Genomic DNA, 48821 nt, shown 5'->3' with positions numbered 1-48821 from the left:
GTTTACCCGGATGTCAACTTCGTTCAGCCAGACCCTGTCTCGCTGACCCGGATTAATTTACGCACAACCACGCCACAACACAAATCCGCAGGTCAACTGGACAAAGAGAAAAGGCGGCGAGGAATTCCTCGCCACCTTGGGGCTACCTCTAAGCCCGCTTCGCTCCGGCAAAGTTCTTCTTGCCCTTACGCAGAACCAACCACTGGCCGTGGATCCACTCTGCGTCGGACGGTGCCCACTCCTCGGAGTCAATTCGCTCATTGTTCACGTAGGCACCACCTTCCTTGATGGTTCGCCGGGCATCACCCTTGGATGCCGCCAATCCCGCCCCGACAAGCAGATCAACAATCGTGGCATCTGCGGGAGCGTCGAAGATTGTGGTTTCAGACAGCGCGCCAGCGAGCGTCTTCTCGTCTAGCTCAGTAAGCGAAGCGCGCCCGAACAGTGCCTGCGCAGCCAGCTCCACTGCGGCGGTTGCCTCGGCCCCGTGAACCAGGTTGGTCATTTCCTGGGCAAGGCGACGCTGCGCCTCGCGCTTGAATGGGCGTTCTGCCACAGCTTCTTCGTAGAACGCGATCTCTTCCTGGGTGAGGAAGGTGAACCAGCGCAGGTAGTTGATCACTACTGAATCGCCGGCGTTGAGGAAGTACTGGTACCAGGAGTAAGGAGACGTCTTTTCCGCGTCGAGCCACAGTTTGCCGCCACCGGTAGATTTGCCGAACTTTTGGCCCGAGGCGTCGGTCACGAGTGGCACGGTCAGGCCGTGGACCTTTGCGCCGTCAACGCGACGGTTGAGGTCTACACCTGAAACGATGTTGCCCCACTGGTCGCCGCCACCGATCTGTAGCACGCAATCGTATTCACGGCGGAGCTGCACGTAGTCATTGGACTGCAGCAGCATGTAAGAGAACTCGGTGTAGGAAATGCCATCGGATTCCAGGCGTCGTTTGACGGTGTCGCGATCCAGCATAGTGTTCAGGGAAAAATTCTTGCCCACATCGCGGAGGAAATCGATGACGGACATGTTCATAGTCCAGTCCGCGTTGTTCACCATGATCGCCGGGTTATCCCCATCGAAGGAGACGAATCGGCGGAGCTGGCTCTTAATGGCCTCCAAGTTGTGTTCGATGGTTTCCTGGCTGAGCATGGTGCGCTCCCCAACGTCACGTGGGTCGCCGATGAACCCGGTCGCCCCTCCAGCGAGAGTGAGCGGACGGTGGCCTGCCTCCTGGAAACGGCGCAGCATGATCATGGGCACCAGGTGCCCAGCGTGCAGGGAATCACCGGTCGGATCGAAACCGCAGTACAGGGTGATGGGCTGTTCGCACGCCTCGCGGAGCGCATCGATGTCGGTGGACTGGTTGATGAGTCCGCGCCAGGAGAGTTCGTCAATGATGTTCATGTTTAGATCCTTAATTAGCGGGTGGCCAGGTTACTGCTTCGTCTGCGAGCATCACGGGGATGCCATCGTCAATGCGATAGGCCACTCCGAGTCGCTCATTGACCAGCATCTGCTCGGTCTCCAGATACGTCAGTGGCCCTTTGTCTTGCGGGCACACCAGCACTTCCAGCAACTTCGGATCTATACTCATGCGGATTATTGTACGCATATACGCAGTTGACGCAGGCCACTACCCCTCTTGTGGGCCATCCAGGTACAGCGTGACGCCTGAGAATTTCTGTTCCAGGAGCGCCCGCTGATCTTCCAGGCCTTTGAACTTTTGCTCGACGATGGCGTTGAGGATCTTGGTTGCCTCATCGTTGAGGAGTTTGAGGGATGCATCGAGCTCGAGCATCGCTTCTCTGCGGGCAATGTCGGGTACTTCTTTGTACGCAGCTTCGAGAGTCGGCACGTGGCTGAACGCAATTTCGTTCACGGTCTGCAACAAGATGGGCTGCGCCGCTAATTCATCCATGTGGCGTTGGAGCTGGCCCATCGTCCATTCGAGTTGCCCGAGGTGCTTTTCGGTCGCCTCATGCACCTCAAGATCCTGAAAGTGCTCAGTTGCTTCAATAATGGCGTCGACAAGCGTGCGCGGTGGTGGGAGCGCCGGCGGCGCGGGGCTTGGGGTGAGCGCGACGCCAATCCCCCACGAGCACAGGGCGATCACGGGCCAGAAGGCTCCGAGGCCCACCACGAGATGAACAACGATGGCGACGATGGCCATCGTCATGCCCACGAGGTTGCGCCGCGAGCTGAGGATTGCCCCAAAGTTACTGGTATCCACGAATCTCCTTAAAGGCACCGCCGAGGTCGCCACCCTGTGCATCGAAGGTTTTCCCGCCGGTCAGCGTGGCCACCTGCTCCATTTCTTTCGCATTGGCCTCACCATACAAAATGACGAATACCGGAATCCGACGCTGTTCGGGGCTTAAGGTTTGGTGAAACTCGACAAAGTCTTGGTATTTCGCTCCAGTATTAGAACCGCCGTCGGACATAAGCACGATTGAGGGAATCTCGCCGTCCTTTGGTGGCTCTTCCTGGAATTGGCGGTATGCGGTGATGAGGGCGTCGTAAATCGCGGTTTGTCCGTACGGTTTAAGACTGGTGATCGCGTTCGTTAACTCTTTGCTCTTGGTGGCGTCGTTTTTGCGGAATTCGGTAGTGACCGGCTGATCAATCGTGCTATTGAATCCGATGACAGTGATGCGTTCGCGGTTGTGGAACCCAACGGGACCGGTCTGAGTTTTTGCAGTGCCCGCAACGAGATCTTGCAAGATATCGTGCAGACTTGCCATCCGATCCCCTTCCATGGACCCGGACTTGTCAAGCACGAACACGGTCCGTCCTGGCGCTCGCAGCTCATTTTTGAAGGTGTCCAACAGGTCTTCCGCCACTGACTGCCGTGCCGGAAATGGCAGCTCGATGAGGTTGTTTTTCTGATGTTCCGGTAGCAGCTGCACTGCCGGGTCCGCGGGGCGTCGCATGGTGTCGGTGACAATGTCCTTGTTGTGTTCTTTAAGCCATTCCACCAGGCGCGAGGTCTGCTCCGCTGCTTCCGGGCTGCGGGGCTGCGGGGCTGCTCAAGGGGCGCCAGCGGATAGTCCGCGGTCACTACTCTATCGGCGGGCACTACCACCTCGATATCGGTGCTGCCTTGTTTCTTCATCTGCAGCAGCACGGACTCGTAGTTGATGATTGCATCCACATGTCCTGGGTCCGAGACGAAACTATCTTCCAACCAACCACTCGATCCTGCGGTCATTTTTTGACCTTCAAAAAATGACCGGAGGGGCTCTTGGAGGCCAGGCATATCGGTTAGTCGTAGCGCCGCTCCGGTGTCCGCATTTGCCGTGGCCACCGACACCAGTGCGGAGAACCCGGAGTTACTACGGGCCGGGTCGGTCATCCCGTAGCTAAATTTCCCTTCCTTAACCGCGGTAGTGATGTCGTCCCAGGTTGGTTGTTTGTTGGTCCACCCGAGCTCGCGGGCTTTCGCGGCATGCACGCCGAAGGCAATGGGTGAGGTAGCCACGCTTGTCGACGGCCCTTGCTTGGTATCCGCACCGTATAAGTCGATATATTTGTTGGTTGCGAACCAGGTGGCGTCGAAACCTCCGTCAAAAGCGCCTTCTTTGAGGGACACAGAGTTAGCGATCGTGCCATCCGGGTACTGCATTTCAATCTCGAACCCCAGATCGGCGCTAGCGCGCTGAATAAGAGGTTCCATATCCCTCAGCTCGGTAGCGGCGACGATCACGAGCTTTTCGCTGCTGTTTGGTTTCACCGACTGGGGGATGTCCCCGCCACAGGCCACGAGGGCTAAGGCGCACAGCGCCGCAACCAGGGCTTTCATCCTGAGGATCATTGTTCCGGTGCTCCTTCTGGTGGTTCGGATGAGGAGTACTGTGCGCTCACGCCTTCAATGAGCTCTTCGAGTCGATCGAAGTCGGGCGGGTTGCCGGTCGGCAGATACGCCGGTGGTGTGTCGATGCCGTGATCGCTCAGCGTGAGCTCAAATTCACCGTGCAAGTTAGGTCGGAAACCGTGTGTGGCAGCCAGTCGCTGGAGTGTCGAGTCATTGGCGAGGGCGTCGCCAAGTTTGTCGCCATTTTCTGAATACGCGAGCAGGGTGTGTTGTGAGGCGATCGTCGGATCCAGATAGACCAACCGCATCGGAGGCCTAATGACAGTCGGGTCTGCGATCTGCTGGCCAAGGAACTGGGATTCGTAAATCATCACCATGGGGCGGGCCCCGATTCCCTGCGAGAGATACTCGGCGAATGGCCCTGCAGAGGACCCTCCGGTGTATCCCTGGTGAGTAAACAATGGGGATACCTTGGCCACAGCCTTGGTTACTTCCGCGTCGGTGGCGGGCACATTTCCACCGTTGGCGACCCACGCCGCGATGGAGAGATACATGGCAGCCGAATTGGAGCTACGCACGTCGGTCGAGGAGATTTGTATCCCTAAAGGCGATGGGAAGTCCTTTGAGATGTCGCGCCAACGTTTTCCACTGGATGCGAGTGCTAGGTACTTCTCCATGTCGAGGTACCACACGCCGTCGCGTTGAACTACGGCATGTTTTTCCAGGGCAGCCACGATCGTATCGAACGTGGCGATGGCCATCGGTGAGTGAAACGGCGTATACATCCCCTGCGGGCTCGTTTCCCGAGCGATCTTTTCTGCTGCGGGTGCTGACGAGGGAAAAGGCGCGTCGAACTCTTTCAGATCCTGGCGCGTGGAGATCTTGCGGGAGCCGCTCGGTGTCACCTCCAGCGTCATGCCCAGCTCTTTCAGGCGGGCCTTCACCGCCGGGTCGTTGAAGAACGTCATCTTCTCTGACCCGGCGATCACGCGGATCTTCTCGGTATTTCCGGTAGCAACGTCTAGCTTCTCTGCCCCGCCGCGCCCGAAGATGACCGCCGCTACGATCACACCGATCAACACCACGGCCAGTATCACTGCCAAGGGATTCAGCCTTGATCGCTTTTTAGTATCAAAACTACTCGCCAAAAATTGATACTAAATCCCTGTTGGCAAGTTCGCAGGGCAAAAGCCGTTAGTGACGAACTGGCGTCTGCGCCCACTCCTTGAAGTCAGCTGCGGCGGTGGCAACGCGGGCACGCTGCTCAACGACGCGCACGCCCGCCGTCCCGCCCCGCGTTGCGCGCGAGGCGACGGCGCCTTCGACGGTCAGCACGGAGCGAACGTCCGGGGTGAGGCGGGCGTCAACGGAAGCCAGTTCCTCATCAGTTAGCTCGTCCAGGCCGATACCCCGCGCTTCTGCCAGGCGCACGCACGCGCCCGATGCCTCATGGGCTTCGCGGAATGGCACCCCCTCACGGACCATCCACTCGGCGAGGTCAGTGGCCAAGGTGAAACCGGCTGGCGCTAGCTCCAGCATCCGCTCCTCGTGGAAGGTCAGCGTGGACACCAGCCCCGTCATAGCAGGAAGGAGCAGGTTGAGCTGCGCGAAGGAGTCCACGATGGGCTCCTTGTCCTCCTGCAGGTCGCGGTTGTAGGCCAGCGGCTGCGCCTTGAGCGTTGCAAGCAGGCCGGCGAGGTTACCGATCAAGCGACCCGTCTTGCCACGGGTCAGCTCTGCAACGTCCGGGTTCTTCTTCTGCGGCATGATGGAGGATCCGGTGGACCAGGCGTCGGCAAGCGTGACGTAGCCGTACTCTGGGGTGCACCAGTAGATGATCTCCTCGGCCAGGCGAGACATATCCACCGCGACCTGAGCCAGCACGAAGGCGGTCTCCGCGGCGAAATCGCGGGAGGAGGTGCCATCGATGGAGTTGTCGCAAGCGGAGTCGAAGCCGAGCTCAGCAGCGATAGCCTCTGGATCCAGGGACAGCGACGATCCAGCCAACGCGCCCGAGCCGTAAGGCGACACTGCCAGGCGCTTGTCCAGGTCTTGGATGCGCTGCAGATCACGCAGCAGTGGCTGCGCGTGTGCCAGCAGCTGATGCGCCAGCAGGACCGGCTGCGCCGCCTGGGAGTGGGTCTTGCCGGGCATAATCGCGGTTGGGTGCGCGGCAGCTTGAGCCACGAGCGCATCCACCAACTCAGTGACCTGGAAAGCCACGGATCGGATGGCGTCGCGTACCCACATGCGGAACAGGGTCGCCACCTGGTCGTTTCGGGAGCGACCCGCGCGGAGACGCCCGCCGACCTCGGAGCCGACGATGTCGATCAGGCCACGTTCCATCGCACCGTGGACATCCTCGTCGGTGGGCAGTGGCTTAAACTCGCCGGACGCTACCGCTGCACCAAGCTGATCCAGACCGGAGAGCATGGTGTCCAGGTCGGCGTCGGAAAGCAAGCCTGCCTTGTGCAACACTCGCGCGTGAGCTTTGGAAGCGAGCACGTCATAGGGCGCCAGCACCCAGTCGAAGTGCGTGGATACAGATAGGGCGAACATCGCCTCAGAGGGACCGCCGGAGAAGCGGCCTCCCCAGAGGGCGCCTTCGTTGGTGCCAGCCATTTATGCCTCGCGGTCGCGCTTGTTAGCGATCTGGGTGGACAGGCCGTGCAGCTGAACGAAGCCCTTAGCCGCGGTCTGGTCGAAGGTGTCGCCAGTGTCGTAAGTGGCGAGGTTGAAGTCGTACAGGGAGTGGTTGGAACGGCGTCCGTTGACCACAATCTTGCCGGCATGCAGCACGACGCGGATGTCGCCGGAAACGTGTTCCTGGGTAGACTCGATGAAGGCGTCCAGGGACTTCTTCAGCTGGCCGAACCACAGGCCGTCGTAGACTTCCTCGGACCAGCGGGCGTCGACAAGGCGCTTGTAGCGGCCGAGCTCGCGCTCCACGGTGACGTCCTCCATCGCCTCGTGCGCTGCGATGAGGATCATGGCGCCGGGGGCCTCGTAAATTTCGCGGGACTTGATGCCGACGAGGCGGTCCTCGACCATGTCCAGGCGGCCGACGCCCTGGGCGCCACCGCGACGGTTCAGCTCTTCGATGGCTTCGAGGACGGTGACCGGGCGGCCGTCGATGGCCACTGGCTTGCCACCGTCGAAGGAAATGATGAGCTCGTCAGGAGCGTTGCCGAGCGCTGGATCCTCGGTGTAAGCGTAGAGGTCCTTCGTTGGTGGGTTCCACAGGTCCTCCAGGAAGCCGGTTTCCACGGCGCGGCCCCACACGTTCTGGTCGATGGAGAATGGGGACTTCTTGGACTGCTCGATGGGCAGGTTGATTTCCTCAGCGAAGGCGATGGCCTTGTCGCGGGTCCAGGCGTAGTCACGGGCAGGGGCGATGATTTCCAGGGATGGGTCCAGGGCGCGGAAACCGACCTCGAAACGGACCTGGTCATTGCCCTTACCGGTGCAGCCGTGGGAGACGTGGGTGCCGCCGTGCTCCTGGGCAGCCTTGATCAGGTGCTTGACGATCAGCGGGCGGGAAATTGCAGATACCAGTGGGTACTGCTTCATGTACATGCCGTTGGCCTTGATGGTTGGCAGGCAGTAGTCGTTGGCGAACTCGTCCTTGGCGTCAATAACGATGGACTCAACAGCGCCACAGTCCAGGGCGCGCTGACGTACGGACTCCATGTCCTCGCCGCCCTGGCCGAGGTCGAGGGACACAGCAATGACTTCGCCGCCGGTCATCTTGGCAAGGTAAGGGATCGCGACAGAGGTGTCGAGGCCGCCGGAATATGCGAGAACTACGCGATTAGACATTTAACAAGTGCTCCTCAAGTGTTTGTGGTTTTCGTTATGCGCGGCGGCTGAACAGTTCGCCGAGTTCTTTGCCAGTCATCGGTTCGCGGGCCAACACGAAGACGGTGTCATCACCTGCGATGGTACCGACAACTTCGTTCATGCCCACGCGGTCAATGAAGCTAGCGAGGTATTGGGCTGCCCCGGGCGGGGTGCGCAGCACAGCTATGTTTCCGGTGTGATCCACGGAGACCAGGAGATCATCGAGCATGCGGCGGAGTTTCTCCTGTGGGCCACGGGGTTGCTCGATGCGTTGGCCGTCGACAAGCCCCACGGCGTAGAAGGCTCGCCCGCCGTCCGGGCGTACCTTTTTGGCGCCGAGTTCATCCAAGTCGCGGGAGAGCGTGGCTTGGGTGATGTCGATGCCTTCGTCGAGAAGAAGTTCAGATAGCTGCACCTGACTGGAGACACGGTAGCGTTCCAGGATCTCCAGGATGCGCGCTTGGCGGGCAGTTCGAGTTACAGGATTAGTCATGTTGATGCTCCATGAGCCACACCAACAGCGCTTTTTGCGCGTGTAGGCGGTTCTCGGCTTCGTCGAAAACGCGTGACTGCGGGCCGTCAATGACCTCAGCGGTCACTTCATTACCCCGGTATGCAGGCAGGCAGTGCAAGAATACCGCAGTCTGTTTTGCGCGCTGCATCACGTCCTCGTTTACTTGGTATGGCAGGAATGGGGTGCGCCGATCCAGGCCGTCATTTTCCATCCCCATGGATACCCAGGTATCAGTGATGACCACGTCAGCACCGTTGACCACGTCCAAGGAATCCGTGACGGTCACGGTAGCGCCCGTCTCAGTGGCCCGCTTCTGCGCGCGCTCCACGAACTCCGGCTTGGGCTGGAAATCCTGCGGAGCACAGATGGCGATGTCCATGCCTGCGGTGGCGAAACCGATGAGGTAGGAGTTAGCCATGTTGTTGTCGCCGTCGCCAAGGTAGACGGCCTTCTTGCCCTTCAGTCCTGCTGGGCCTTCATCTGGGCAGAGGTTTTCGATACAGGTTTGCAGATCAGCGAGGATCTGGCAGGGGTGCAGGTCATCGGAGAGTGCGTTGACGATCGGCACCGCCGCGGTCTCGGCCATCGCTTCCAAATTGGAATGGGCGTAGGTACGCCACACGATCGCGGAGACAAAGCGAGAGAGCACGGCGCCCGTGTCCTGGTAGGACTCCCCCTTACCCATTTGGGAGCTGCCGGAGTCGGTCACGATGGCATGTCCGCCGAGGTGCGCGATACCCGCATCAAAGGAAAACCGCGTGCGGGTCGACGTCTTATCAAACAGCACCGCCACTGACTGCGGGCCAGCGAAGGTGTCGCGCGAATAGGGCGCGCGTTTAAGCTCAGCCGCGAGGGCCAGGACTTCCGCCTGCTCTGCTGGGGTGAGGTCATCGTCGGCGAGAAAGTGACGAACCATCTAGGACTCCTTTTCAACGTCTGCCAGCAGCTCACCGATGCGCTGCACAGCGGCTTCGATTTCTTCGTCGCTGATGATCAGCGGTGGGGTCAAACGCAGCACGCTTGCCGACGGCGCGTTCACAATCACCCCGTACTCCGGCGATTTCGCCACGGCTTGTTTCGCCCACTCCCCCTTGAGGACCACGCCCAGCATGAGGCCACGACCCCGGACATGATCGACCTGGGGCAGCTGCGCGACCTGCCCTGCTAACGCTGCGCCCTTGCGCTTGACATCCGCGCAGAAGTTGTCGTCAATCACGGACAGCACCACGTTTCCGGCTGCGCAAGAGACAGGATTGCCACCGAAGGTGGTGCCGTGGGAACCAGGGGTGAACAGTTGCGCCGCAGCGCCGTGGGCGAGGCAGGCGCCGATTGGCAGGCCACCACCGAGGCCTTTGGCCATCGTGACCACATCGGGGATGACGCCATCGTGCTGGTGGGCGAAGAAATCGCCCGTGCGGCCAATACCGGTTTGCACCTCATCGACGATGAACAGAATCTCGTGTTCATCACAGATCTCGCGCACCGCCTTCAAAAAGCCGCCCGGGGCCGGGATAACGCCAGTTTCGCCCTGAATCGGCTCCACGATGATCGCCGCGACATCGCTCGGGTTGATCTCTACCAGCTTGCGCAGGTAATCAACATCGCCGTAGGGGAAGAACTCCGCTCCGGTTGGCAGCGGCTCGAAGGCTTTCCGCTTGTCGGGCTGGCCGGTGAGGGCCAAAGAGCCCATGGTCCGGCCGTGGAAGCCGTGCTCGGCCGCAAGGATTCGACGCTTCCCAGTCAAGCGAGCAAGCTTGAAAGCAGCTTCGTTAGCCTCAGCTCCAGAGTTGCAGAAGAACACGCGGGTGTCGTCCGCCAGGGTGGCGTCGCCAGCGGCGAAGCGCTCAATGAGGGCAGCTCCCAGATCGAGCACCGGCGCGGACTGGAAGAGGTTAGACACGTGCGCAAGGTTTGCCACCTGGTCAGATACTGCCTCCACCAGAGCTGGGTGGCCGTAGCCGAGAGAAGTCACAGCAATGCCGGCGAGGAGGTCAATGTGGGTGCGGCCGTGGTCGTCGGTAAGCTGCGCGCCCTTGCCTGAGACGATGGTCAGCGGCGGAGTGCCGTAATTGTCCATCAGGGTGTGTGACCACTGTAGCATCTATTTATCCTTCCTGAACACGGTTCCATCGGGGTAATTGTCACGGTCATAGCCGTCAGGCAGCACCATCGTGCCGATGCCGCCCATAGTAAGCAGTTCGAGCAGCACTGAGTGGGCGATGCGTCCGTCAATCACGTGTGACGCCACCACGCCCATATCAACGGCAGACAAGCAGGACTCCATCTTCGGGATCATGCCCGAGTCCAGCTCTGGCAGAATCTCCCGCAGCTTGGAGGACTTAATCGCGGACACCAGCGAGTCTTTGTTCGGCCAATCCGTGTAGAGGCCCTCGACGTTGGTCAAGATGACGAGGCGCTCGGCCCCGAGCGCCCCTGCTAACGCGCCGGCGGCGGTGTCGGCGTTGATGTTGTAAACCTCGCCGTCCTCGCCGGGGGCAACGGTGGAGACTACCGGGATACGGCCGGCGTCGATGATATCCCGGATCGTGTCTGCATTGACCTCGGTGATGTTGCCCACCAGCCCGATGTCCGTGAGCTCCCCGTCTACCTCAACCAGGCGCTTTTCCGCGCGGAACAGCCCGCCATCTTCCCCCGAAGTACCCACAGCGTAGGGGCCGTGCGAGTTGATGAGGTTGACCAGGTCACGCCCCACCTGCCCAAAGAGCACCATGCGTACCACTTCCATCACCTCTGGGGTGGTGACGCGGAAACCGCCCTTGAACTCGCCATCCAGTCCAAGGCGGCTCAGCATCGAGGAGATCTGTGGTCCCCCGCCATGGACGACCACCGGCTTCACACCCACGGTGCGGAGAAACACCATGTCGGCGGCGAACGCAGCTTTGAGGGACTCGTCGGTCATGGCATTACCGCCGTACTTGACCACCACGATCTTGTCCCGATAGTGCTGCAGCCACGGTAGCGCTTCGGCGAGGACGTGGGCCCGCTCAGATGGAGTCAAATGTTTGGTCATCGCACATCACCTAGCTCGAATACGCCGAGTTAATTTCAACGTATGCATGGGACAGGTCCGTGGTACGCACCATCGCAGTGCCGGGGCCGCCGGTGCCAAGGTCCACGAGGACGTCGATGTCTGCGCCGGATAGATCGACGTTGCGGGCATCCGGCGTGCCGGTGGTTTTCTCGCACACGGCCTCACCGTTGAAGAACACAGAAATGTTGTCTGGGTCCATGTCCGCGTCGGCCATGCCCACGGCGGCCAGCACGCGGCCCCAGTTCGGGTCGGAGCCGAACATGGCGCACTTGAACAGGTTGTCGCGCCCCAGGGTGCGAGCGGCGTTGAGCGCTTGGTCGTTCGTGCTGGTGCCCTGCACGGTAATATTCACCCGCTTGGTCACGCCTTCGGCGTCTCCCTGCAGCTGATCAGCCAGGTCCGCGCACGCCTCAAGCACCGCCTGCTCGAATTCCTCCGCATTCGGGGCTACGCCGGACGCACCATTTGCCAGCAAGATAACGGTGTCATTGGTGGAGGTAGACCCATCGATATCGAGCGTATTGAACGTCAGATCGCACGCTTTCTGCAGCGCATCCTGCGCTGTGTGTGCGTCCACCTGGGCATCGGTGGTGAGGCACACGAGCATGGTGGCCAGCGAGGGCGCCATCATACCGACGCCCTTGCCCATGCCACCCAGCTGCCATCCTTCGCGTTGGACCAGCACTTCCTTCTTCACCGTGTCCGTGGTCATGATGGCCTCAGCCGCGGCGCTACCGAAGTCCCCAAGGTTCTCACACAGCTTCCGGGCACCGTCCAACACCAGATCCATGGGCATTGGTTCGCCGATCAAACCAGTAGAGCACGCTGCAACGTCCGTGACCTGCACGCCGAGCTGCTGAGCGACAGCTTCCACCGTGGCCTGGGCGTCCGCGTCACCTTGGGCGCCGTTGCAGGCATTAGCGTTGCCGGAGTTGTACACGATTGCGCGGAGCTGGCCGTCGGCAAGCGCCTGCTTTGACAGCTTGACCGGGGCGGCCGTGACGCGGTTGCGGGTGAAGACGCCGGCGGCGACGAAGTGCGGGCCTTCGTTGACGACGAGGGCCATGTCCGGGTTCCCGGATGGTTTAATGCCAGCGGTAATACCGGCGGCGAGGAAGCCCTGTGGCGTGGTAATAGACATCTCGTTCCTCCTTAAGGTGCCAGGCCGGTAAGCGGCAGGCCTGCAGTTTCAGTAAAGCCAACTGCCAAGTTCATGCACTGCACGGCAGCCCCCGCGGTGCCCTTGGTCAAATTATCGATCGCACTGGTCACCAGCAGCACGCCCGCGTCACGGTTCGCCTCCACCTGGATGTGGACGCTGTTGGATCCCACCACGTTCTTGGTTTGTGGCTGCTCGCCCACCGGCAGGACCTCCACGAATGGTTCGTTCTGGTAAAACGCCTCGTACACCTCGTGTGGATCCTGATCGGAAATCAGGGGTGCGGTCGCGGTGGTGAGGATTCCGCGTGGCATAGGTGCGAGCACCGGAGTGAAGCTGACGGTTACGTCCTGGTCCGTGACCTCTTTCAGGTTCTGGATTACTTCTGGGGTGTGGCGGTGCTTGCCGCCGGTGTTATAGGCCTTGACGTTGCCCATGGTTTCCGCACCGAGCATCGCTACGTTTGCTTTCTTGCCTGCGCCAGAGACGCCAGTGATGGACACCAGGTTGATCGTCGGCTCAATCAGGCCTGCTTGTACGGCTGGGAGCAGGGCTAACGTAGCGCCGGTTGGAAAGCACCCCGGGATAGCGATGTGCTTAGCGTTTGTGATCTGCTCGCGGTGTCCTGGCATCTCGGGAATGCCGTATGGCCAGGTCCCAGCGTGTGGGGAACCGTAGAATTTCTCCCAGTCAGCGCTGTTTTGGAGCCGGAAATCGGCGGCACAATCCAGGATGACGGTGTCTTCACCGAGCTGCTGTGCAATCTCAGCCGAGTGGCCGTGCGGCAGGCCGAGGAACACCACGTCGTGGCCAGCGAGCGTATCCTTGTTGGTATCGACCAGGCGTCGGTCACGTAGCTGTGGCAGGTGTGGTATCAAGTCCCCCAGGGACTGGCCCGCGTTCGAGCCCCCTGTGAGCGCGCCGATGGTCAGGTCACCGGAAATATACGCCGGGTGATTCAGCAGCAGGCGCAAGATTTCGCCGCCTGCATAGCCGGAAGCTCCAGCGATAGCTACGTTAAGAGTCATACCCTCCACCATAGCACATTATGCGCATAAATGAAAGGTATGCAGGAGATTTTTGGAAGCTCTCCCAAGCGCCACTTCACCAACGACGCTGGAGAAAACCGCTGCCTACCGGCTACTGCGTCGCCAAGGTCCCCCGATTGCGATGCCAATACGCCATTCCCAGCGCAACCACAGACCCACCGATAATATTGCCCACTGTCACCGGCAGCAGGTTGTGCAACAGGTACGAAGAAACGGTCAAACCAGACACATCCATCCCGGCCACCGCTTCCAGCACCGCCGGATCGCCTTGTCCCTTCAGCATGAGGGCAAGCGGAATCATGAACATATTGGCCACTGAGTGTTCAAAACTCGAGGCCACAAACAGCGCGATGGGAAATGCGACAGCAACGATCTTGTCCACCAGCGTCTTACCGGCGAAGGCGAGCCACACCGCCAGGCACACCATGACATTGCAAAGAATTCCCAGGCAGATGGACTCCACGGCGCTGTGCGAGGTCTTCGACACCGCCACCTGTAGCACAACTGCGCCCCACCCACCGTGGGACTGGTGGGCAACACCGCCGAAGAAAATCAGCAGGGCCATGAGAAAGGCGCCCAGCATGTTGGACAAGTAGACAATCGCCCAGTGCCGGAACATCGCCCCGACAGTGAGGGCTTTTTCTTTGACCAGGAATGTGGTCATGGACGTGGATGTGAATAGGTCAGCGCCGGTGATAATGACCAAACCCAGGCCGGTAGAAAACACCACGCCGCCGAGCACCTTCGCCAGGCCGGTGGGAAATCCAGCCCAACCGACCTGCGAGGTTACGTAAAAAATGAACCCCATCGCGATCATCGCGCCAGCAAACAGCGCCGAAATCACCATGGTGGCCAGATCGGCGTGGGCCTTTTTCAGCAGACCCTGCTTTGCGGCGTCGATGGTCTCGACGGGGGAGGCAATCATAGTCATGGAACAAACTTATCGCGTCTGTTCCATGACACCACAATTGCTAGGCGCGCATCTGCGCGCCGAAGGCCTGAGCTGCAGCATCGGCAGCGGCCAGGCGTGCTTCATTACATTCTTCGTCGGTGAGTGTTCGGTCTGCAGCGCGGAAGACAAGGGAGAACGCCAAAGATTTCTTGCCCTCGCCAAGCTGCTCGGAACGGTAGACATCGAAAAGCTGTGCCTTTTCGAGCAGCTCGCCCGCGGCCTCCGCAACGACCGTGCGCACAGACTCGGCCGGGATGTCTTCGTCGACGACCAGCGCGAGGTCCTGCAACAGTGCCGGGAACGCAGACAGCGCTGGTGCAGGGAGGCTTGGCACGAACGGCAGCGCGGTGATGTCGAGCTCCATTGCGCAAGTCCGGGCCGGAAGTCCGGCGCGCTCCAGAACCTGCGGGTGCAGCTCGCCGGCGTAACCGACTACCTTCCCGTCCACTTTCAGCGCTGCGCAACGCCCAGGGTGCCAGGGCAGCATCTCGGCATTTTCCAGCTCAAGCTTCACGTCTGCAGCGCGTGCAACTACCTGGGCCGCCTCGATAGCGTCGGCATAGGTGTATGCACGGGCTTCTCCCCATGGGCCTTCCGGCTCCAGTGCGCCGCAACCTACCACGGCAACGTGGAGAGGCTGGTGTGGCAAGGACTCGATGAGCTCGGCGATGGTCTCCTCAGCTGGACGCTCGCTGACCGACGGCATCGGCGAGACTCCCTTGCCCCGAGCGAAGGACACCTGCTCCACGCCATACAGCGTGATGTCATGCTGGCCGCGGGCAACGTTGCGCTTGATGGCTTCGAGCATGGACGGCAGCAGCGTAGTGCCGAGGATCGCATGATCAGATTCCAGCGGGTTCTGTACCTTCACAACCTGGCGGCGCGGATCGTTTGCGTCCAGGCCCCACACATCGAACACGTCGTTGGCAATGAATGGCGTTGGCAGGATTTCCAAGTAACCGTTGTAGGCCAGCGCGTGGGTGATCGCGCGACGGCGCAGCTGTGCTGGGGTGAGACCGCGGCCGGCGGGGGCGGTCGGGACGATGGACGGGATGTCCTCCAGCCCCTCCAGACGCAGCACCTCCTCCACGAGCGCTTCCTTGTAGGTCAGGTCAGCGCGCCACGCGGGCGGAGTGACCTGCAGAATTTCCTCACCAGAGACCTCACAGCCGACCTCTTGCAAGCGCTTAACGACGCTCTCCCGCGGGTACTCAACGCCCGCGATTTTTCCTGGGAAGTCGACATCCATCACGACAGATGCTGCAGCTGGCGTGGCACCAACCATGGTGCGGCCGGCTTCGATGGTACCGCCACCGTACTGGACCAGCAAGGATGCGGCGATGTCGAGCGCGATTTCCGGCAGGGTGGGATCCACACCGCGTTCGAACCGGCGGGAAGCCTCGGAGGACAGCTTGTGACGTCGGCAGGTGCGGGCCACGGTGATCGGGTCCCAAATAGCAGCTTCGAGGTAGACGTCTGTAGTGTCGTCAGCAATCTCGGAGGTGGAGCCTCCCATGACGCCGGCGAGGGACTGGATGCCCTGCTCGTCGCAGATAACGACGTCTTCCTCGTGTAGCTCACGGTCAACGTGGTCGAGGGTGGTGAGCTTCTCCCCTGCTGCTGCGTTACGCACGGTGAGCGAGCCCTGGATCTTGCTGGCGTCGAAAGCATGCATTGGTTGGCCGAGGAGGATCATCACGAAGTTGGTGATGTCGGTCGGCAGGTTTACCAGGCGCTGGCCGGATAGCAGCAGTTCGCGTTCCATCCAGAACGGCGTCTTCGCCGTTGGGTCAATGCCGGTGACTTTACGCAGGCCGAAGCGGACGGCCTTGGTGTCAGATTCCAGGGTCACTGGCAGTGCTTCGCCGGACACCTCGGGAACGTCAACGGTCACACCAGCGATGGACGGTTCCAGTGCCACATCAGCGAACTGCAAGTCGAAGGCGGAGGCCAACTCGCGGGTCAGGCCGCGGGCAGACAGCGCGTAGCCGCGGTCCGGGGTGACGTTGACATCAAAGATTGTGTCGTCGAGGCCGAGGACCGGTCGGGCGTCGTCGCCAGGCTTCCCGGCATCCTTCGGCAGGGTGATGATGCCCTTGGTCTGCTTGTCGGCCATGCCGAGTTCCGCGGCAGAGCAGATCATGCCGTCGGAGATGTGATCGTAGGTCTTGCGGGCTGCGATCTTGAACCCGCCAGGCAGCTCGGCGCCGGGCAATGACACCACTACCATGTCGCCTTCGGCGAAGTTCCGGGCGCCACACACGATGCCCTGTGGCTCGGGATTGCCGACGTTGACCTTGCAGTAACGGATCGGCTTCTTAAACCCGGTCAGCTCTTCGATGTGTTCCACGATGCCCAGCACCAGCGGGCCGGTGGTCTTCTCGATCGGCGCGTAGCCTTCAGTCTCAAAGCCGACGCGAACGTAGCCCGCATCCATCTCTTCAGCAGTGACAGACCAATCAGGGTTCTTAGCCTGCAGCAGGGAGGTTACCCAGTTCTGGGACAACAACATTGTTCACAAACTCCTTTTATGCCTGTACGCCGAATGGCTGGGTGAAACGGACATCGCCTTCGACCATGTCTCGCATGTCGGACAGTCCGTTGCGGAACTGCAGGGTGCGCTCTAGACCCATACCGAACGCAAAACCGGTGTAGATTTCAGGGTCAATACCCGCGGCACGCAGCACGTTCGGGTTAACCATGCCACAGCCACCCCACTCGATCCATCCGGCGCCGCCCTTCTTGTTCGGGAACCACACATCCACCTCGGCCGAAGGTTCGGTGAACGGGAAGTAGTTGGTACGCATCCGGGTGCGGGTTTCCGGGCCGAAGAGGGTCTTGGCCAGGTGATCCAGGGTGCCGCGCAGGTGGGCCAGCGTCAGGCCCTTATCGACGGCCAACCCCTCAATCTGGTGGAACACCGGGGTGTGGGTGGCGTCCAGCTCATCAGTGCGGAATACGCGTCCTGGGCAGGCAATGTAAACCGGAACATCGCGGGACAGCAGGGTGCGGACCTGCACTGGAGAAGTGTGGGTACGCAGCACCTGCTTAGAACCCTCGACAGAAACATGGAAAGTGTCCTGCAGAGTACGCGCTGGGTGGTCCGGGAGGAAGTTCAGGGCATCGAAGTTGAAGTACTCTGCCTCGACCTCTGGGCCTTCTGCGATTTCCCAGCCCATGCCGACGAAGATATCAGCAATCTTCTCCGACAGCTGGGTAATGGGGTGCATAGCGCCCTGACGACGGGTGGTTGGGACGGTAACGTCGACCCGCTCCGCGATCAGCACCTCTGCGTTGCGCTTTTCCTCGAGTTTGGCCTTCACCTCACCGTAGATTTTCTCCACGCGGCCTCGGGCCATGTTCACTAACCGACCAGCGTCTTTTCGCTGCTCTTTCGGGATGCTCCCCAGGGAGCGACGCGCCATTGGGATAGGTGCGTCGTCGGCGAGGTGCTCCTTGCGGGCTGCAGCGAGCTCCTCCAGGTCCTGTGCCTGCTGGAATGCCTTTTCAGCGGCCTCAGCTAAGGCTGTGAGGTTGCTTTCCGTCAACTCGATGTCGCTCACCAAAAATCCCCTTGTTTCGAAAAATAACGTGCTAACCCAAGTACTATACCGCGAGCCTGATTATGCCGATGACCGACCGCAGCCTGGGCAGGAGAAACCGGAAAACGGGGGATCCTTATCCGGCTGGAAGAGTCCATACCTGATCATGCTTCCAGGATTGAACCAGGTGGCGGGGTTGAAATTCGCCCGCGGTCTTCGCTGCGGGTCTATGCTGTCCGGTGGTATGAACAACAAGTGTCCGGTCTCGGAGCAGATCGTCCAGTATTTTCCGGGATTGTTCTGCTGGTCATCGGTGTTTCTGTGGGTGCGGTGTCCGAGCAACCCCATGTTGGCGGCAGTCGAGCGTCCCCCACGGCTCCACGCCCACCAATGGTGAATCTCGCACAGCGCGGCTGGGAGATCAGAACCTGGGGTCATGTCGCCACCTTGGGAGGCAACCAGCCCGAGGTACGCGTAGACATCGGCGGCTCGTTTGGTACGACCGAGTTCAATCAGATTACCGGTGCCGTCGTCCAAGATAGCGAGAAAAGCGTTCGAGTCCGCGCCGAGCCTAATGAGGTCCGAAATAGGCAGCAACGTTCCAACGTCGGTCGGCACGATCCCCGCTGCCCGGTGAAGCTGTTCGAGTGTCATAGTGGCGACCACCGTTGAGCAGCCCCGGGTAGGTGGCATGCCACCTTTACGATGCAATGCTGTCTTGAGTGCTGCCACTAGGGCGTCGTGACGCCGTTGGCCAGCGGTGCGGGAGTCGGCTTCCTTCTCCCCTTCTGGCAGCAAATCGCCCGGCCCCGCATAGTCAGCAAAAAGCCGATCAAGCAGGCTCTTTAATTCTGGTGTGATATCGCCGCTGAGCGTAGACATTAAATCGGCCTTTTGGGGAGAGACCTTAATATGGCGTCGGCGCTGGCGGTCCGCATCACTCGGTGGGTGCTCTGCGTTTAACCCCTGTAGCACCTTGATACCCGCTTTGCGCAAGTCATCCGGTGCGAGTGTCTCAGCGAGCTGCGCAAGCATCCGTTCGACTTGTGCCACAGACTCATCCGGCGTGTGTTCTGGAACCTGGTCAAGCACCTTCGAAATTTCGATAGCCGAGGCCATGCCGAAACTCGCCTGTGCAAAGCCCTGGGCTGTCTCCGGCATCCGAGCAGTGATCGGATCGGAGTTGTCTAGTCCTGCGGGCGTATCAAACAGTTCTTCAGATAGCTTCACCGCGTCTTTCAACTCACGACGACTGAACCTACCGGCATGCATAAAGTTACTGAAGCTGTTGCGATTTCCAGGTTTTAACGTCTCTTCTTCCCGCAGCAACCTAATCATGCCCACTGTGGTCAGCTCCGCCAACCGCGTAATCTGACGGAGCTCGAGCAGCATCTCCGTGAGATCATCGAATCTGGCTGACTGGTCGCAAAGCAGCGCCTGTGCCTGGGCCAGGCTGTGGCGCGCCTGGCCCAGTAAGGTACTCATCTGCGTTGCGTTCTGCATGACCTCAACATAAAGCAAGGCCCGGACATGGCCACCCCCATCCATTCGAACACTGCTGGTAAAATACCATTTACCGCTACCCCCGTTCGTTCGAACAATCCTGCCAGATTTAGAACATGCATTAACCTCCGAGCCGCCGCACCGCTTCTTCTAGCACCTCGTCCTGTTTGCAGAACGCGAACCGCACCTTGGTGCGCCACTGCTCTGGGTGGTCGGTGAACACCTGGAGCGGGATTGCCGCGACCCCTGTTTTCGCAGGTAGATTCATGCAAAATTCCACGCCGTCGCACCCCACATCGGCCACCACATAGTAGGTTCCGGCGGTATCGTAGACACGAAATCCGCTGGCGGACAGGCCGTCGGCAAGCAGCGTGCGTTTGCGCTCCAGGTAGGCGACCATCCCGCGCACCCACTCGCCTTCCTCGCGCAAGGCGTGGGCGACGGCGGGCTGGAATGGCGTGGCGCCGACGTAGGACATGAATTGCTTCGCCTTGACGACGCCGTCCAACAGTTCCTCGGGTGCTATTGCCCAGCCGGTTTTCCATCCCGTGCAGTTGAAGGACTTGGCCGCGGAAGAGACGGTGATGGTGCGTCCCCACATGCCCGGCAGCTCGGCTACTCGGGTGTGCTGCGAGCCGGTGAATACGAGGTTTTCGTACACCTCATCGGAGAGAACGAGCAGGTCATGGCGCACGCACACCTCGGCAAGCTGCCGCATATCCAGCACGGCCCCGGTTGGGTTGTGGGGCGAGTTCACGATGATCATCGCGGTGTTGTCGGTAATCGCAGCTTCGACGGCGGCGACGTCAATCATCCAGGTGTTGCCTGATTCGGCGAGCGGCACGGCCACGCGGGTGGCTCCTGCCAGCGCAATGGCTGCGGCGTAGGCATCGTAGTAGGGTTCGAGCACGATCACTTCTTTGCCCGGCTCCACCAGCCCGAGCACGGTGGCGGTGATCGCTTCGGTGGCACCCACCGTGATCAGGACGTTGTCTACTGCCACTGCCCTGGCGTCCGCTACCGCTTCACGCAGCTCAGGCACCCCCATTCCGGGCGCGTATTGATTGTTGCCCTTCGCGATCTCTTCCCGAGCGATCTCCAGCATGTGAGCTGGGCCGTCGGAGTCTGGGAACCCCTGACCCAGGTTGATGGCGCCATGTTTGACAGCTTCGGCTGTCATGGTGGCGAAAATAGTCTCTCCGAAAGGTTGCAATCGAGATACGGTCATTGCGCTTGCGCCTTCGCGGATTCGTACATGCAGATCGAGGCTGCGGTGGCCAGATTGAGGGATTCCGCACGACCGCGGATAGGGATGCGGACCCGGTAGTCTGCCTTGTCCAAGATTTCTTGCGGCAGGCCGTGGGCTTCATTGCCGAAGAGCCAGGCGGTGGGCTTAGTGAGGATCTCTTGGGCGTCGTCAAGGCTGAGCTCCCCGTCCGCGCAGGTAGCGATGACCTGCAGGTCGCGCGCCTTGAGCGTGTCGAAAATCGCCTGGAAATTATTCTCCCGCATCACCGGGATGTGGAACAGCGACCCCGCGGATGAACGTACCGCTTTGGGCCCCTGTGGGTCTACCGTGTCGCCGGCGAAGAGGACGGCGTCGGCCCCCATGGCGTCGGCCACGCGGATCAGCGTGCCCGCGTTGCCAGGTTCCGCGGTGTGCACCGGTACCATCACCAGGCGCGGTTTATCCCGCATGACCTCCTTCATTGGCCACAACACGGGTTTACATACGGCGAAGATTCCAGTGGTGGTGACAGTGTCGGCGAGGGCTTTCGCCGCCCGCTCCGTAATCGGGTGCACGTACACATTCATGTGATCGGCAGCGGTGAGCAGTTCCTCAAAACGCGCGGCGGCTTTTTCCGTCACGAACACATCCTGCGCCGCGCCAGTACTGACTGCTGCTTCGACGGAGTTTTCTCCCTCAACGAGGAAAAGGCCGGCCTTTTTTCGGCCGGCCGTTTTCAGCAACTTAGCTGCATTTACGACGCGCGGAGTGCGTTCCGTGAACGCCTGCTCAAAGTCCAGATTCATGGACTCCAGGGTAGCAGGCTACTTCACGGTGATCGTAGAGTCGGTCCAGGTGACCTTACCGTCGCCATCCACGACCTTGATCTTCACCGTGTAGGAGTCGCCGCTCTTAGCGTCCCCGCCCGCACTAACGGTGAGGATGCCATTTTCAGCAATGGTGACGTACCAGCCCTTAGGGATACCGGCTTGGGAAATGTCGTAGCCGAGGTCTGGATTGGTGTCTCCCTGCGGGTTGACCTGCACAGAGCGTCCCGGCTCCACGGTGGCGTCCTCATAGGTGACCTGTGGCCCATCGGAGTCAGCGGGTGGCAGCGCTGAGTCGGCGTTGCCGTCCTCCGAGACCGTGAAGGTAACTTCGGTCCACTCGACGTGACCGTCAATGTCAACAATCTTCACGCGAACCGTGTAGCTGTCGCCCTTCTTGGCATTCGGTGCGGCCGATACCGTGAGTTCGCCGTTGTCCTCGTTGATGGAGACGTACCAACCTTCGGGAATTCCGGACTGGTCAAAGTCGGCACCCGCATCCCCAGGAAGAGGAGTGGCCGGCGCGACGGAGACGGAGTGACCAGGGCGAACCTGCTGGCCTTCATAGTGCACCTGCTTTTCGACGGCTATGGCTGGAGCCACGAACCCGCCGGTGATCGGTGCGGACATGCCCAGCGCGAGTGCAGCTGCAGCAAGCTTGTGAAGTTTCGACATATAACTGGTCCTTTCTGGTCTTGATGTCGGAACACACACCACCTTACTGCAACTCGTTTTCATTAGGCTGGCAATATTCTGTGTATTTCGCGTCACTGAATTTTAGGTTCACGCGTCAACTAATGCAGGATTACTGTTGTATTAGTTTTTTCGCCAACATTTGAAAGGACCGCCCATGGTCAAGGAAATGTACGGAGTCCTCGCGCGCGTGTTTACCGTGGTCTTAGCCCTCATCGGCATCGCTGCCATCTACGGTGGTGTGTTCGCACACGGCTTCGTCACCGATCAGCTGCTCCAAGAAAAGATCAGCATGCCTGGCGAACAGGCCATCAGCGCCCTCAAAGACGAGGCTTCGCAGGAAGCACTCAAGCCACACCAGGGTGACATGATGTCAACCGGCCCCCAGGCAAAGGTGTACGCCGACAACTTCATCTGGCAGCACATGATGAGCTCCTCCGATGGCAAGACCTACCAGGAAATGGGCGACGTCATTAAGGAAGCGAAGAAAAACGGAGCATCGGAAGAGGAAATCAAGAAACTGAACGACACCCGCGATCAGCTCTTCAAGGGCGATACCCTCCGCGGAATCCTGCTCAATGCCTACGGTTGGTGGCTCGTGGGTTCCATCGCCATCTGGGCCGGCGTCGGCCTCATCGCGATCGCCGTGATCCTGGCCATCCTCGGATTCTTCGTTCTGCGCACGAAACGGGCCTAACAAGAAAAATTCGGAAAGCAGACTGTAGCTTTCCGAATTTTTTATGCAGTTGTTAACGCTTCAGCGGAACCCCTTGGGAATCCCGGTCATAGGGCGAGTTACCAACCAAGATCAGGATGAATTCGATAAACGCCCAAATCCCAACCACGAAGATGAACAAGAATCCAATCAGGAGCCAGGAAGTAAAAACTCCGATCAGCGTCAGGACCAGCTGAGTCACTCCCCTGCTGGAGTAGCCCAAGTAGAAGTTGTGGACACCGAGGCCTCCCAGGAAGAACGCCAGGAGAGCAGCAGCCAACATGCTCTTCTGCACTGGGGCGTACTGTTGCGCCTGCATCGGCATGTGCTGGAATTGCTGCGGTTGTGGAACCGGAGGCTGCTGGAATTGTTGTTGCTGCTGGAAGGGGTTGGGCGTGTTCGGAATCGGCAGCCCGTCTTTGTCATAGCCATCGAAGGGGTTCTGAGGGTAAGTCACGACCTAAACCACTTTCCTGTTACATGTTTTCTTTGACAGAGATATTCAACCTTACAACCTCCCAGTGGGCAAACCACCGGGCATTAGTAGGCCCCCGGATTTAGCGTACCGATGGGATTCTCAACGCTCGGATCGTCCCATCCGTACGCCAAATTTCGCACCTATACCCGAAAAACCCGCCCTCGTTGGAATCGGGGCGGGTTCGTCAGTGATCTTAAGCTGCAGGAGCGTTAACGTCCTCAGGCAGAGCAGCCTTGGCAGCCTCGCAGATTGCGGAGAATGCAGCGAAGTCGTTGACGGCGAGCTCGGCGAGGATCTTGCGGTCGACATCGATCTCAGCAAGGCGCAGGCCCTGGATGAGGCGGTTGTAGGTGATGTCGTTCATGCGTGCAGCTGCGTTGATGCGGGTGATCCACAGGCGACGGAACTCGGACTTGCGCTTACGGCGGTCGCGGTAAGCGTAGGTCATGGAGTGGAGCCACTGCTCCTTAGCCTTACGGTACAGGCGGGAGCGCTGACCACGGTAGCCCTTGGCGGACTTCAGGATCTCGCGACGCTTCTTCTTGGCGTTCATTGACCGCTTGACACGTGCCATTGAATTACTTCCTTAACTGTCGAAAAAGTGTATGGGGTGAAAAGTGGTCTGGGCTTAAGCCATGCCCAGCAGGCGCTTCATGCGCTTTTCGTCGGACTTAGCAACATCCGTGGTGCCCTTCAGACGACGGGTACGGGTGGATGGCTTGCCTTCGAGCAGGTGGCGACGGTTTGCCTTTTCACGACGCAGCTTGCCGGAGCCGGAAATCTTCACACGCTTAGCGGTGCCCTTGTGGGTCTTGTTCTTCATTTAAGTTGTCCTTACCAGAAAGATTCGGTTACTTCTTGCCCTTGCGCAGTGGGCCGATGACCATGGTCATGTTGCGGCCGTCCTGCTTCGCTCGAGCCTCGATGGTGCCGTATTCAGCAACGTCGTCGGCCAGACGTTCCAGGAGCCGGAAGCCAAGTTCAGGTCGGGATTGTTCACGACCACGGAACATGATGGTGACCTTGACCTTGGATCCCTTTTCCAGGAATCGGATCACGTTATTCTTCTTCGTCTCGTAATCGTGATCGTCGATTTTTGGACGAAGCTTCTGCTCCTTGACCACAGTCTGCTGCTGGTTCTTTCGAGCTTCGCGGGCCTTCTGGTCCTGCTCATACTTGAACTTGCCAAAGTCCATGATCTTGACCACAGGTGGCTTCGCGTTTGGTGCAACCTCGACGAGATCGAGGTCTGCATCGTAAGCAAGCTTGCGTGCGTCCTCAATGCGGACGACACCGACCTGTTCACCGTTTGGACCTACAAGACGTACCTCGGGAACCCGGATACGATCGTTGATGCGAACTTCAGCGCTGATGTGTACTCCTCAAGTAGCAGTAAATAACGTGGTACCGCGTGGCTTGAAGTGTCGATTCCCCCGAGCACTCACGACAAATACCCGCGCGACTGAAACGTCGTGCGGGAGATCCGCGAGCTGAAAGCTCATTTGTGACCATTATCCAACCTGATGTCAGGCGGCTTCTGGTGGGAGGGACCTCCACTTGCGGCCTGCACCCAAGCAAGAATGGGTGCGAGGCGGTAGCTCCCATAACTTAGCACGTGGTTAGTAACAGTTCAAATCATTCCAATGCAGTTTCACATAAGCTGCCATAAACTTTCCCTCATGAAACTTAATGACTCCGATCGGGAACGATTCCACAACATAGCCGACAAGCTCAACGACGCCGAAACTGCCATCAGCGACATCCGCAAGGACCTGTTCACTATGTACGAGACATCACAGCCCGAAGAAGAGATGAATGCTCCACCGGTCCAGCCAGAACCAGAACCCCAACTTGCACCTGAGCCGGAGCCGGAACCGGAACCCGTGGCACTGGCCGTCGACAAGCCTGCGCCCGTCGCGAAAGAAGCACCTCCTCCTTTTTGGCAAGACGAGCAATTCGTCATCAGGGCGGTCGCTGTCGGTGGTGTGCTGATCACCCTCGCGGGCGTGAGCCTCCTGATCGCACTGGCGATCCAAAACGGGTGGTTGGGACCACTCGGCCGCGTCATCGGTGCATGGCTGATTGCTGCGCTGCTGTTGGGTGGCGCTGTGGTCGTGCGGCGTCGTGGCCTGGCGAAAGAAGGTCTGTACGCCCTGACCACAGCATCTCTGCTGACAAGCTCGCTCACCACTATGGCTACGGTGAGCATGTTGGGGTGGTGGCCGCCAATAGTTGGTGCCAGCGTGCTCGTCGTGCTGCTGGCGCTGTTTTCCGGCCTGGCCAGGGCCTGGGACGACGAGATGATGTTGAACATTACCATCGTCTCTGGGTTCATCATGTTCTTCCTGTACCTCACCAGTGGTGATTTCTTCACTTTCCCGGTGATCGCACCAGCACTGTTTATTGCAGTGTGTTCCATGCAGAAGCGTTGGACTTCCTCCCGAAACCTCGCTGCGCTGATTGGTCCGGTGGCTATCCCCGCTGCGTTGTATCAGGACGGATTCCCTCTCTCACTGACCGTGATCATCGGCGTAGCCGTGTTTGTCAGTGTGGCTCTCCTCGACGAGTGGGGCGATCCATCCGATCTCAACCTTGGGTTTACCTCCCCCATGGTGATGCTCGGCATCGGTGCCCTGTTCGCCGTATCCTTCCTCGAGCTCACCGTCATGGTGGCCACCATCGCGGGCTTCACCATCCTTGCAGTGCTGTTCTACAACAAATACGCAGTATTCCCACTGACAATGCTGCCACTGGTATATCTCCTGTGGTGGTCCCGTGCCTCAGCTCTCGGCGCTGGGATGATCCTGGAACGCCCAACCCTGGTGGCTGTGTACTTTGTGGTCTTTTCTGGGCTCGCATGGTGGATATCCCGACACAACAATTACAACTGGTACCCGTGGGTGTCGATGTTTGGCGTCGGCATCCTTTTGACCAGCGAACTTGGCAAAGCCGTCCTCTTCAAGAAGCCACTGTGGCTCACTGATCACATCGCGCTGGTGCAAGCCATCGCAATCCTGGTGTTCATGGTGACCATCTTCTTGGTGCGCCACGCGTTCCAGCGGTACCCCATCGCAGCTCAGGTCATCATCGGAATCGCCGGCCTCCACTTAAGTGCCCTCGTCATCGTCACTGTTACCACCTACCTGTTCAGCTTGCTGGGAGAAAACAGCATGTGGCTGGGCTACCTAGTGGGCCACGCACTGGTATCCATTTCCTGGATGCTGCTCGCAGCCTACATCCTGGTGGTCACCAATGCGTTCAGCCGGTCCACGTCCCTGGCGGTCGGCTTGATTTTGGCGATCGCGTCCGTCGTGAAGCTGGTGTTCTTCGACCTGGGCACCCTGGAGGGCGTGCCACGCGTGATCGCCTTCTTGATTTCCGGACTTGCGCTGCTGGCGATTGCGTCGCTGCGGGCAAAGAAAACGAAATCCTTGAACGCTTAGAGCAGTTCCTTCAGGAAGCTACCGGTGTGCGAGCCCTCCACCTGGGCTACGTCCTCCGGGGTTCCTTCGGCCACCACCGTGCCACCGCCCGAGCCGCCCTCTGGCCCCATGTCAATGACCCAGTCGGCGGCTTTAATCACGTCCAGGTTGTGCTCGATGATGACCACCGAGTTGCCCTTATCCACCAGCCCCTGGATCACCAGCATGAGCTTGCGGATGTCCTCGAAATGCAGGCCGGTGGTCGGCTCATCCAGGATGTAGATCGTCCGCCCCTTGGAACGCTTTTGCAGTTCCGAAGCGAGCTTCACTCGCTGCGCCTCGCCACCCGACAACGTGGTAGCCGACTGGCCCAGGCGCACATATCCCAGCCCCACATCTACCAGCGTGTTCAGGTAGCGGTGAATGGACGAGATCGGCTCAAAGAATTCCGCGGCTTCGGAGATTGACATGTCCAACACCTCGGCGATGTTCTTGCCCTTGTAGCGCACTTCCAGCGTTTCGCGGTTGTAGCGCGCCCCATTGCACACCTCACACGGCACGTATACGTCGGGCAGGAAGTTCATCTCAATCTTGATGGTGCCGTCGCCGTGGCACGCCTCGCAGCGCCCGCCCTTGGTGTTGAAGGAGAACCGGCCCGGCTTGTACCCGCGAACTTTAGCTTCGGCGGTTTCCGCAAACAGGGTGCGGATCTTGTCGAATACGCCCGTGTAGGTCGCCGGGTTAGAACGCGGCGTCCGGCCGATCGGACTCTGGTCAACCTGCACCAGCTTGTCCAGGTGTTCGAGCCCTTCGACGCGCTTGGCACGACCCGGCACTTGCCGCGCTCCGTTGAGCTCGTTAGCGAGGGTCTTGGCCAGGATTCGGTTGATGAGCGTGGATTTTCCGGAGCCGGACACGCCAGTAACGCAGGTGAGGACACCGAGCGGGATGGAGACGTCGATGTCATCGAGGTTGTTTTCCCGCGCCCCCACAATCTTCAGCATGCGCTCTGGGTCCACCTCGCGCCGCTGCTCTGGAACCCCGAGGATTCGGCGCCCAGACAGGTAGGCACCCGTGAGTGATTCTTCGCAGGTGAGAATTCCTTCTGGGTCGCCCTGGTAGACGACCTCTCCGCCATACTCGCCAGCACGCGGCCCGATATCGACCAACCAATCCGCCGCCTTGATGGTGTCTTCATCGTGTTCCACCACAATCAGGGTGTTGCCGATGTCGCGCAACCTCTGCAGCGTGGCGATCAGCCGCTGGTTATCCCGCTGGTGCAGGCCGATGGAGGGCTCGTCAAGGACATAGAGCACACCTGCCAGTCCGGAACCGATTTGCGTGGCGAGGCGAATGCGTTGCGCCTCACCACCCGACAGCGTCCCCGCCGAGCGCGACAGGGTCAAATATTCCAGCCCCACGTCCAGCAGGAACTTCAGCCGGGCATTAATCTCCTTCAGCACCGCGCCGGCAATAATCTCCTGCCGCTTGTTCAAACGCAGGGTGGACAGGAACTGGGCGGCGTCGGCGATGGACAGGTCCGTTAGCCCCGCGATGGATTTTTCCCCTTCCTCAGAGGCCAAGCGGACGGACAAAATTTCCGGCTTCAAGCGTGCCCCGTTACAGGTGGGGCACGGCACGTCCCGCATATAGCTCTGGTAGCGCTCCTTGGACCAAGCGCTTTCAGTTTCCTCCGCCTTGCGGTGCAGGAACGGGATGACGCCTTCGAACGGGGCAGACCAGTTGCGGACCCGACCGTAGCGGTTCTTGTACCGCACCGACACCACGTCCTTGGATCCGTGCAGGACCTTCTTCTGCTGCGCCGCGGTGAGCTCCGAATATGGCGTGGTCGGGTCCACCCCGATGGACTCAGCGAACCCTGCGATCAGTTTGTCGAAGTATTTGGAATTAGGCGAGGAGGTCCAGGGCTGGATCGCGGAGTTCAACGGGGCGTCCGGATCCGGAATGATCAGCTCGATGTCCACCTCCTGCTTGGTGCCGAGGCCGTCACAGGTCGGGCATGCGCCGTAGGGCGAGTTGAAGGAGAACGCGCGAGGCTCCAGTTCGTCCACGGTCAGGATGTGGCCGTTGGGGCAGGACATTTTCTCAGAGAAGCGACGGATTTCGCCCGTGTCGACGAACTCGATTGCGACTACGCCGTCGGCAAGCTGCAGTGCCGTCTCCACCGAATCGGTGAGGCGTTGCTGCTGGCTCGCTTTGACCTGCAGGCGGTCCACCACCACCTCAATATCGTGCTTGATCTGTTTCTCCAGCTTCGGCGGGTTCGACAGCTGGTGCACCTCACCATCGACGCGCACGCGGGAGTAACCCTGGGCGGCCAGGTCCGCGAACAGGTCAACGAACTCACCTTTTCGGGTGCGCACCACAGGGGCGAGCACCTGAAACTTCCGCCCCTCCTCCATAGCCATGACTTGGTCCACGATCTGCTGTGGGGTCTGCCGTTCGATCGTCGCGTCGCACACCGGGCAGTGCGCGGTACCGGCCCGCGAGAACAGCAGGCGCAGGTAGTCATACACTTCGGTGATCGTGCCGACAGTCGAGCGGGGGTTGCGGTTCGTCGACTTCTGATCGATTGACACCGCCGGCGACAGGCCATCGATGAATTCGACGTCCGGCTTATCCATCTGCCCCAGGAACATGCGGGCGTAGGAGGACAGCGACTCCACGTAGCGACGCTGTCCCTCCGCGAAGATCGTATCGAACGCAAGCGAAGACTTCCCCGAACCCGATAGGCCCGTGAACACAATCATGTTGTCCCGAGGAAGGTCGATGTCGACGCCCTTGAGGTTGTGTTCCCGCGCGCCGCGTACGATCAGGCGATCAGCCACTTGTGGTTACCCTTCATTCGTTGTCTAGTACTCAGACCAACAGTACCCTGTTGAACCATGACCCTAATCCTCGACCGCATCTCCGTCTCCGACTTCGACAACAACTGCTACCTGCTGGTTGACGGCACCAACGCCATGCTCATCGACGCCGCCGATGACGCCCCAGCCCTCCTCGCACTCGCGGACAAACACGGCGCCCGCATCACCCACGTCGTGACCACGCACCGGCACGCCGACCACGTCAGAGCCCTGCCAGCCGTCCTGGAGGCCACGGGCGCCACCCACATCACCTCCTTCCTCGACGCCCCGGCCCTACCCGCGCCCGCCGACATCGAGCTCAACCACGGAGACACCTTTAGCTTCGCCGGCCACGACTTCACCGCCATCATCCTGCGCGGACACACCCCCGGTGGCCTCGCCTTCGCCGCCACCATCGACAGCGCCACGCACCTGTTCGTCGGCGACTCCCTCTTCCCCGGTGGGGTCGGCAAAACCAACAACGAAAACGAATTTCAGCGGCTGTTCACCGACGTAACCACGCGGCTTTTCGACGCCTTCCCCGACGACGCCATCGTCCACCCGGGGCACGGATCAGACACCACTATCGGCGCTGAACGCCCACATCTGGCCGAGTGGGCCGAACGCGGCTGGTAAAACGTGGCTATCATGGGGACCACGCAACAAGAAAAGGAGCTAACCAACTAATGATTCGAAAAATTGCCCGCCCCATGCTCGCTTCCGCTTTCATCGCTTCCGGCGCCGACATGGTGGTGAACTCCGATGAACACCGTGAGGGCACCCAAGAGATGCTGGCTAAGCTGCGTGCGGTCGTGCCAAACGAGTACGCCAAGTACCTTCCCAAGGATGCGGACACTGTGACCAAGGCGCTCGGTGGCGCCCAGGCTGCCTCCGCGTCCCTACTGGCCATCGGCAAGGCTCCTCGCTTGTCCTCCGCTGTGCTCGCCGCGATCACCGTCCCGACCATGCTGTCCCGTTACGCTTTCTGGGAAACCCAGGACGCTAAGGAAAAGTTGGATCGTCGCAACGGCTTGATCACCAACACCGCCCTGCTCGGTGGCCTGATGATTGCCTCCGCCGACACCCAGGGCAAGCCTGGCCTGGCCTGGCGCGCAGAACACGCCACCAAGGTGGCGAACAAGAAGATCCAGGCCGCGCTGCCATCGAAGTCCGAGCAGAATGAGCTGGCAGAAAAGTTCCACGACATCGTTGACTACATCGACGACAACAAGGATGACTGGCTCGCCCGCGCCCAAAAGAACTCCGAGGTAGCTAAGCACAAGCTGGTCGCAGCAGCCGCAGCTGCACAAGAGAAGGCCAACGAGCTGCAGAAGATCGCCGCCGAGGAAGCTGGCAGGGCCCAGAAGAAGGCCGCTAAGTCCGCCGTCGTCTACCAGAAGAAGGCAGAAAAGGCGACGAAGAAGGCGCAGAAGAAGCTGAAGAAGTACGATATCTAACAGCTTTACTCTTTTAAAGCCGCCCGCCCGGGCGGCTTTTTAGCTTTAAAGGGAAGGTCATGAGCGAAATCGCAGCAGAGCAACGCTATGTGGATGAGCTGTTCCAGCGCATCGACGACGACGTCGCCCAATCCGACGCCAAGCTCAAAGAAGTCATGCTGCGCGTCGACCGCGCCGAACCCGACGCCGAAGCCCTCGTCGAACGCGAAACCGAATATCACGCCCTGAACGCCAAACTGGACAAGCTGACGCTCGCGCAGTTGGGGCTGGTGTTTGGCCGGATCGACATCGCCTCCGACGACATCGAGAATCCCGTCCCGGGGCGCCCCGACCTCGAACGCCGCTACATCGGGCGCATGGGCATCGATGCCCGGGAGGACAACTACCGGACGTTGCTGCTGGATTGGCGCGCTCCCATGGCACGGCCATTCTATTTGGCTACCACGGCTCAGCCACTGGGCGTCGAGAAGCGGCGACATATCCGCACGACCGGCCGCACCGTCGTGTCCGTCGATGACGAAGACCTCACCGAAGGCGGCGACGACCACGGCGTAGCCAGCGAATCAGCGCTGGCCAAGGCCCTGAACGCGGCGCGAGGCGCCCACATGAACTCCATCGTGGAGACGATTCAACGCGAACAAGACGAGATCATCCGCGACCCGCATCGCGGCGTCATGGTCGTCGAAGGGGGGCCGGGCACCGGGAAAACCGCCGTGGCGCTGCACCGCGTCGCTTACCTGCTCTACACCTGGCGCGAACAACTCGCGAAGACCGGCGTGCTCGTCATCGGCCCCAACCCAGTCTTCCTCGACTACATCTCACACGTCCTCCCCGAACTCGGCGAAACGGGCGTCGTCCTGTCCACCATCGGCGACCTCTTCCCCGGCGTCACCCCCACCGCCACCGACACCGACATCGCCCGCGAGGTCAAGGGCAGCCTGGAGATGGTGCATATTCTCAAAAAAGCCGTCCAGCAGTACCAGCAAGTCCTCCCCGACCAGCCCCTACGCATCGGCAGCATCACCCTCACCTGCACTACCGCGATGATGAAGTCGGCCCGCACCCGCGCCCGCCGCAGCCGACGCCCGCATAACTACGCCCGCCCCATCTTCACCGACACCCTCCTCGATCACCTCGCCCGCGCCCTCGGCGACCACATCGGCGCCGACCCCCTCGGCGGTAAGAACCTCCTCTCCGCCGGCGACATCGCCGAGCTCCACGACGAACTTGCCGATGAGCCCGCCGTCCAGCAACTCATCGACGCCCTCTGGCCCACCCTCACCCCTCACGACGTCCTCCTGGAGCTCCTCACCGACAAAGACCGCATCGCGACCGTCGCCGACGAATACGACGAAGAAACCCAACAAGCCCTCTACCGCGACACCCCCGACTGGACCCCCACCGACGCCGCCCTCCTCGACGAACTCACCCAGCTCATCGGCCTCCCCGCCGAAGATGCCGACGACGCCGACTGGGCCGCCAAGATCGAAGAAGCACAGGAAGCCCTCGACATCCTGCAAGGTTCCGCCGTCCAGGACATCGACGACGGGTTCGACGCCGAAGTCCTCCTCGCCCACGACGTCATCGACGCCGAAACCCTCGCCGCCCGGCAGCGCACCCGCGACTACCGCTCCACCGCACAGCGCGCCCGCGAAGACCTCACCTGGGCGTACGGGCACGTCATCGTCGATGAGGCACAAGAACTTTCGCCGATGGAGTGGCGGATGGTCATGCGCCGCTGCCCGTCTCGTTGGATGACGCTCGTCGGCGACACCGCCCAGACCGGATCACCCGCGGGCGTTGACTCCTGGGCCGAGACGTTGGAGCCCTTCGTCGGCTCCCGGTTCGTGCGCCGCGAGCTGACGGTGAATTACCGGACGCCGCGGGCTATCGCGGACTATGCGGCCCAATACGCCCCATCGAGAACTCCGGCGACGTCGATCCGGGAGGGGGAGCCGGTGCGGTTCGGGGCTGTTGCTGACTTGGCTGATTACCTCCCTTCCGATGGCCGGTCTTATGCTGTGATCCGCCCTGGCGAGGTGGAAAAAGTTAAAGGCCTGGAGTTCGACCACGTAATCGTGGTGAATCCAGACCTCATTGCCGCTGGCACGCAGGGCACGCAGAATCTGTATGTGGCTCTCACGCGCGCCACGCAGACTTTAACGGTGCTTACTTAGCCGGCGACCGTGTGAACGATCATGACGTCGCAGTTCGACTGACGTGCTACGTCCGCCGGGACGGAGCCCAGGAGGCGGCCGGTCAGGGAGTTAATGCCACGGTTGCCGACGACCAGCAGGTCAGCATCGTTGTCCGTGACGATCGCCATCAGCGCCTCCACCGGGGTGCCCGGCTTGATGACAGTTTCAATCTTCGTCGCGCCGATCTCCTTAGCTGCCTCGGCAGCCTTGTTCAGGTTTTCCTGCGCAGGGTCGTTACCGAGGACGGTGACGGAATCCTGGCGGAGGGTCTTGTTGGCGTCTTCTTTGGTCTCGTAGTAGGCACAGCCGATGATCAACGTCGCATCAAATGCGGCGGCGATTGCTGCTGCCCGCTGCACAGCCAAAAGGGAAGACTTCGATCCGTCAGTGCCGACGACAATCTTGGTGTACTGGCTCATATGTTGACCTCATTCGGATAGGAGAATGTACTTAAACTGATTTTACATACGGACTAGATTCCGGCTTCATTCAAACCGCGTAGCTCCTTTTTCAGATCGAGAATTTCATCACGTAGCCGGCCCGCGAGCTCGAATTTCAGCTCACGCGCAGCGGCTCCCATTTGGGCGGTCAGGTCGTCGATAAGCTGCTTAATTTCGCTCTGCGCCATCGACGACGTGTCGCGCTTCTCGACGACCACTGCCGCGTCACCCGTGCTCTCCTCGACCATCTCCAGGATGTCCGCGATCTTCTTGCGCAACGGCTGCGGATCAATACCGTGCTCGGTGTTGTAGGCGATCTGCTTCTCCCGGCGGCGCTCCGTCTCCTCGATAGCGTACTGCATCGACTCCGTGATCCGGTCTGCATACATGTGTACCTCGCCGGAGACGTTGCGGGCCGCGCGGCCGATCGTCTGGATGAGGGAGGTGGTGGAACGCAGGAACCCCTCCTTGTCCGCGTCCAAAATTGCGACGAGCGACACCTCCGGCAGGTCGAGGCCCTCGCGGAGCAGGTTGATGCCGACCAGGACGTCGTATTCGCCGAGGCGGAGCTGGCGCAGCAGCTCCACGCGCTGCAAGGTGTCGATGTCCGAGTGCAGGTAGCGCACCCGTACCCCGTTTTCCAACAGGTACTCTGTCAGATCCTCGGCCATCTTCTTCGTCAGCGTGGTGACCAAGACGCGCTCGTCCTTCTCCGTCCGCAGCCGAATCTCATGGATGAGGTCGTCGATCTGGCCCTTCGTCGGCTTCACCACCACCTTCGGATCCACCAGGCCCGTCGGGCGGATGACCTGCTCCACGAACTCGCCGCCCGTGGCCGCTAGCTCATACTTGCCCGGGGTCGCCGACATGTACACGCACTGGCCTTTGCGCGCGTCGAACTCTTCCCAAGTGAGGGGCCTATTATCCAGCGCGCTCGGCAGACGGAAGCCGAAATCGACCAGATTTCGTTTCCGGCTCGCATCGCCCTCATACATCGCGCCGATTTGGGGGACGGTGACGTGGGATTCGTCTATGATGGTGAGGAAGTCTTCCGGGAAGTAATCAATCAGGGTGGCCGGTGCGGATCCCGCCGGGCGGCCGTCGATGTGGCGGGAGTAGTTCTCGATGCCACTGGTAAAGCCGACTTGCTCGATCATTTCGATGTCATATTCGGTGCGCATCCGGAGGCGTTGGGCTTCCAGGAGTTTCCCGCGGTTTTCGAAGTCCGCGAGGCGCTCGGCCAGTTCCTCCTTAATCGCCTGAATCGCTTTTTCCATCCGCTCCGGGCCGGCCACGTAGTGGGTTGCAGGGAAGATGCGCAATTCGTTGACCTGGCGAATGACGTCGCCGGTCAGCGGGTGGATGTAGTAAAGGGTGTCGATCTCGTCGCCGAAGAACTCGACCCGCACCGCGAGTTCCTCGTAGGCAGGGATGATGTCCACCGTGTCGCCTTTCACGCGGAACGTGCCGCGGGTGAATGCGACGTCGTTGCGGGCGTACTGGATGTCAACGAGGAGTCTGAGGAACCTGTCGCGCTCAATCTCCTCCCCGGTTTTCAGCTGCACCGACCTGTCCAAATAAGACTGCGGCGTGCCCAGGCCGTAAATGCACGACACCGAACTCACCACGACGACGTCGCGACGGCTCAGCAGGCTCGACGTCGCCGAGTGCCGCAGCCGCTCCACATCCTCATTGATCGACGAGTCTTTCTCGATGTACGTATCACTCGACGCGATATACGCCTCCGGCTGATAGTAGTCGTAATAACTCACGAAATACTCCACCGCGTTGTTCGGTAACAACTGTCGCAACTCGTTCGCCAGCTGCGCCGCCAGCGTCTTATTCGGCGCCATCACGAGCGTCGGCCGCTGCATCTTCTCAATCAACCACGCCGCCGTCGCCGACTTACCCGTACCCGTGGCGCCCATCAGGACAACGTCCCGCTCCCCACGATTCAGCCGCTCACTCAGCTCCTTAATCGCCTGCGGCTGATCACCACTCGGCTCAAACTCCGAAATAACCTCAAACCGCGCATCACTACGCTCAATGTCCTCCGGCCGATGCTCCGATACCGGAATCAAAGGATGTTCTGCAGGGAAAGCCATGCCGTTTAGCCTACCCTCTGTGGAAAACCGAAGTTATCCACAGGCGCCACGCTTTCCGACGCCCACTTCCCCTCCCGCTCGGCTACCTTCACAGCCATGTTCTCCGAATTCGCCGCAGCCCATGCCCCAGGCATCGCCATCCTCGAAGACTGCGCCCGCCACGCACGCCTCATCGGCATTTCGGACCTCGCCCACCAATCCGGCATGTCGGAAACCTACATCCGTAGCCTCCTGAGCACCTACAAACGCCTCAAAGACCACGCCGACGCCGCCACCGGAATCCCCGTCCACATCCTCGTCCTCGTCGCCCGCTGGGCCAAGAAGATGCAGCCCGAAGCCATCCCCACCCTCCTCGCAGCCGTCCGTGGCCGCTCCTACGACGAAGCCGAAGACCACCTCCGCGCCGCCGTCAACGAATATGGCAAACCTCACCCGCCACGCGGAACCGTCGGCGTCGCAAAGCGGCCTGACCTCTGGGGCCGACGCCGCATCACCTTCCACCTCACCGACGCCGAATGGGCCCACATCCGCGAACAATCCCGCCCCTTCATCGAGAAAAAACGCGACACCCACACCTTCGGACAAGCCCTCGACATCTGGCTCAAACAAAAACTCCTCTCCCCATCGGCAAACACCACCCCCACCTACAAACCCGTCCTCCTCATCCCCGTCGACCGCTCCCTCATCTGGGACCGCGGCTACCTGGTCACCGCCGACGGCGCCCGTATCACACCCGAGGAAGCCCTCAAAGGCCAACTCGATAACACCGGCTGGGTTCTCCAAACCGCCCTCGACGCCGACGGCGTCGCCCACGCCACCGCAGTAGCCCCCATCCAAGACACCCGCTGCTCCACCGGCGCACACCGCATGATCGCCAACCTGGAAACCCTCATCTGCTCCTGGCCCGGCTGCCACCGCCCCGCCGCCGAATGCCAATCCCACCACATCGACGCCTGGTCCCGAGGCGGAGAAACATCCTGGGAAAACCTCACCCCGCTATGCCCAACACACAACGGCATGAACGACGACGACCCCGACAACGAAAACCACGGACGAATAGTCCGGGGCAACGGCGGCTACCCCGGACATCAACGAAGAAAAGGTGACCCCATCCGCTACTCCGGAAACGACCTCCTCACCTCCGGTTGGCGCGGACTCACATACGACTACTACGCCACAAGACACTCCCCACCGCAGCCATAAAAAAACTCCGAGCGCAGTGTATCGCCCTCCAGGGCAATACACTCGCTTCGCCGTGCTTGAATTCTAGACATTCGACACGTCCAGGGAAACGAGAATCTCCGCCTGACCGGTAGGCGGAGAGCGAATAAACTCCCCCTCCCATCGGCAACTTGGCGGAGGAAACCCGTTTCGGTATGCATCGGACCTCGCCTCCCTTTAGTCTTCTGTGCATACACCTGAAACGGCTTCCCGGGAGTTCGTTGGTCTCTTCGTATTCGAAAGGGGTCAATCGTCGGGTAAAGGCCTTTTGCCCGTCCCTGGCCACGTACCGACCAGCTTTTCAAGCATGACGAATCCTTTCCACGAGTGCATCGACCTGCAGCTGCAGCTCTTCCAGCGTTCCATTGTTGTCGATGAGTACATCGGCGGCCGCGTTACGCTGATCATCGGAAATTTGCGCACTCATCCGTTTCCTTGCGTCGTCGGCTGTAAGACCACGTCCGATGAGGCGTTGCACGCGGGTTTCGGGGTCAACGGTGACAACGACGACGAGGTCCATGTTTTTATGGAGGCCGAGGTCGACGAGGAGGGGCATGTCGTAGACAACGTCTCCGGGAGCTTGCGCGATGCGTCGGTCGGTTTCTTCCCGAATTCTTGGGTGCATGATCGCGTTGAGCCGTGCAGTTGCCGATGGGGAGGCGAAGGCGATCTCGGCGAGTTTGGGCCGGTTGAGTCGCTGGCCGTCGATGATGTCGGGGCCGAAGGCGTCGATGAGGGCGGCGAGGGCGGGTTCTCCGGGTTCAACGATGTCGCGGGCGATTTGGTCTGCGTCGATGATGGTGAAGCCGCGGTGGCGGAGCATGGTGGCTACTGTTGATTTTCCGGAGCCGATGCCTCCGGTGAGTCCGATGAGCATGTGTTTAGTGTACGCAAAAGGCCCGCCTCTCGATGGGGGCGGGCCTTGGGGTCTAGTTAGTGACTAGTTGCCGGCGAGCTTTTCGCGAAGTGCTGCGAGCTGTTCGTCGGATGCGAGGGAACCTGCGGACTCTTCTGCTGGTGCTGCAGCCTCGGTGGAGGATGCTTCGGAAGAGTAGTTTGCTGGTGCGGATGCTGCAGCTTCAGCTGCAGCGGCACGGTTCTTCTCGATTTGTGCGGTGTGGAGCTGGTGGCGACGCTCGGACTCTGCGTAGCGAGCTTCCCACTCTGCGCGCTGCTCTTCGAAGCCTTCGAGCCATTCGTTGGTCTCTGGGTCGAAGCCTTCTGGGAAGATGTAGTTGCCCTGCTCGTCGTAGGAGTCGGCCATGCCGTACTTGGATGGGTCGAACTCTTCGGTGTAGTCTTCGTCGGCCTGCTTGAGGGAGAGGGAGATGCGACGGCGCTCGAGGTCGATGTCAATGACCTTGACCATTGCTTCGTCGCCAACAGAGACGACCTGGTCGGGGACCTCGACGTGGCGCTCAGCCAGCTCGGAGATGTGGACGAGGCCCTCGATGCCTTCTTCGACGCGGACGAATGCGCCGAATGGGACGAGCTTGGTGACCTTACCAGGCACGATCTGGCCCACAGCGTGGGTGCGTGCGAAGACGCGCCATGGGTCTTCCTGGGTTGCCTTCAGGGACAGGGAGACGCGCTCGCGCTCAAGCACAACGTCGATGACTTCGACGGTGACTTCGTCGCCAACGGCAACAACCTCGGATGGGTGGTCGATGTGCTTCCAGGACAGCTCGGAAACGTGGACGAGGCCGTCTACGCCGCCGAGATCGACGAATGCGCCGAAGTTGACGATGGAGGAAACAACGCCCTTGCGGACCTGGCCCTTCTGCAGCTGTGCGAGGAACTCGGAGCGGACCTCGGACTGGGTCTGCTCGAGCCATGCGCGGCGGGAGAGGACCACGTTGTTGCGGTGCTTGTCCAGCTCGATGATCTTGGCTTCGATCTGCTGGCCGATGTATGGGTCGAGGTCGCGGACGCGACGCATTTCGACGAGGGATGCTGGCAGGAAGCCACGCAGACCGATATCCAGGATCAAGCCGCCCTTGACAACCTCGATGACGGTACCGGTGACTGGCTCGTCCTTCTCCTTGAGCTCCTCGATGGCGCCCCAAGCACGCTCGTACTGTGCGCGCTTCTTGGAGAGGATCAGACGGCCTTCCTTGTCCTCCTTGGTGAGGACGAGTGCGTCGATCTGGTCGCCGACCTGCACGACCTCGTCTGGGTCAACGTCGTGCTTGATGGACAGCTCGCGGGATGGGATGACACCTTCGGTCTTGTATCCGATATCGAGCAGTACCTCGTCGTGATCGACCTTGACGACGGTACCTTCAACAATGTCGCCGTCGTTGAAGTACTTGATGGTGGCGTCGATCGCTGCGAGGAAATCCTCAGCGGTGCCGATGTCGTTGATGGCTACCTGAGGAACGTTGTGGTTGGGCATGTGTTAATAGCTCCGAAAGCTTATAGGAAATCGAAAATGGACAGGGATTTGCGGGTCTGAAGTGCAAGAACGCGGGTATGACACTTTCCTATAGAGTATCCACCGCGCGCCCGTGCAGACACGCTTCACAAACAATAGTCCCTTTTACCTGCAGAATCAAATAGAAAGTGGCATATGTCTTCAGAATTTTCGGCAGCGAACCGCGTCTGGTGGGATCAGGATGCACACAACTACCACGAGTCACACAAAAACTATCTTTCGTCCTTCTATTGGTGTCCCGAGATGTTGCATGAAAAGGACGCACGGCTGCTTGGCGACGTCCGAAACAAACGAGTCCTAGAAATTGGCTGTGGCTCGGCCTCCTGTACGCGATGGCTCGAAGGTCAGGCCGACTTGGCGGTCGGGGTTGATTTGTCGATGGGGATGCTTCGGCACGGGTCGGGAAACCTCGTCCAGGCCAACGCCCTGGAGATACCGTTTGCCGATGGAGCTTTTGATGTGGCGTTCTCGGCGTTCGGGGCGATTCCGTTCGTGGAATCTTCGGTGGATGTGTTGCGGGAGGCTGTGCGCGTCGTGAAGCCTGGCGGTCGTTTTGTAATGTCTATCAATCATCCGATGCGGTGGATTTTTGCCGATGATCCGGAGAGCTTTGAGGTGCAGTTTAGCTATTTTGACCGGTCGGGCTATGTCGAGGTGGCGGGCGGTGAGGTGACGTATGCGGAGCAGCATCGGACGATGGGCGATCGGATTCGGGAGTTATTACAGGTGGGGTTTGTTCTCGATGATGTGATTGAGCCAGAGTGGCCGGAAGGGCTGACGGAGAATTGGGGCCAGTGGTCGCCGATGAGGGGGAAGGTGTTTCCGGGCACTGTGATTTTTGTCTCGCACAAACCTTATTTATTTTGATAACAGCTTCCATTATCATTCTAGGATTAGGTTAGTATGCCCTTATTTCAGCTAACCGAAGTTATCTCTTCAGAAAGGTAAAAATGAAGCGTCCATTGCTGCTCATCCCAGCGCTGGCTCTGACTCTGACGTCGTGTGGCGACCCAGGCCAGAGCGAAGCCTCCGGCGAGTTCCCCGAGCGCTTGGTCCTCGCGGACCGTGCAGCCGCCAAGAAATACCACCCGGCATCCGGGTTCGGCCAAACTGGCGTGAGCCCGGTCTACGACGGCTTGCTGCGCCCGAAGGCCGGCTCCCCGGACACCATCCCGGAGTTTGAACCCGCGCTCGCCGCCGAGATGCCGACGCACAACGCCGATGCCACCGAATGGACCGTGAAGCTCAAGACGGGCATCAAATTCTCCGACGGCTCCGACTTCGATTCCGCCGATGTGAAGGCCTCCTACGACGTGGCCCGCGATCTCAAGGCCGGTTCCGAGGTGGTCGCCCGCTACAACATGATCGATGAGGTGCAAACCCCAGACGAGCACACCGTGGTGTTCCGGCTGAAGTACCCGCTGGCGGAGATGCACTCTCGCCTGGCGTACGCGATCACCCCATCGGAAAAGACGAACGACAGTGTCCCGGTGGCCGATTCGGAGCTGAACACCCACCCTGTGGGCACCGGGCCGTACGTCTTTGTCTCGCACAAGGCCGATGAAACTGTCCTCAAGGCTAATGAGAACTACTGGGGCGGCACTCCCCCGGTTCGTGAGCTGGTGATCACCACCGCTGCCGATGATACGGCCCGTGCGCAGCGCGTCGTCGCTGGTGAGGTTGACGGTGCGGCAATCCCACCGGCCCAGGCGGCCAGCGTGAAGAACGCCAAGAACCTGAACATCGACGTCGCTCACACCGCGGACTGGCGTGGCATTTCCTTCCCGAAGGTGCCGGAACTAGCGGACCCGAAGGTGCGCCAGGCTCTGAACTACGGCGTCGATAGGCAGGCGCTTATCGACGGCACCCTCTCCGGTTACGGTGTCTCCATCGATACCCTGCTCTCCAAACTCTACGGCGACGCCCACAACCCTCAGGTGGGATTCAAGTACGACACCGCGAAGGCTGAGCAGCTTCTCGATGAGGCGGGCTGGGTCAAGGGCGCCGATGGGATGCGACAGAAGGACGGCAAGCCGTTCCACATCGACCTGTTCTACGCCGGAAACGACACCACCCGGCGCGACATCGCGGTGGAGTTCGCTTCGCAGATGAAGAAACTGGGCCTGGAGTTTGAACTCAAGTCGGGGACCTGGGATGAGATTGCCCCGCAGCTGAGCAAGGCTGCCGCGGTGCTGGGCGGCGGTTCTGCCCCATATGATCCGACGGTGATGGTGTACGAGTATCTGCACACCCGTACGGAGGCCACGAGCAAGTACGCCAACCCGGGTGATTACGGTTCTGCGGAGCTGGATGCCTTGCTGGATGAGGCTCGCAGTGAGGTAGATACCGATAAGCGCAATGAGTTGTGGAAGAAAGCGCAGGAGCTGTACTTCGACAATCCTTCCGCACTGGTGCTGCTGAATCTGGATCACATTTACGTGTCCAAGCCGAACGGTTACCAGAAGCCGGGCGTGATTATTGAGCCACACATCCACGATGCGACGTGGGGTCCGTGGTGGCGGATGTCGGAGTGGTCTAAGTAGCTTATGCTGACACATCGCGATAATGTGCGCAGCCTGCCGAAGATGATCGGCACCCGCTTGGTGATTACTGCTTTCACCACGTTCGGGGTGACGTTCGCGATTTTCGGTTTGGCTGCGGTGTCGCCGTTTGACCCGTTGGCCCATCACTTAGGTTCCGACTACGGCAGTTATACCGATGCGGAGCTGGCGGAGATCGCGGCGTCGCTTGGTATGGATCGGCCGTGGTGGGGGCAGTGGCTGTATTGGTGGCAGCACTTGCTGCAGGGTGATTTGGGCTGGTCCCGGATTTATCACAAGCCGGTGGCGGATGTGATTGTGGAGCGCCTGCCGTGGACGCTGTTGCTATCTGCGGTGGGGCTGGCGATCCTGATGCTGCTGGCTGTGGTGCTGGGGATTCTTTCTGCTCGTCATCCGCACGGGCTGGTGGATCGCTGTGTCACGGCGGTGGGTGTGTTTATCGCTGCGACGCCGTCGTATGTGTATGCGCTGGGCACGGTGCTGTTCTTCGGCTTGTTGCTGCATGCCATCCCGATCGGTGGGGCTGCCCCGATCGGGCGGGAGCCGTCGCTGGCGAATGTGGGACCGTATCTGATTGCACCGGCGTGTGTGTTGGCGATCTCGCAGCTGTCCTGGCCGTTGCTGGCGATGCAGCAGGCTGCGCGTGATGCTTCGGCGTCAGAGGCGGTTCGTACCGCCCGGTTGCGGGGGCTGAGCCAGCGGAAGATTCTGCTGCGCCACATCTTGCCGATGTCCCTCATGCCGTTGGTGACGCTGATCGGTGCGCGCCTGAGTGAGCTGGTGGTGGGGGCGCTCATCGTGGAGACGGTGTTTTCCTGGCCGGGCCTGGCTTTCGCCACGGTCGAGTCCGCGATTGCGGTGGATTTTCCGCTCCTGGCGTTCATCACGGCGGCGACAACCGTGGTGGTGATGTTGGGGTCGCTGGCTAGTGACATTGCCTACGTTTTGATTGATCCGAGGGTGACCGATGTTTAAACCACGCTTAGGTGCCAGCTTGTTTGTGCTGGTGTTGTTGTATGCACTGTTGGTTCCGGCGTTGCTGGATCAAGGCTCCCCGAGTTTCGCCACAGCCCTGCAGGCCCCGAGTGGCGAACACTGGTGGGGCACGGACCATTTCGGTTTTGACCTGTTCGTGCGTACCGCGCAGGCGCTGCGGGTGTCGCTGCTGATCGGCCTGATTTCCGCGTTGTTGGCTACCGCGCTGGGCGTGATAGTGGGCCTAAGTGCGGCGACGTTGGGTGGTTGGGTGGACCGCGTGATCATGCGGCTTACCGACGCCATCAACTCGATCCCGCACATGATTTTGTCCGTGGTGATCGTCGCCCTGTTTCAGGGATCGATTCCGGCGCTGATCATTTCCATCGGTATCACGCACTGGGCTCCGGTGGCCCGTATTATCCGCTCCACGGTGCTGTCCGTGCGCGCCTCCGATTTCGTCGATGCCTCTTACGGGGCCGGGGCCCGGCCCCGCTGGATCCTGCGCCGCCACTACTTCCCCGCGGCGCTGAGCCAAGCGGTCGTCGCGATCACCATGCTCATGCCCCACGCGGTGTGGCACGAATCAGCGCTTAGCTTCCTGGGCCTGGGTATCCAGCCCAATGAGCCGTCGCTCGGCACGCTGATGGATCTGGCGCGCGAGGACATCATGAAAGGTGCCTGGTGGTCCCTGGTGTTCCCCGGCATTGTGTTGCTGCTGACCACGATCTCCGCGATGTCATTGATGCGCAAGAAAGACACCACAGCGCGAGACTGTGACGCCGACCTTGCCGTTGCTGCTGAGGTTCCCGACACCGGGGTCGCTGGGCTCACGGTCACCGCTGACGATGGCACCACGTTGGTGCATGACGCCACCCTAGAGCTCACCCCCGGTCAGGTCCACGGCCTCGTCGGCGCATCCGGTTCAGGAAAAAGCACGCTGGGGCGCGCCCTGCTTGGCGCGATCCCGCCAGGGTGCAGTGTTACCGGCACAATCAGCGTGGCGGGGGAACGCTTAACCGAATGTGAGTCGGCAGCGGCAACGCGGAAACCTGGGGCGTCGTTAAGCGCCCTGCGCGGCTCAAACGTCAGCTTCGTCCCGCAGTCCGCCGCGACGTCGTTTACCCCGGTGCGCCGCATCGGCCCGCAACTCGCCGAGCTGAGCACCGGCATGCACACGGTGCCGGAGCTGCTGGAGCTGGTGCACCTGACCCCGGACATCGCCGACTACTTCCCCCACCAGCTCTCCGGTGGCATGATGCAGCGCGTCGCCATCGCCGGCGCCCTCGCAGGAGATCCCCAGGTGATCGTTGCCGATGAGCCGACCAGCGCGCTCGACCCCGACCTCACCCTGGAGATCCTCGCCCTGCTGCGGGAGATCGCGGACAGCGGCACCACGGTGCTGCTCATCACCCACGACATCGAGGACCTCATCGACGCCGGCATCTGCCACCACATCTCCGTCATGCACCACGGTGAGATCGTCGAACACGGCCCGCACGTGCTGGACAATCCCACCCACCCCTACACCAAGGCGCTGCTCGCGGCCCTACCAAGCGGTGGGCTGCGCCTGACAAAGGAGTTCGTCAGTGGCTAGTCTCACCGCGCACAACATCAGCATCCGCTTCGGCACCAAATCTGTCTTAGAAGACGTGACGCTATCGATCGCGCCGGGCGAGATCGTCGGCCTCATCGGCGCCTCGGGGTCCGGGAAAACCACGCTGGGCCGTATTCTCACCGGTCGCTACCAGCCCACCGCAGGTCACGTCACCATCGACGATGTGCCATTGAAACGCCGAGATCCGCGGATCGCCACGATCCACCAATCGCCCCGCGCCGCCACCAACCCCGGCTGGACGCTTACCGAGATCATTAGGGAACCCCTGGACATTTCGGGTGGTAGCGCGGACATCGTGCAGCTTGCGCAAGAGTGTTTCCTCTCCCCCGAGCTGCTCGAGCGCACCCCGGAGCACGTCAGTGACGGGCAGCTGCAGCGCGCCTGCATCGCCCGGGCGTTCGCGCAGCAGCCGCGCTATCTGGTGTGCGACGAGCCAACCTCGGCTCTGGATCCCATTGCCACGGCGGGCGTGATTCAGTTGCTCACCAAGCGCGCCGAGGACGGCAGTGGCGTGCTGCTCATCTCGCACGACCACCGCCTGCTCGCCGCGTGCGCGCACCGGATTGTGCGTATCGACGAGCTCTAGTGCGCCGCTAGGTCCCAGTTTTCCCCGGAGCCTGCGGACACTTCCAGCGGCACGGACAGGGAGATGGCGCCGTCCATCTCCCGCTCCACGATGGCCTTGACTTCTTCCAGCTCGCCGGGGGCGATCTCCAGCACGAGTTCGTCGTGCACCTGCAGCAACATGCGGGATTTCATGCCCTTCAGCGCGGCGTCGACGCGGATCATCGCCACCTTAATAATGTCCGCAGCGGTGCCCTGGATCGGGGCGTTGAGGGCGGCGCGCTCCGCGTTTTCTCGGGCCACACGGTTATCGGACATGAGTTCCGGCAGGTAGCGGCGGCGCCCGAACAACGTGGACGTGTAGCCGTCCTTGCGGGCCTGCTCCACCACCTTGGACAGGTAGTCGCGCACCCCGCCGAAGCGCTGGAAGTAAGCCTCCATGATTTTCTTCGCCTCGCCAGGGGTGATGTCGAGCTGCCCGGCCAGTCCGAACGCAGACAGGCCATAGACCAGGCCATAAGACATGGCTTTCACGCGGCGGCGCAGCTCCGGGGTGACCTCGGAAACCGGCACGTCGAACACGCGAGAGCCCACGTAATTGTGCAGGTCTTCACCCTTTTGGTAGGCGTCGATCAGTCCGGGGTCGCCAGACAGGTGCGCCATGACGCGCATCTCGATCTGTGAGTAGTCGGCCGTGAGCAGGCACTCGTACCCTTTGCCCACGGTGAATGCCGCGCGGATGCGACGCCCCGCCGGGGTCCGCACCGGAATGTTCTGCAGGTTCGGTTCCGTAGAAGACAGTCGGCCTGTCGACGCGACCGTCTGGTTGAACGTGGTGTGGATCCGCCCGTCGGAGGCGACGGACTTGATCAGCCCATCCAGGGTGGTTTTCATCTTCTGGTATTCGCGGTGGGCCAGCAGGTGATCCAGGAACGGGTGCGGATGGTTGACCGCCAGTGCTTCGATTTCTTTGGCTGCCGTGGAGTATCCCGTCTTCGTTTTCTTGGTTTTCGGCATGCCCAGGGTCTCAAACAGCACCACTTGCAGCTGCTTCGGGGAGGACAGGTTCAGGTTCGGGTCGCCCGCCAATTCCCGGGCGGCGGCTTCCTCATCGGCGACCATTTCCACGAAGGTGTCGCGCTGCTCTTCCAGGGCCGCCACCGACACGGCGATGCCGGTGGCTTCCATGCGCGCCAGGATGCTCAGCAGTGGCAGCTCGAGGGATTGGTACAGCTCGTAGCCCTCGATTTTCTGGAGTTCCTTGGTGAGCTCTTCCGCAAGTTCCCACACCGCTGCGGCGTGGTCGGCGAGCTCTGTGTTGTCGGACAGCAGCGAAAGCTGATCTGTGTCCGCAGCCAGCTGTTTCTTCAGGTGGCGCTGGTAGACGTCCGCGAGGGAGTAGGTGCGCTGACCAGGGCGCACCAGGTAGGCGGCCAGAGCGGTATCGTGCGCGATGCCGTCTAGTTCATAGCCTTGATCGGCGAGGGCGTGCCAGGCGGCTTTCGCGTCGTGGAAGAACTTGGGCTCCTCGGATTTCAGCCACTTGGCGAGCGCCGCGGAGTCCTCCTCATCGAGCTCCGCGAGGTCCACGAGGAGTGCGTGGCGGTCGGCGTCGACAAGCGCCAGCTGCTGCCCCTGCAGCGCCACAGCGAGCGGCCCGCGTGGCAGCCACTCCCGCACCGCCTGCTTATCGACGACCAGTTCCGTGACTTCTTGTGGCGCGTCGGTGACCTCGGCGTTGATTACTGAAAGGATGCGCTCGCGCAGGTTGGTGCCGAATTCGAGTTCGTCAAAGGTGGTGGCAATCTCAGTGATGTCCGCGGGCTGGAACGCTAGCTGGTCGGGGCTGACGGGCAGCTCAAGGTCCTTCACCATCTCCGTGAGGGTGCGGTTCATTTTCACCTGGTCGAGGCGCTCCCGGAAATTGTTACCCGCCACACCCTTGATCTCATCCGCGTGTTCCACCAAGTTATCGATGGTGTGGTACTGCTGGATCCACTTCGCAGCCGTCTTCTCCCCCACCTTCGGCACCCCCGGCAGATTATCGGAGGAGTCACCGCGCAGCGCCGCAAACTCCGGATACTGCTTCGGCGTCAGACCATATTTTTCTTCCACCGCCGCCGGGGTGAAACGATGCAGGGTGGATACGCCCCGCATCGGGTACAGCACCGTGGTGGTGTCATTGACCAGCTGGAAGGAATCGCGGTCACCTGTGACGATGAATGTCTCGAAGCCGAGAGGCTTCGCCGCCGTGGCGAGCGTAGCGATAATATCGTCCGCCTCGTAGTTTTCCTTGCGGATCGTGGTGATACCCAGCTTGTTCAGCGCATCCTCGATGAGCTCCACCTGGCCCCGAAACTCCTCCGGCGCGGCTTCACGCTGCGCCTTATAGTCTGGGAACAGCTCGGTGCGGAACGTATTGCGGCCCACATCGAACGCGACGGCGATGTGATCAGGTTTTTCCTCACTCAGCAGGTTCGCGAGCATCGACAAAAAGCCATACACAGCGTTCGTATGCTGCCCACCCGAAGTGGAAAAATTCTCCGCCGGAAGCGCATAAAAGGCCCGGAACGCCATCGAGTGCCCATCGATCAACATCAACTTCATGGCACCCAAGTCTAGGCGATTTTATTTCCGTACCGGCCATGGGCTAATATTTTGTTTCACGCCCCTGTATCCCAATTGGCAGAGGAAACGGATTCAAAACCCGTCCAGTGTGAGTTCGAGTCTCACCAGGGGCACCAAAAGGACCGCTCTCATCCGGAGCGGGTTTTGTGTTTCACCTGTGTGCCGGTACGGGTTTTCTTTGGTTGCGCGTTGGCCCCGACATTACCCTCCCGAAGTTCGGGCTCGTGGGGGCAGTTCTGGGGCAACCTCCGGGGCGCAATGTCGGGGTCTGGCTTCTAAGCCCACCAATGCCGGGCCGAGAAGGGCCACCATACTTAATAACCCACCAGCATCCCTATCGCGGTATTGAGGGCAGCGTGCAGGATTGCGCATTCGATTACGCTCCCCGAAAGGGGTCTTAATAAACCAAGAAGCCACCCGGCAACAAACTGCATGGGCAGAATCGGCTACAGCCTGGCGTCGATAGTGAGTAGTAACAGATGTGGAAGCAGGAAAATCGCAGCTTGCACTGTGTTTCCTACCCAAAACCCCAGCCGTCGCAGGAGCATTCCGCCGAGGAATCCGCGAAAGAAGATCTCCTCGCCCACCGCTCTCAGGATGACCGCCAGGCTGATTCCTTGTGCAATCACCACTCCAGGCGTCGTGAGATCGGCTGAAGTCACCAGACGGGTTCCTGAAGAGAGCGACTGCGAAGCCTGCGGTGCGCCAGCTCCCCCATTGCCAGCCCACGTTCGCCCCTGCGCGCCGCATTCCGAGCGATCGGCGCCTGACCAGCACATAGCTGAGCGAGGGAATGAGAAACAACAGAAATTCAACCATAATTATCCCTACAGCAAATCGTAGCAATCCCAGTCGCACAGGAAAACACGTTCCGGCCGCTGCCCGCCAGTTAGTTGTGACCCTGGTTGGGTTTCAGGCGTGGTTTTCTAGCTGTGCTAGATGCCTGGTTTCCAGTGTAGCTGGTTGTTGT

General features: G+C 60.6%; 42 protein-coding genes, 1 tRNA gene and 1 pseudogene. 12 read left to right on the top strand and 32 right to left on the bottom strand.

Features of this window, described 5'->3' with window-relative positions; all coding sequences use genetic code 11:
- Window positions 1–148 precede the first annotated feature (148 nt).
- From tyrS to ACZ6ZO_RS10740, 21 genes and pseudogenes are all read right to left on the bottom strand, one after another.
- Window positions 149–1402, bottom strand: a complete 1254-nt coding sequence (gene tyrS, locus ACZ6ZO_RS10840; RefSeq protein ID WP_465292585.1) for a tyrosine--tRNA ligase — start codon at window positions 1400–1402, stop codon at window positions 149–151.
- A gap of 10 nt (window positions 1403–1412) precedes the next feature.
- Window positions 1413–1592 (bottom strand): Trm112 family protein, encoded by a 180-nt coding sequence (locus ACZ6ZO_RS10835; RefSeq protein ID WP_208767559.1) that lies wholly within the window; start codon window positions 1590–1592, stop codon window positions 1413–1415.
- Window positions 1593–1631: 39 nt separating this feature from the next.
- Window positions 1632–2228 (bottom strand): hypothetical protein, encoded by a 597-nt coding sequence (locus ACZ6ZO_RS10830; protein ID WP_465292583.1) that lies wholly within the window; start codon window positions 2226–2228, stop codon window positions 1632–1634.
- Window positions 2215–2973, bottom strand: coding sequence for a vWA domain-containing protein (locus ACZ6ZO_RS10825; RefSeq protein WP_465292581.1), 759 nt, complete (start codon window positions 2971–2973; stop codon window positions 2215–2217). The genes ACZ6ZO_RS10830 and ACZ6ZO_RS10825 overlap by 14 nt, the downstream gene beginning before the upstream one ends.
- 89 nt (window positions 2974–3062) lie before the next feature.
- A pseudogene (locus tag ACZ6ZO_RS10820) lies at window positions 3063–3620 on the bottom strand (type 2 periplasmic-binding domain-containing protein); the annotation flags it as partial.
- Between the two features lie 185 nt (window positions 3621–3805).
- Window positions 3806–4912, bottom strand: coding sequence for a hypothetical protein (locus ACZ6ZO_RS10815; RefSeq protein WP_465292580.1), 1107 nt, complete (start codon window positions 4910–4912; stop codon window positions 3806–3808).
- 91 nt (window positions 4913–5003) lie between these two features.
- On the bottom strand, window positions 5004–6431 hold the full coding sequence (gene argH / locus ACZ6ZO_RS10810; protein ID WP_465292579.1) for an argininosuccinate lyase: 1428 nt from the start codon (window positions 6429–6431) through the stop codon (window positions 5004–5006).
- Window positions 6432–7628 carry an argininosuccinate synthase gene (locus ACZ6ZO_RS10805; protein ID WP_182386026.1) on the bottom strand — a complete coding sequence of 399 codons (1197 nt, stop codon included), beginning with the start codon at window positions 7626–7628 and terminating at the stop codon, window positions 6432–6434.
- A 34-nt stretch (window positions 7629–7662) separates the two neighbouring features.
- Window positions 7663–8142 carry an arginine repressor gene (locus ACZ6ZO_RS10800; protein WP_182386025.1) on the bottom strand — a complete coding sequence of 160 codons (480 nt, stop codon included), beginning with the start codon at window positions 8140–8142 and terminating at the stop codon, window positions 7663–7665.
- The gene (argF, locus tag ACZ6ZO_RS10795) at window positions 8135–9079 is read right to left on the bottom strand and encodes an ornithine carbamoyltransferase (RefSeq protein WP_182386024.1); all 945 of its coding nucleotides are present in this window, start codon (window positions 9077–9079) and stop codon (window positions 8135–8137) included. The genes ACZ6ZO_RS10800 and argF overlap by 8 nt, the downstream gene beginning before the upstream one ends.
- The gene (locus ACZ6ZO_RS10790; RefSeq protein WP_465292577.1) at window positions 9080–10264 is read right to left on the bottom strand and encodes an acetylornithine transaminase; all 1185 of its coding nucleotides are present in this window, start codon (window positions 10262–10264) and stop codon (window positions 9080–9082) included.
- Window positions 10265–11194, bottom strand: coding sequence for an acetylglutamate kinase (argB, locus tag ACZ6ZO_RS10785; RefSeq protein WP_182386022.1), 930 nt, complete (start codon window positions 11192–11194; stop codon window positions 10265–10267).
- 10 nt (window positions 11195–11204) lie between these two features.
- Window positions 11205–12356, bottom strand: coding sequence for a bifunctional glutamate N-acetyltransferase/amino-acid acetyltransferase ArgJ (gene argJ / locus ACZ6ZO_RS10780; RefSeq protein WP_182386021.1), 1152 nt, complete (start codon window positions 12354–12356; stop codon window positions 11205–11207).
- Window positions 12357–12367: 11 nt separating this feature from the next.
- Window positions 12368–13402, bottom strand: a complete 1035-nt coding sequence (gene argC / locus ACZ6ZO_RS10775; RefSeq protein WP_465292574.1) for an N-acetyl-gamma-glutamyl-phosphate reductase — start codon at window positions 13400–13402, stop codon at window positions 12368–12370.
- 112 nt (window positions 13403–13514) lie between these two features.
- Window positions 13515–14354 (bottom strand): formate/nitrite transporter family protein, encoded by an 840-nt coding sequence (locus ACZ6ZO_RS10770; protein ID WP_465292572.1) that lies wholly within the window; start codon window positions 14352–14354, stop codon window positions 13515–13517.
- A 40-nt stretch (window positions 14355–14394) separates the two neighbouring features.
- Window positions 14395–16887 (bottom strand): phenylalanine--tRNA ligase subunit beta, encoded by a 2493-nt coding sequence (gene pheT, locus ACZ6ZO_RS10765; RefSeq protein WP_465292570.1) that lies wholly within the window; start codon window positions 16885–16887, stop codon window positions 14395–14397.
- Between the two features lie 16 nt (window positions 16888–16903).
- The gene (gene pheS, locus ACZ6ZO_RS10760) at window positions 16904–17938 is read right to left on the bottom strand and encodes a phenylalanine--tRNA ligase subunit alpha (RefSeq protein ID WP_417926307.1); all 1035 of its coding nucleotides are present in this window, start codon (window positions 17936–17938) and stop codon (window positions 16904–16906) included.
- A gap of 60 nt (window positions 17939–17998) precedes the next feature.
- On the bottom strand, window positions 17999–19420 hold the full coding sequence (locus ACZ6ZO_RS10755) for a DUF222 domain-containing protein (RefSeq protein WP_465292567.1): 1422 nt from the start codon (window positions 19418–19420) through the stop codon (window positions 17999–18001).
- A gap of 121 nt (window positions 19421–19541) precedes the next feature.
- A complete protein-coding gene (locus ACZ6ZO_RS10750; protein WP_465292565.1) occupies window positions 19542–20648 on the bottom strand; it encodes a pyridoxal phosphate-dependent aminotransferase in 1107 nt (368 codons plus the stop codon).
- A complete protein-coding gene (locus ACZ6ZO_RS10745) occupies window positions 20645–21454 on the bottom strand; it encodes a TrmH family RNA methyltransferase (protein WP_465292563.1) in 810 nt (269 codons plus the stop codon). The genes ACZ6ZO_RS10750 and ACZ6ZO_RS10745 overlap by 4 nt, the downstream gene beginning before the upstream one ends.
- Before the next feature lie 18 nt (window positions 21455–21472).
- Entirely contained in the window at window positions 21473–22150 is a 678-nt protein-coding gene (locus ACZ6ZO_RS10740; RefSeq protein WP_465292561.1) for a YPDG domain-containing protein, read from the bottom strand.
- A 175-nt stretch (window positions 22151–22325) separates the two neighbouring features.
- On the opposite strand from ACZ6ZO_RS10740, the gene ACZ6ZO_RS10735 reads away from it, so the two are divergent.
- The gene (locus tag ACZ6ZO_RS10735; RefSeq protein ID WP_465292559.1) at window positions 22326–22865 is read left to right on the top strand and encodes a hypothetical protein; all 540 of its coding nucleotides are present in this window, start codon (window positions 22326–22328) and stop codon (window positions 22863–22865) included.
- A gap of 52 nt (window positions 22866–22917) precedes the next feature.
- Here ACZ6ZO_RS10735 and ACZ6ZO_RS10730 read toward each other — a convergent pair whose 3' ends face one another.
- The 4 genes from ACZ6ZO_RS10730 to infC all read right to left on the bottom strand — a co-directional run bounded on the left by ACZ6ZO_RS10730 (window position 22918) and on the right by infC (window position 24716).
- Window positions 22918–23340: an NINE protein gene (locus ACZ6ZO_RS10730; protein ID WP_465292557.1), complete on the bottom strand. Its 423-nt coding sequence runs from the start codon at window positions 23338–23340 to the stop codon at window positions 22918–22920.
- Window positions 23341–23554: 214 nt separating this feature from the next.
- The gene (gene rplT / locus ACZ6ZO_RS10725; protein ID WP_182386011.1) at window positions 23555–23935 is read right to left on the bottom strand and encodes a 50S ribosomal protein L20; all 381 of its coding nucleotides are present in this window, start codon (window positions 23933–23935) and stop codon (window positions 23555–23557) included.
- A 54-nt stretch (window positions 23936–23989) separates the two neighbouring features.
- A complete protein-coding gene (gene rpmI, locus ACZ6ZO_RS10720) occupies window positions 23990–24184 on the bottom strand; it encodes a 50S ribosomal protein L35 (RefSeq protein ID WP_182386010.1) in 195 nt (64 codons plus the stop codon).
- Between the two features lie 28 nt (window positions 24185–24212).
- Window positions 24213–24716, bottom strand: coding sequence for a translation initiation factor IF-3 (infC, locus tag ACZ6ZO_RS10715; protein ID WP_232843397.1), 504 nt, complete (start codon window positions 24714–24716; stop codon window positions 24213–24215).
- Window positions 24717–25040: 324 nt separating this feature from the next.
- Between infC and ACZ6ZO_RS10710 the strand changes: the two genes are divergently transcribed.
- Complete coding sequence (locus ACZ6ZO_RS10710) at window positions 25041–26804, top strand: DUF2339 domain-containing protein (protein ID WP_465292554.1); 1764 nt, start codon at window positions 25041–25043, stop codon at window positions 26802–26804.
- Here the strand turns inward: ACZ6ZO_RS10710 and uvrA are convergent.
- Window positions 26801–29632, bottom strand: coding sequence for an excinuclease ABC subunit UvrA (gene uvrA / locus ACZ6ZO_RS10705; RefSeq protein ID WP_465292552.1), 2832 nt, complete (start codon window positions 29630–29632; stop codon window positions 26801–26803). The genes ACZ6ZO_RS10710 and uvrA overlap by 4 nt on opposite strands.
- 57 nt (window positions 29633–29689) lie before the next feature.
- Between uvrA and ACZ6ZO_RS10700 the strand changes: the two genes are divergently transcribed.
- The 3 genes from ACZ6ZO_RS10700 to ACZ6ZO_RS10690 are packed head-to-tail and all read left to right on the top strand — an operon-like array spanning window position 29690 to window position 33284.
- Complete coding sequence (locus tag ACZ6ZO_RS10700) at window positions 29690–30286, top strand: MBL fold metallo-hydrolase (protein ID WP_465292550.1); 597 nt, start codon at window positions 29690–29692, stop codon at window positions 30284–30286.
- Window positions 30287–30336: 50 nt separating this feature from the next.
- The gene (locus ACZ6ZO_RS10695) at window positions 30337–31107 is read left to right on the top strand and encodes a DoxX family protein (protein WP_465292548.1); all 771 of its coding nucleotides are present in this window, start codon (window positions 30337–30339) and stop codon (window positions 31105–31107) included.
- 59 nt (window positions 31108–31166) lie between these two features.
- Window positions 31167–33284, top strand: a complete 2118-nt coding sequence (locus ACZ6ZO_RS10690) for a HelD family protein (RefSeq protein WP_465292546.1) — start codon at window positions 31167–31169, stop codon at window positions 33282–33284.
- Here ACZ6ZO_RS10690 and ACZ6ZO_RS10685 read toward each other — a convergent pair.
- Both ACZ6ZO_RS10685 and uvrB read right to left on the bottom strand, forming a co-directional pair.
- Window positions 33281–33724, bottom strand: coding sequence for a universal stress protein (locus ACZ6ZO_RS10685; RefSeq protein ID WP_182386004.1), 444 nt, complete (start codon window positions 33722–33724; stop codon window positions 33281–33283). The two genes, ACZ6ZO_RS10690 and ACZ6ZO_RS10685, sit on opposite strands and share 4 nt — an antisense overlap.
- Before the next feature lie 53 nt (window positions 33725–33777).
- A complete protein-coding gene (uvrB, locus tag ACZ6ZO_RS10680) occupies window positions 33778–35850 on the bottom strand; it encodes an excinuclease ABC subunit UvrB (RefSeq protein ID WP_182386003.1) in 2073 nt (690 codons plus the stop codon).
- A gap of 96 nt (window positions 35851–35946) precedes the next feature.
- On the opposite strand from uvrB, the gene ACZ6ZO_RS10675 reads away from it, so the two are divergent.
- Window positions 35947–37053, top strand: a complete 1107-nt coding sequence (locus tag ACZ6ZO_RS10675; protein ID WP_465292543.1) for an HNH endonuclease signature motif containing protein — start codon at window positions 35947–35949, stop codon at window positions 37051–37053.
- A gap of 319 nt (window positions 37054–37372) precedes the next feature.
- Here ACZ6ZO_RS10675 and coaE read toward each other — a convergent pair whose 3' ends face one another.
- Both coaE and rpsA read right to left on the bottom strand, forming a co-directional pair.
- Window positions 37373–37948, bottom strand: coding sequence for a dephospho-CoA kinase (gene coaE / locus ACZ6ZO_RS10670; RefSeq protein WP_465292541.1), 576 nt, complete (start codon window positions 37946–37948; stop codon window positions 37373–37375).
- Window positions 37949–38011: 63 nt separating this feature from the next.
- Entirely contained in the window at window positions 38012–39466 is a 1455-nt protein-coding gene (gene rpsA, locus ACZ6ZO_RS10665) for a 30S ribosomal protein S1 (protein WP_465292539.1), read from the bottom strand.
- Window positions 39467–39640: 174 nt separating this feature from the next.
- On the opposite strand from rpsA, the gene ACZ6ZO_RS10660 reads away from it, so the two are divergent.
- The 5 genes from ACZ6ZO_RS10660 (at window position 39641) to ACZ6ZO_RS10640 (ending at window position 45245) form a co-directional block, all read left to right on the top strand.
- Complete coding sequence (locus ACZ6ZO_RS10660) at window positions 39641–40372, top strand: class I SAM-dependent methyltransferase (RefSeq protein WP_465292537.1); 732 nt, start codon at window positions 39641–39643, stop codon at window positions 40370–40372.
- 83 nt (window positions 40373–40455) lie between these two features.
- Window positions 40456–42048, top strand: a complete 1593-nt coding sequence (locus tag ACZ6ZO_RS10655) for an ABC transporter substrate-binding protein (RefSeq protein WP_182385996.1) — start codon at window positions 40456–40458, stop codon at window positions 42046–42048.
- A 42-nt stretch (window positions 42049–42090) separates the two neighbouring features.
- On the top strand, window positions 42091–43041 hold the full coding sequence (locus ACZ6ZO_RS10650) for an ABC transporter permease (RefSeq protein WP_182387569.1): 951 nt from the start codon (window positions 42091–42093) through the stop codon (window positions 43039–43041).
- Window positions 43034–44638, top strand: a complete 1605-nt coding sequence (locus ACZ6ZO_RS10645) for an ABC transporter permease subunit (RefSeq protein ID WP_465292535.1) — start codon at window positions 43034–43036, stop codon at window positions 44636–44638. The genes ACZ6ZO_RS10650 and ACZ6ZO_RS10645 overlap by 8 nt, the downstream gene beginning before the upstream one ends.
- On the top strand, window positions 44631–45245 hold the full coding sequence (locus tag ACZ6ZO_RS10640) for an ABC transporter ATP-binding protein (protein WP_465292533.1): 615 nt from the start codon (window positions 44631–44633) through the stop codon (window positions 45243–45245). The genes ACZ6ZO_RS10645 and ACZ6ZO_RS10640 overlap by 8 nt, the downstream gene beginning before the upstream one ends.
- Here ACZ6ZO_RS10640 and polA read toward each other — a convergent pair.
- The gene (gene polA / locus ACZ6ZO_RS10635) at window positions 45242–47821 is read right to left on the bottom strand and encodes a DNA polymerase I (RefSeq protein WP_465292587.1); all 2580 of its coding nucleotides are present in this window, start codon (window positions 47819–47821) and stop codon (window positions 45242–45244) included. The genes ACZ6ZO_RS10640 and polA overlap by 4 nt on opposite strands.
- 69 nt (window positions 47822–47890) lie before the next feature.
- Here polA and ACZ6ZO_RS10630 point away from each other — a divergent pair.
- Window positions 47891–47967: transfer RNA gene (locus ACZ6ZO_RS10630), tRNA-Leu, on the top strand.
- A 330-nt stretch (window positions 47968–48297) separates the two neighbouring features.
- On the opposite strand, the gene ACZ6ZO_RS10625 is transcribed toward ACZ6ZO_RS10630, so the two are convergent.
- On the bottom strand, window positions 48298–48513 hold the full coding sequence (locus tag ACZ6ZO_RS10625; RefSeq protein WP_465292531.1) for a CPBP family glutamic-type intramembrane protease: 216 nt from the start codon (window positions 48511–48513) through the stop codon (window positions 48298–48300).
- Window positions 48514–48821: the final 308 nt, after the last annotated feature.

It is taken from the genome of Corynebacterium sp. NPDC104732 (assembly GCF_055583565.1).
The sequence above is the reverse complement of the archived record's forward strand: the minus strand, read 5'-3'. Positions and strand labels throughout refer to the sequence as shown.

Excerpts from the sequence above, each read along its gene's own strand:
- ACZ6ZO_RS10660 (WP_465292537.1), top strand. The coding sequence starts at position 39,641 with ATGTCTTCAGAATTTTCGGCAGCGAACCGCGTCTGGTGGGATCAGGAT.
- ACZ6ZO_RS10740 (WP_465292561.1), bottom strand. The coding sequence starts at position 22,150 with ATGTCGAAACTTCACAAGCTTGCTGCAGCTGCACTCGCGCTGGGCATG.
- ACZ6ZO_RS10805 (WP_182386026.1), bottom strand. The coding sequence starts at position 7,628 with ATGTCTAATCGCGTAGTTCTCGCATATTCCGGCGGCCTCGACACCTCT.
- rpsA (WP_465292539.1), bottom strand. The coding sequence starts at position 39,466 with ATGCCCAACCACAACGTTCCTCAGGTAGCCATCAACGACATCGGCACC.
- ACZ6ZO_RS10755 (WP_465292567.1), bottom strand. The coding sequence starts at position 19,420 with ATGCAGAACGCAACGCAGATGAGTACCTTACTGGGCCAGGCGCGCCAC.
- ACZ6ZO_RS10685 (WP_182386004.1), bottom strand. The coding sequence starts at position 33,724 with ATGAGCCAGTACACCAAGATTGTCGTCGGCACTGACGGATCGAAGTCT.
- argC (WP_465292574.1), bottom strand. The coding sequence starts at position 13,402 with ATGACTCTTAACGTAGCTATCGCTGGAGCTTCCGGCTATGCAGGCGGC.
- ACZ6ZO_RS10650 (WP_182387569.1), top strand. The coding sequence starts at position 42,091 with ATGATCGGCACCCGCTTGGTGATTACTGCTTTCACCACGTTCGGGGTG.
- ACZ6ZO_RS10835 (WP_208767559.1), bottom strand. The coding sequence starts at position 1,592 with ATGAGTATAGATCCGAAGTTGCTGGAAGTGCTGGTGTGCCCGCAAGAC.
- pheT (WP_465292570.1), bottom strand. The coding sequence starts at position 16,887 with ATGTTGTTGTCCCAGAACTGGGTAACCTCCCTGCTGCAGGCTAAGAAC.
- tyrS (WP_465292585.1), bottom strand. The coding sequence starts at position 1,402 with ATGAACATCATTGACGAACTCTCCTGGCGCGGACTCATCAACCAGTCC.
- ACZ6ZO_RS10690 (WP_465292546.1), top strand. The coding sequence starts at position 31,167 with ATGAGCGAAATCGCAGCAGAGCAACGCTATGTGGATGAGCTGTTCCAG.
- ACZ6ZO_RS10750 (WP_465292565.1), bottom strand. The coding sequence starts at position 20,648 with ATGACCGTATCTCGATTGCAACCTTTCGGAGAGACTATTTTCGCCACC.
- ACZ6ZO_RS10695 (WP_465292548.1), top strand. The coding sequence starts at position 30,337 with ATGATTCGAAAAATTGCCCGCCCCATGCTCGCTTCCGCTTTCATCGCT.
- rpmI (WP_182386010.1), bottom strand. The coding sequence starts at position 24,184 with ATGAAGAACAAGACCCACAAGGGCACCGCTAAGCGTGTGAAGATTTCC.
- ACZ6ZO_RS10675 (WP_465292543.1), top strand. The coding sequence starts at position 35,947 with ATGTTCTCCGAATTCGCCGCAGCCCATGCCCCAGGCATCGCCATCCTC.
- ACZ6ZO_RS10700 (WP_465292550.1), top strand. The coding sequence starts at position 29,690 with ATGACCCTAATCCTCGACCGCATCTCCGTCTCCGACTTCGACAACAAC.
- ACZ6ZO_RS10710 (WP_465292554.1), top strand. The coding sequence starts at position 25,041 with ATGAAACTTAATGACTCCGATCGGGAACGATTCCACAACATAGCCGAC.
- ACZ6ZO_RS10655 (WP_182385996.1), top strand. The coding sequence starts at position 40,456 with ATGAAGCGTCCATTGCTGCTCATCCCAGCGCTGGCTCTGACTCTGACG.
- ACZ6ZO_RS10790 (WP_465292577.1), bottom strand. The coding sequence starts at position 10,264 with ATGCTACAGTGGTCACACACCCTGATGGACAATTACGGCACTCCGCCG.
- argJ (WP_182386021.1), bottom strand. The coding sequence starts at position 12,356 with ATGTCTATTACCACGCCACAGGGCTTCCTCGCCGCCGGTATTACCGCT.
- argH (WP_465292579.1), bottom strand. The coding sequence starts at position 6,431 with ATGGCTGGCACCAACGAAGGCGCCCTCTGGGGAGGCCGCTTCTCCGGC.
- uvrB (WP_182386003.1), bottom strand. The coding sequence starts at position 35,850 with ATGGCTTTCCCTGCAGAACATCCTTTGATTCCGGTATCGGAGCATCGG.
- ACZ6ZO_RS10745 (WP_465292563.1), bottom strand. The coding sequence starts at position 21,454 with ATGAATCTGGACTTTGAGCAGGCGTTCACGGAACGCACTCCGCGCGTC.
- argB (WP_182386022.1), bottom strand. The coding sequence starts at position 11,194 with ATGACCAAACATTTGACTCCATCTGAGCGGGCCCACGTCCTCGCCGAA.
- argF (WP_182386024.1), bottom strand. The coding sequence starts at position 9,079 with ATGGTTCGTCACTTTCTCGCCGACGATGACCTCACCCCAGCAGAGCAG.
- ACZ6ZO_RS10770 (WP_465292572.1), bottom strand. The coding sequence starts at position 14,354 with ATGACTATGATTGCCTCCCCCGTCGAGACCATCGACGCCGCAAAGCAG.
- polA (WP_465292587.1), bottom strand. The coding sequence starts at position 47,821 with ATGTTGATCGATGGGCACTCGATGGCGTTCCGGGCCTTTTATGCGCTT.
- rplT (WP_182386011.1), bottom strand. The coding sequence starts at position 23,935 with ATGGCACGTGTCAAGCGGTCAATGAACGCCAAGAAGAAGCGTCGCGAG.
- ACZ6ZO_RS10800 (WP_182386025.1), bottom strand. The coding sequence starts at position 8,142 with ATGACTAATCCTGTAACTCGAACTGCCCGCCAAGCGCGCATCCTGGAG.
- coaE (WP_465292541.1), bottom strand. The coding sequence starts at position 37,948 with ATGCTCATCGGACTCACCGGAGGCATCGGCTCCGGAAAATCAACAGTA.
- ACZ6ZO_RS10645 (WP_465292535.1), top strand. The coding sequence starts at position 43,034 with ATGTTTAAACCACGCTTAGGTGCCAGCTTGTTTGTGCTGGTGTTGTTG.
- ACZ6ZO_RS10735 (WP_465292559.1), top strand. The coding sequence starts at position 22,326 with ATGGTCAAGGAAATGTACGGAGTCCTCGCGCGCGTGTTTACCGTGGTC.